General features: G+C 61.7%; 47 protein-coding genes (1 of these 47 cut by a window edge). 17 read left to right on the top strand and 30 right to left on the bottom strand.

Annotation, left to right across the window (positions count from 1 at the left end):
- From AC07E3_RS06730 to AC07E3_RS06720, 3 genes are all read right to left on the bottom strand, one after another.
- On the bottom strand, positions 1-69 hold the start of the coding sequence (locus AC07E3_RS06730) for an ABC transporter ATP-binding protein (RefSeq protein WP_478360775.1). Its footprint begins 996 nt before the window's first position; 69 of the gene's 1,065 nt are visible here — the first part of the coding sequence; the start codon lies at positions 67-69; the stop codon falls past the left edge of the window.
- The gene (locus tag AC07E3_RS06725) at positions 66-2,297 is read right to left on the bottom strand and encodes an ABC transporter permease (RefSeq protein ID WP_478360920.1); all 2,232 of its coding nucleotides are present in this window, start codon (positions 2,295-2,297) and stop codon (positions 66-68) included. Before AC07E3_RS06725 ends, AC07E3_RS06730 begins: the two co-directional genes overlap by 4 nt.
- Before the next feature lie 72 nt (positions 2,298-2,369).
- Positions 2,370-3,398: an ABC transporter substrate-binding protein gene (locus tag AC07E3_RS06720; protein ID WP_336067337.1), complete on the bottom strand. Its 1,029-nt coding sequence runs from the start codon at positions 3,396-3,398 to the stop codon at positions 2,370-2,372.
- 204 nt (positions 3,399-3,602) lie between these two features.
- Here AC07E3_RS06720 and AC07E3_RS06715 point away from each other — a divergent pair, with 204 nt between their 5' ends.
- Positions 3,603-4,616, top strand: a complete 1,014-nt coding sequence (locus tag AC07E3_RS06715) for a LacI family DNA-binding transcriptional regulator (protein ID WP_478360773.1) — start codon at positions 3,603-3,605, stop codon at positions 4,614-4,616.
- 9 nt (positions 4,617-4,625) lie between these two features.
- Here the strand turns inward: AC07E3_RS06715 and AC07E3_RS06710 are convergent, their stop codons facing one another.
- The 4 genes from AC07E3_RS06710 to AC07E3_RS06695 form a co-directional block, all read right to left on the bottom strand.
- Complete coding sequence (locus AC07E3_RS06710) at positions 4,626-5,384, bottom strand: iron ABC transporter ATP-binding protein (protein WP_478360771.1); 759 nt, start codon at positions 5,382-5,384, stop codon at positions 4,626-4,628.
- Positions 5,381-6,277: an iron chelate uptake ABC transporter family permease subunit gene (locus tag AC07E3_RS06705; RefSeq protein ID WP_478360918.1), complete on the bottom strand. Its 897-nt coding sequence runs from the start codon at positions 6,275-6,277 to the stop codon at positions 5,381-5,383. Before AC07E3_RS06705 ends, AC07E3_RS06710 begins: the two co-directional genes overlap by 4 nt.
- 64 nt (positions 6,278-6,341) lie before the next feature.
- Positions 6,342-7,343 (bottom strand): ABC transporter permease, encoded by a 1,002-nt coding sequence (locus tag AC07E3_RS06700; RefSeq protein ID WP_478360769.1) that lies wholly within the window; start codon positions 7,341-7,343, stop codon positions 6,342-6,344.
- Positions 7,344-7,350: 7 nt separating this feature from the next.
- Positions 7,351-8,283 (bottom strand): siderophore ABC transporter substrate-binding protein, encoded by a 933-nt coding sequence (locus AC07E3_RS06695; RefSeq protein ID WP_478360767.1) that lies wholly within the window; start codon positions 8,281-8,283, stop codon positions 7,351-7,353.
- 177 nt (positions 8,284-8,460) lie between these two features.
- On the opposite strand from AC07E3_RS06695, the gene AC07E3_RS06690 reads away from it, so the two are divergent.
- Complete coding sequence (locus tag AC07E3_RS06690) at positions 8,461-8,742, top strand: DUF2218 domain-containing protein (protein ID WP_223004773.1); 282 nt, start codon at positions 8,461-8,463, stop codon at positions 8,740-8,742.
- Positions 8,743-8,811: 69 nt separating this feature from the next.
- Here AC07E3_RS06690 and AC07E3_RS06685 read toward each other — a convergent pair whose 3' ends face one another.
- The 9 genes from AC07E3_RS06685 to AC07E3_RS06645 all read right to left on the bottom strand — a co-directional run bounded on the left by AC07E3_RS06685 (position 8,812) and on the right by AC07E3_RS06645 (position 20,050).
- Positions 8,812-11,955 (bottom strand): efflux RND transporter permease subunit, encoded by a 3,144-nt coding sequence (locus AC07E3_RS06685; RefSeq protein ID WP_478360765.1) that lies wholly within the window; start codon positions 11,953-11,955, stop codon positions 8,812-8,814.
- 12 nt (positions 11,956-11,967) lie between these two features.
- Positions 11,968-13,059, bottom strand: coding sequence for an efflux RND transporter periplasmic adaptor subunit (locus AC07E3_RS06680; RefSeq protein ID WP_478360763.1), 1,092 nt, complete (start codon positions 13,057-13,059; stop codon positions 11,968-11,970).
- Between the two features lie 100 nt (positions 13,060-13,159).
- Positions 13,160-13,774 carry a TetR/AcrR family transcriptional regulator gene (locus AC07E3_RS06675; protein WP_065816570.1) on the bottom strand — a complete coding sequence of 205 codons (615 nt, stop codon included), beginning with the start codon at positions 13,772-13,774 and terminating at the stop codon, positions 13,160-13,162.
- An 83-nt stretch (positions 13,775-13,857) separates the two neighbouring features.
- Positions 13,858-15,456, bottom strand: a complete 1,599-nt coding sequence (locus AC07E3_RS06670) for a GMC family oxidoreductase (protein WP_478360761.1) — start codon at positions 15,454-15,456, stop codon at positions 13,858-13,860.
- Between the two features lie 5 nt (positions 15,457-15,461).
- Positions 15,462-16,445 (bottom strand): branched-chain amino acid ABC transporter permease, encoded by a 984-nt coding sequence (locus tag AC07E3_RS06665; RefSeq protein ID WP_374730055.1) that lies wholly within the window; start codon positions 16,443-16,445, stop codon positions 15,462-15,464.
- The gene (locus tag AC07E3_RS06660; protein ID WP_065816571.1) at positions 16,438-17,325 is read right to left on the bottom strand and encodes a branched-chain amino acid ABC transporter permease; all 888 of its coding nucleotides are present in this window, start codon (positions 17,323-17,325) and stop codon (positions 16,438-16,440) included. Before AC07E3_RS06660 ends, AC07E3_RS06665 begins: the two co-directional genes overlap by 8 nt.
- A 4-nt stretch (positions 17,326-17,329) precedes the next feature.
- Positions 17,330-18,049: an ABC transporter ATP-binding protein gene (locus tag AC07E3_RS06655; RefSeq protein WP_478360759.1), complete on the bottom strand. Its 720-nt coding sequence runs from the start codon at positions 18,047-18,049 to the stop codon at positions 17,330-17,332.
- The gene (locus AC07E3_RS06650) at positions 18,039-18,833 is read right to left on the bottom strand and encodes an ABC transporter ATP-binding protein (protein ID WP_478360757.1); all 795 of its coding nucleotides are present in this window, start codon (positions 18,831-18,833) and stop codon (positions 18,039-18,041) included. The genes AC07E3_RS06655 and AC07E3_RS06650 overlap by 11 nt, the downstream gene beginning before the upstream one ends.
- A gap of 11 nt (positions 18,834-18,844) precedes the next feature.
- A complete protein-coding gene (locus AC07E3_RS06645) occupies positions 18,845-20,050 on the bottom strand; it encodes an ABC transporter substrate-binding protein (RefSeq protein WP_478360755.1) in 1,206 nt (401 codons plus the stop codon).
- A 259-nt stretch (positions 20,051-20,309) separates the two neighbouring features.
- Between AC07E3_RS06645 and AC07E3_RS06640 the strand changes: the two genes are divergently transcribed.
- Positions 20,310-21,221, top strand: coding sequence for a LysR family transcriptional regulator (locus AC07E3_RS06640; protein ID WP_478360753.1), 912 nt, complete (start codon positions 20,310-20,312; stop codon positions 21,219-21,221).
- A 148-nt stretch (positions 21,222-21,369) separates the two neighbouring features.
- Positions 21,370-21,789, top strand: coding sequence for a DUF983 domain-containing protein (locus AC07E3_RS06635; RefSeq protein WP_223004767.1), 420 nt, complete (start codon positions 21,370-21,372; stop codon positions 21,787-21,789).
- Here AC07E3_RS06635 and AC07E3_RS06630 read toward each other — a convergent pair.
- From AC07E3_RS06630 to AC07E3_RS06610, 5 genes are all read right to left on the bottom strand, one after another.
- A complete protein-coding gene (locus AC07E3_RS06630) occupies positions 21,786-23,531 on the bottom strand; it encodes a M14 family metallopeptidase (protein ID WP_478360751.1) in 1,746 nt (581 codons plus the stop codon). The genes AC07E3_RS06635 and AC07E3_RS06630 overlap by 4 nt on opposite strands.
- A complete protein-coding gene (locus AC07E3_RS06625) occupies positions 23,528-24,376 on the bottom strand; it encodes an ABC transporter permease (protein ID WP_065816482.1) in 849 nt (282 codons plus the stop codon). The genes AC07E3_RS06630 and AC07E3_RS06625 overlap by 4 nt, the downstream gene beginning before the upstream one ends.
- 13 nt (positions 24,377-24,389) lie before the next feature.
- Positions 24,390-25,313: an ABC transporter permease gene (locus tag AC07E3_RS06620; protein ID WP_065816572.1), complete on the bottom strand. Its 924-nt coding sequence runs from the start codon at positions 25,311-25,313 to the stop codon at positions 24,390-24,392.
- Positions 25,314-25,405: 92 nt separating this feature from the next.
- Positions 25,406-26,935: an ABC transporter substrate-binding protein gene (locus AC07E3_RS06615; RefSeq protein WP_478360749.1), complete on the bottom strand. Its 1,530-nt coding sequence runs from the start codon at positions 26,933-26,935 to the stop codon at positions 25,406-25,408.
- Between the two features lie 40 nt (positions 26,936-26,975).
- Positions 26,976-28,814: an ABC transporter ATP-binding protein gene (locus AC07E3_RS06610; RefSeq protein WP_478360747.1), complete on the bottom strand. Its 1,839-nt coding sequence runs from the start codon at positions 28,812-28,814 to the stop codon at positions 26,976-26,978.
- A gap of 366 nt (positions 28,815-29,180) precedes the next feature.
- Here AC07E3_RS06610 and AC07E3_RS06605 point away from each other — a divergent pair, with 366 nt between their 5' ends.
- The 7 genes from AC07E3_RS06605 to AC07E3_RS06575 are packed head-to-tail and all read left to right on the top strand — an operon-like array spanning position 29,181 to position 37,198.
- Complete coding sequence (locus tag AC07E3_RS06605) at positions 29,181-30,341, top strand: transporter substrate-binding domain-containing protein (RefSeq protein ID WP_336067385.1); 1,161 nt, start codon at positions 29,181-29,183, stop codon at positions 30,339-30,341.
- Complete coding sequence (locus AC07E3_RS06600; RefSeq protein WP_478360745.1) at positions 30,338-30,955, top strand: ANTAR domain-containing response regulator; 618 nt, start codon at positions 30,338-30,340, stop codon at positions 30,953-30,955. Before AC07E3_RS06605 ends, AC07E3_RS06600 begins: the two co-directional genes overlap by 4 nt.
- Positions 30,936-31,826: an ABC transporter permease gene (locus AC07E3_RS06595; protein WP_065816487.1), complete on the top strand. Its 891-nt coding sequence runs from the start codon at positions 30,936-30,938 to the stop codon at positions 31,824-31,826. The genes AC07E3_RS06600 and AC07E3_RS06595 overlap by 20 nt, the downstream gene beginning before the upstream one ends.
- Complete coding sequence (locus AC07E3_RS06590) at positions 31,826-32,746, top strand: ABC transporter permease (RefSeq protein WP_478360743.1); 921 nt, start codon at positions 31,826-31,828, stop codon at positions 32,744-32,746. The genes AC07E3_RS06595 and AC07E3_RS06590 overlap by 1 nt, the downstream gene beginning before the upstream one ends.
- Positions 32,747-32,792: 46 nt before the next feature.
- Positions 32,793-34,421, top strand: a complete 1,629-nt coding sequence (locus tag AC07E3_RS06585) for an ABC transporter substrate-binding protein (RefSeq protein WP_478360741.1) — start codon at positions 32,793-32,795, stop codon at positions 34,419-34,421.
- Complete coding sequence (locus AC07E3_RS06580; RefSeq protein ID WP_478360739.1) at positions 34,411-35,355, top strand: acetamidase/formamidase family protein; 945 nt, start codon at positions 34,411-34,413, stop codon at positions 35,353-35,355. Before AC07E3_RS06585 ends, AC07E3_RS06580 begins: the two co-directional genes overlap by 11 nt.
- 28 nt (positions 35,356-35,383) lie before the next feature.
- Positions 35,384-37,198 carry an ABC transporter ATP-binding protein gene (locus AC07E3_RS06575; protein ID WP_478360737.1) on the top strand — a complete coding sequence of 605 codons (1,815 nt, stop codon included), beginning with the start codon at positions 35,384-35,386 and terminating at the stop codon, positions 37,196-37,198.
- A gap of 128 nt (positions 37,199-37,326) precedes the next feature.
- Here the strand turns inward: AC07E3_RS06575 and AC07E3_RS06570 are convergent, their stop codons facing one another.
- Together AC07E3_RS06570 and AC07E3_RS06565 are read right to left on the bottom strand one after the other, a co-directional pair.
- Positions 37,327-37,536, bottom strand: coding sequence for a cold-shock protein (locus AC07E3_RS06570; RefSeq protein ID WP_336067404.1), 210 nt, complete (start codon positions 37,534-37,536; stop codon positions 37,327-37,329).
- Positions 37,537-37,740: 204 nt separating this feature from the next.
- Positions 37,741-38,484, bottom strand: coding sequence for a sulfite exporter TauE/SafE family protein (locus tag AC07E3_RS06565; protein WP_336067407.1), 744 nt, complete (start codon positions 38,482-38,484; stop codon positions 37,741-37,743).
- 237 nt (positions 38,485-38,721) lie between these two features.
- On the opposite strand from AC07E3_RS06565, the gene AC07E3_RS06560 reads away from it, so the two are divergent.
- A complete protein-coding gene (locus tag AC07E3_RS06560) occupies positions 38,722-39,945 on the top strand; it encodes a GGDEF domain-containing protein (RefSeq protein ID WP_336067410.1) in 1,224 nt (407 codons plus the stop codon).
- Positions 39,946-39,961: 16 nt separating this feature from the next.
- Here AC07E3_RS06560 and AC07E3_RS06555 read toward each other — a convergent pair whose 3' ends face one another.
- Positions 39,962-40,873 carry a LysR family transcriptional regulator gene (locus AC07E3_RS06555; RefSeq protein WP_478360735.1) on the bottom strand — a complete coding sequence of 304 codons (912 nt, stop codon included), beginning with the start codon at positions 40,871-40,873 and terminating at the stop codon, positions 39,962-39,964.
- 108 nt (positions 40,874-40,981) lie between these two features.
- Here AC07E3_RS06555 and AC07E3_RS06550 point away from each other — a divergent pair, with 108 nt between their 5' ends.
- From AC07E3_RS06550 to AC07E3_RS06530, 5 genes are all read left to right on the top strand, one after another.
- Complete coding sequence (locus AC07E3_RS06550; protein ID WP_025029583.1) at positions 40,982-41,488, top strand: TRAP transporter small permease; 507 nt, start codon at positions 40,982-40,984, stop codon at positions 41,486-41,488.
- 15 nt (positions 41,489-41,503) lie between these two features.
- Positions 41,504-42,781 (top strand): TRAP transporter large permease, encoded by a 1,278-nt coding sequence (locus AC07E3_RS06545; protein WP_065816495.1) that lies wholly within the window; start codon positions 41,504-41,506, stop codon positions 42,779-42,781.
- Positions 42,782-42,811: 30 nt separating this feature from the next.
- Positions 42,812-43,642 (top strand): creatininase family protein, encoded by an 831-nt coding sequence (locus AC07E3_RS06540; protein WP_223004755.1) that lies wholly within the window; start codon positions 42,812-42,814, stop codon positions 43,640-43,642.
- Positions 43,639-44,589: a TRAP transporter substrate-binding protein gene (locus tag AC07E3_RS06535; RefSeq protein ID WP_065816497.1), complete on the top strand. Its 951-nt coding sequence runs from the start codon at positions 43,639-43,641 to the stop codon at positions 44,587-44,589. The genes AC07E3_RS06540 and AC07E3_RS06535 overlap by 4 nt, the downstream gene beginning before the upstream one ends.
- A gap of 83 nt (positions 44,590-44,672) precedes the next feature.
- Complete coding sequence (locus AC07E3_RS06530; RefSeq protein ID WP_322339784.1) at positions 44,673-45,863, top strand: M20 metallopeptidase family protein; 1,191 nt, start codon at positions 44,673-44,675, stop codon at positions 45,861-45,863.
- A 78-nt stretch (positions 45,864-45,941) separates the two neighbouring features.
- On the opposite strand, the gene AC07E3_RS06525 is transcribed toward AC07E3_RS06530, so the two are convergent.
- The 6 genes from AC07E3_RS06525 to AC07E3_RS06500 form a co-directional block, all read right to left on the bottom strand.
- On the bottom strand, positions 45,942-46,730 hold the full coding sequence (locus tag AC07E3_RS06525) for an FAD binding domain-containing protein (protein WP_478360731.1): 789 nt from the start codon (positions 46,728-46,730) through the stop codon (positions 45,942-45,944).
- A gap of 11 nt (positions 46,731-46,741) precedes the next feature.
- Positions 46,742-49,105 (bottom strand): xanthine dehydrogenase family protein molybdopterin-binding subunit, encoded by a 2,364-nt coding sequence (locus AC07E3_RS06520; RefSeq protein WP_478360729.1) that lies wholly within the window; start codon positions 49,103-49,105, stop codon positions 46,742-46,744.
- A 13-nt stretch (positions 49,106-49,118) separates the two neighbouring features.
- A complete protein-coding gene (locus AC07E3_RS06515) occupies positions 49,119-49,598 on the bottom strand; it encodes a (2Fe-2S)-binding protein (protein ID WP_007006851.1) in 480 nt (159 codons plus the stop codon).
- Positions 49,599-49,987: 389 nt separating this feature from the next.
- Positions 49,988-51,160: an ABC transporter substrate-binding protein gene (locus AC07E3_RS06510; RefSeq protein ID WP_478360726.1), complete on the bottom strand. Its 1,173-nt coding sequence runs from the start codon at positions 51,158-51,160 to the stop codon at positions 49,988-49,990.
- A 21-nt stretch (positions 51,161-51,181) separates the two neighbouring features.
- On the bottom strand, positions 51,182-51,538 hold the full coding sequence (locus tag AC07E3_RS06505; protein ID WP_478360724.1) for a hypothetical protein: 357 nt from the start codon (positions 51,536-51,538) through the stop codon (positions 51,182-51,184).
- A 219-nt stretch (positions 51,539-51,757) separates the two neighbouring features.
- Entirely contained in the window at positions 51,758-57,664 is a 5,907-nt protein-coding gene (locus tag AC07E3_RS06500) for a beta strand repeat-containing protein (RefSeq protein WP_478360722.1), read from the bottom strand.
- Positions 57,665-57,671 lie beyond the last annotated feature (7 nt).

Raw genomic sequence — 57,671 nt, 5'->3', positions numbered from 1 at the left:
TGCGGTGAAAGATCCGAAATCCTTGCGCACATTGCGAAAACGGACGGAACCGCGTTGCGAATTGCTCATGCCTTTGCCTCCAGACTGGAATGGGCGCGTTTTTTCGCGGCCGGGCGACTGACTGCGTTTTCCCGTCTCAGCCGGCGCTCGCCGACAAGAAGCTGGAACCCGCCTATCACGGTGATCATGACAAGGATGAGAACCGAGGAGTAAGCGATGGCGATGCCGTATTCGCCGTTCTCCACCAGCCCCACGATATAGGCCGTTGCCATGTTGTATTTGGCGCTCACCAGGAAGATGACGGCGCTGATCGAGGTGATGGCGCGCACGAAGGAATAAACCAGTGCCGCCATGATCGCAGGGCGCAGAAGCGGCAGGATCACCCGTCGGATCGTGCGCGGGCTCCCTGCCCCCAGCGTGATCGACGCCTCGTCCAGGCTCTTGTCGAGCTGGCTCATCGCCGCCACGCCGCCGCGCACGCCAACCGGCATGTTGCGGAACACGAAGCAGGCAATCAGGATCAGCGCCGTACCTGTCATTTCGATGGGCGGCAGGTTGAAGGCCATGATGTAACTGATGCCGATCACCGTTCCGGGGATGGCGAAGCTCATCATCAGCGCGAACTCGAAGGCGTTCCGGCCAAAGAAATTCTGCCGGACGATGAGATAGGCCGTCAGCAGCCCCACCGCCGCCGTCAGCGGCGCTGCGATCAGCGCGATTTCCATCGTGGTCCAGAAACTGTCCCACGCAACGCCGGTCCATGCCAGCGCCCCTTCGCGCCATTCGACCGAGAAGCCGCGTGCATAGTGCTCCAGCGTCAGCGTGTGATCGAGGCCCCAGGTGGTGACGAACCCGCCAAAGATGATCATGCCATAGACCGCCAGCGTGAAGATGATCCACGGCACCACGATTGCATAAAGCAGGGCGACGAGTGGACCGGGCAAGGCGGCGTGTTTGCCTGAATCTCCCTTGCCCGTCACCGTTGCGAAATTGCGGCCGGCGAGCCACACACGCTGAAGCAGGAAGGCGGAAAGCGTAAACGTCAGAAGAACGATCGCCAGCACCGCCGCGCGCGACGGATCTGTCTGCGCGCCGACCACGGCGAAGAATATCTCGGTCGAGAGAACCCCATGGCTTCCGCCCAGCACCAGCGGATTGCCGAAATCCGCCATGCTCTCGATGAAGCCGATCAGGAAGGCGTTGGCGAGCCCCGGTGCCATCAGCGGCAGCGAGACCTTGCGGAAGGTGCGCCAGCGCCCCGCCCGCAATGTCTGCGAGGCCTCTTCCATGGATGGGCTCACGCCTTCCACCACACCGATGAGAACGAGGAAGGAAATGGGCGTGAAGGAAAGCACCTGCGCGATCCAGATGCCGGTCAGGCCGTAAAGCCAGCGGCCGAGCTCTATCCCCGTCAGCGCCTCGATCCACCCGGTCACGAGCCCCGAGCGGCCGAGCATCATGGTCAGCGCAAGACCGATGACGAAGGGCGGCGTGATGATGGGCAGAATGGTGAGAAGCCTGAGGCCCTTCTTTGCCGGAAAGCCCGTTCGGGTTGCCACCAGCGCGAAGGCGAGACCAAGCAGCGTCGAGGCGCTTGCCGTCATCACGGCCAGAAACAGCGTGCGCCAGGCCACGCCGCACCGCGCCCCGCCAATCACGCAGTCCAGGCTCCAGATGGCCGGGTCCTGAATGTTGCGAATAAAGCCGTCCGGATTGAAGGAGCCGTCGAAATCCTGAAAGGAGCCGGCGAACATCGAAATGATCGGATAGAAGACGAAAACGCCCACGAGCGCGATCAGAAGGATGATGGAGCCGACCGTGAAGGCGTCGCCCTTCATGGCTCCGCGTTCGGCCAGCCCGTAGGCGATGAGGGCCAGAAAGCCCAGCGAGAGAATGACCGCGCCCGCGCCAAAGGCCGGCTGGCCTGGCTCCAACGGACCGAACAGTGCATCGCCGATGCCCCAGGCCCACCCCCAGAAAGTGATGGCAAGCCCCTGCAGGACCATGAAGCCGACCCCGATTGCGCCGATGAGCGCGAGCCGCCCTCCACGCGCATTTCCGGCGGGCATGATAAACCGTGTGGCAATCGCTGCCGCGAACAGGGCGAATGCGATCAAGAGCCAGAAGCGACCAAGAAAGAGCTGCAGAAATCCGGGATAGAGATCCGGTTCGCCTGCCATCTCCCCCACCCATTCAAGGGCGAAGAACCCACCTTCAACCCTGTACCAGGGCAGAAGGCAAATTGCGGCAAGGCCGAGCCCGAACGTTATGTCGAGCCGACGGTTTTCGCGCGTCATCATGTGTAGTCCTGTGCGTGAGAAGCGCCTCGGGTTCCACCCCAATGGAACCCGAGGCTCCGGAACGCGAGATCAGTTGGCGATGGCGCCAATCTCACGATCCCAGCGCTCAAGCAGCGCCTTTCGCTTTTCCGAGCTGCCATAGGTGGTGAAGTCGTAGTCGATCAGCTTCACCTCATCGAGGCTCGGAGCTTCCTCAGGAACCTCAGCCGAGGCATTTGACGGAATCTGGAACGATTTCGCTTCCTTCAGGAGCGATTGCACATCCGGCTTCAGCACCCAGTCATACCAGGTCTTGGCTTCTTCGATGTTGCGGGCGCGCTCGACAATCGACATGGAGCCGATCTCGTAGCCCGTGCCCTCACAGGGCGCGACGACCCCCACCGGGAAACCTTCGACCGCCTGCGAAACCGCATCATGCATGAAGACGATGCCGATCCCGGTTTCACCGCGCGCCGCAGCCTTCACCGGCGCGGAACCCGACTTGGTGTATTGCGAGACGTTGTCGTTCATCTTCTTGAGGAATTCGAACGCCTCGTCTTCGCCCATGAGCTGCACAAGCGTCGCCAGCGCCGTGTAGGCTGTGCCCGACGAGTTCGGGTTCGCCACCTGGATTTCGCCTTTCAGCGCCGGGTTCAGCAGATCCGCCCAGCATTTCGGCGGCTCGATGCCCTTTCCGGCCAACACCTCCTTGTTGTAGCCCCAGCCAAGCGCGCCGGAGTAAACACCAACGGTCTTGTAGTCGGCACTTTCGGCCTGCTTGACCGCCCAGGGCAGAAGCTCATCCAGCATCGGCGACTTGTACGACATGGTCAGCCCGTCGGCTGCTGCCTGAAGATGCGGATCGCCGGTGCCACCCCACCAGATATCCGTCTTCGGATTGCGCGCTTCCGCGCGAACCTTTGCATAGGCTTCGCCGGACGACAGCCGCACCATGGAAACGTCGATGTCGTGCTGGGCTTCGAACGTTTCGACGAGCAGTTCGCAGATCACCACATCTGCCGAGCAGATAAGGTTCAGTTCAGCCGCATTCGCCACGGCCTGCGACGCAAGAGCCGAACCGGCAGCAAGCGCAGCCGTGGCCAGATAGTTTTTCCTCATTAAAGCCTCCCTTGGTGCGTATCGATCTTTTTTTGCACACGTGTGCAATGTTCATCCGGCTTTGCCCTGCTGTCAACGTGTTTCGTCATAAAAATTTCACCTGAAATTATATTTTGAAACGAATGTTCTATTTTCCTTCCGTGGAGCCGGGTTATAATCCACTCCTTCAAAGCCCGCATTCAGGGCCCGCATTCAGGAGCGAAAGTGCCGGGACGCAAGAACTCTGTCAGCGCAAAGGATGTGGCCGCACGCGCCGGTGTTTCGCGGGCGGCGGTCTCCCGCACGTTCACCCCCGGGGCGAGCGTTTCGAAAGAAACCCGCAGCAAGGTTCTCGAAGCCGCGGAAGCACTTGGGTATCAGGTCAACCACCTGGCCCGTGGCCTCATCAGCCGGAAGACGGGCATCGTCGCGCTGATCGGGGCTGACCTGGCCACTCCCTATCGTTCCGAGCTGATCCGCGTTCTGACCGAACGGCTACAGGCCTCCGGGCGCGTGGCAATCCTTATCAACACCGACCGTTCCGACTCGACAGTCGATGTGGCGCTGCAACAGGCGATCCGTTACCGGGCCGAGGCTGCCGTGGTGCTTTCGGGCATGCCGGACAGGTCGATCAGCGAACTCTGTCATCGGAACGGGTTACGGCTCGTTCTTATCAATCGGGACGATGCACACTCGGGCTCGGTGCAGATCCGCCTCAATGATGCGGAAGCGGCGCGGGTGGCGCTGGCTTCGTTCCTGCGTGCAGGATGTCGCCGCCTGGCGCTTGCCTCGTCACAGGCCGGCACGCCAAGTCTTCTCGATCGGGAGAACGGTTTTCTTGCCGAGGCCGAAAAGCGCGGCCTCCCCGTGCTGTGCGAGCGGCTTGGCCCGACCAGCTATGAAAGCGGTCTCGCTCTCGGGGAGCGGCTTCTGATGCGGGCGGAGAGGCCCGACGCGGTGTTCTGCACCACCGACCTCCTCGCATGCGGGGTCATGGATGCCGCCCGACACCGTTTTTCTCTCTCGATCCCGAACGATCTCTCGGTCATCGGGTTCGACGACATTGAGCAGGCGAGTTGGGATGCTTATGCGCTAACGACCTTCCGGCAGCCGGTTGAAGAGATTGGCGCTGCCGCAGTCGACTGGCTTTCCGATGGCGACGCGGCCGATGGACCCCGCATCATTCACCTCACGGCGCCCATGTCCTGGCGGAAATCGGTGCGCGGCAATGGAAAATAGCGGCTGTTCTTAGAGATAGTGCAGGCCCAGCCTGTGCCCTTCCACTTCCCGCACCTGCACCGCCGTATCGTAGATGTCCTGCAACACCGCTTCCTGCATCAGGTCACCCGCCCCGCCCTGCAGCATCACGCGTCCATCACGCATCGCCACCACGTGGTCAGCATAGATGGAGGCGAAGTTGATGTCGTGGATCACCACGGTAATCGATCGGCCAAGGTCGTCGGCGGTGCGCCGAAGGAGCTTCATCATCGCCGCTGCATGTTTCATGTCGAGGCTGTTGAGCGGTTCGTCGAGCAGCACATATTTCGTGCCCTGCGCCAGCACCATGGCGACAAAGGCGCGCTGGCGCTGACCGCCCGATAATTCGTCCAGAAAGCGGTTCCGCAGATCGTCCAGCCCGAGATAGGAGATCGCCTCGTTGATGTGCCGCTCGTCCTCGACGGTCGGGCGACCGCCCGAGTGCGGAAACCGGCCGAAGGCGACCAGTTCACTCACCGTCAGCCGCATGCCGACCTGGTTGTTCTGCTTCAGGATCGCCAGCCGCTTTGCAAGCACCGCACCCGGCGTCTCCTGTACGTCGAACCCGTCGACCAGCACCCGGCCCGATGTTGGCGGGATCAGCCGCGCCACCATCGACAGAAGCGTCGACTTGCCCGCACCGTTCGGGCCCACGATCGCGGTTATGCCGCTCTCCGGCAGGGCGAGACTGACGTCGTCGACAACCGTTGCGTCATCATAGCGCTTGGTGAGATTCTGGATTTCGATCATCGTTTCAGATTCCGGTAAAGCAGCAGCATGAAGGCCAGGCCGCCGGTAAATTCAATGATCACACTGAGCGCAGTGTCGAAGCCGAACACGCGCTCCATTATTGTCTGCCCACCCACCAGCGCTATGACCGCGACCAGCGTTGCGGCCGGCAGCGTGTATTTATGCCGGTCCGTGCCCACCGCCTGATAGGCAAGACTGGCCACCAGCAGGCCGAAGAACGTGACGGGACCGACGAGAGCGGTCGATACGGAAACCAGAACCGCGATCACGGCAAAAAGCATCATGACCACACGACGATAGTCGATGCCGAGATTGATCGCGGAATCGCGTCCCAGCATCAGAACATCCAGCTTTGCCAGCAGACGACGGCTCACCCAGGCCGTAACCAGCACAATCACCGTCGAGACCGCCAGCAACTGCCGGTCGATCGCATTGAAACTGGCAAACAGCATGTCCTGCAGGGCGATGAACTCATTGGGATCGAGAATGCGCTGCATCATGTGCGAGAGACTGCGGAAGAAGACGCCGAACACCAGCCCCGCAAGCACCACAAGATGCAGGCTGCGCTGGCGACTGAGAAACAGCCAGTGGAAGAGCGCCATCGACATGGCCACCATGAGCACCGCCTCCAGCACGAAGCGCAGACGGATATCGACATTCGCCAGGTCCCGCGTGCCGAGAAAGAAGACCAGCGCGGTCTGGAGCGCCACATAGAGGGAATCGAACCCCATCACCGCAGGGGTCAGAATCCTGTTCTGTGTGACGGTCTGGAACAGCACGGTCGCGGTCGCCACCGCATAGGCGACCAGAACGAGACCAAGCAGCTTTCCACCACGAAAGGGCAGCACGAAATCCCAGTTGCCTCTCGCGCCCACGGTCATGAAGGCCGCCATCGCCACGATTGCGCCAAGGGCGAGAACGGCCAGCGCCAGGCGCGGTCTTTGCCATGAAGCCTGCTTAGCCAAAGCGCGCCCGCCGCCGAAGGAGGAGATAGAGGAAGATGCCGGAACCGAAGACACCCGCCACCGTGCCGACCGGAATCTCATAGGGGAAACGCAACACCCGTCCGACAATATCGCAGGCGAGCAGAAAACCCGCACCCGAAAGCGCCACCCACGGGAGGGCGCGCCGCAGATTGTCGCCCACGGTCAGGCTGACGACATTGGCAACAATAAGCCCCAGAAAGGGCACCGTGCCAGCCGTCACCACCGCCGAAGCCGAGACCATGGACACGATAACCAGACCGAAGGCGAGAATGCGCCCGTAGTTCAGGCCGAGATTGCGGGTGAAACTCTGACCGAGCCCGGCCACGGTGAAGCGATCCGCCGCCAGATAGGACAGCACAGCCAGACCGCCTGCAACCCACAACAACTCGTAGCGTCCCCTCAGAACACCGGAAAAGTCACCGTTGATCCATGTGGCGAGCGACTGAAGCAGATCATAGCGATAAGCGAAGAAGGTTGTTACCGCGTTGATCACGCCCCCGAACATCAGCCCGAGGAGCGGCACAATCAGGCTGGAGCCGGCTGGAATTTTCGAGACAAGACGGAGGAATATGAAGGTCGCTGCCAGAGCGAAACCCGAGGCGACAACCATCTTGTAGAAAATGGGCAGGCCCGGCGCGAGCAGCGCCACCACCAGCAGGCCAAGGCTTGCCGCCTCCACCATGCCGGTGGTCGTCGGCTCCACGAAGCGATTGCGGAACAGCATCTGCATGATGAGTGCAGCAACCGCCATGGACATGCCCGAGAGCACCAGTGCGAGCGTGCGGGGTATGCGGCTGACAAGGAGAAGCTGAATGGCCTGCGCGCTGCCATCGCCGCTTATGAGATCGCGCAGCGGCATGTCGGCCACGCCTATGAGAAGGCTGATGACGGCCAGAACAGCAACGCACCCGGCCGCCAGCACCAGGCCGGCGACAGGGCGAAAACGGACGGACATGCTGGCGGCGGCTTGCATGGCCCTGTCAGTCGACCGCGTTCATTGCCTTGGTGATCGCATCGACTTCCGCCTGGAGGGCAGTCATGCCGCCACCGACCAGATACCAGCGGACCGCGTCGGCATAGTAGATATTGCCTTCCCTGGCGGCCGTGGTGGCGGCGACGAGTTCGTTGTCGAGAGTCTGTCTGGCCGACTGGCCATCGCTGCCAACAGCCGAATCGCGGTCGACGACAAAGAGCCAGTCCGGGTTGGTCTTGAGGATGAACTCGAAGGAAACGGCCTCGCCGTGAGTGGCCGCCTCGACATCCTCGACGGCAGGCAGCACGCCAAGATCGTCATGCAGCCAGCCGAACCGCGAGCCGGGGCCGTAGGCCGACACCTTGCCGCCATTTGTCAGAATGATGAGGCCCTTGCCGGCATCCTTTGCGCTCTCGCGCAGCGCGGCAACGGATTTGTCGAGTTTTTCGATCAGTGCATCCGCAGCGTCTTCTTTGTCGAAGATCACACCAAGCTTGCGCGCATTCTCTTCAGCGCCCTGCAAAAAATTGTCGGGATCAATGGTCAGGTCGATGGTTGGCGCGATCTTCGAGAGCGCCTCATACTGCGCTGCGGATCGAGCCGCCACAATGATGAGGTCAGGCCCTGCCGCATTCACGGCCTCGAAATCGGGCTCGAAAAGCGAACCGATCTTCGCGTAGTCGCCCCCCTCATATCTCGAGAGATAGGCCGGGATCAAAGCACTTGGAACGCCCGCAACCTCGACACCCAGCGCATCAAGGGTGTCCAGTGTGGCAAGATCGAATGTCAGCACCTTCTTTGGCGTGTCCGGCAAAACGGTTTCGCCCTGTGCATGTTTGACGGTGATCTCCCCGGCATTGGCATAACCCGGCAGGAACGCCGCAAGCGCGATGGCAGAAGCCAGGAAACGCCCGGCGAGTGAGTTGAATTTCGAGATCATCGACATGCTCCAAATGTCTGGGAGGATGAAAGGAGAAGCCTGCCGACCCATGATCCGGCCAGCCGACAACGCCCTTGTCAGCATGTCGGTTAGCAAATATGATTGTGTTATTCAACTTATCTGTATGGACAATCTGCCACACAGTTTCAGCATTGTTTTTTCTCGGAGACATTTCTCATGCTGCAATCCAAAGCCGTCGTGATCACGGAGCACGCTTCGAAATATCTGCAGCAGCTTTGCAAGCATTTCGCCCACAAGGTCAGCGTCGATTACGACGCCGCGCAGGGCAAGGTGGATTTCCCGTTCGGTGACTGCATCATGCGTGCGGATGAAGCAGCGCTTACCATCGAGTGCAGCGCCAAAACGGACGAGGAGCTTGCCCGTGCTCAACATGTGATCGACGATCACCTCACACGTTTCGCCTGGCGCGAAAAGCCGGAGATTGCCTGGCAGGCGTGAGCGACAATCCGAATTTGACAGAAAACAGAAAGGCGGCGGAACGCGAGCATTGAATTCCGCCGCCCCTCCTTACTCGGCCGCCTGTGGCAGCGCGAGTTGTTCATTGTCCTGGACTGCAATCCCGGCATCGCCCCCCTGCTCCGCGCCCGGCCTCCGGACGCGGTAGAAGGCGGCGTAAAGCGCCGGCACGAACAGGATCGTCAGCACCGTCGCGGCGGTCAAACCGCCCATGATGGCAAAGGCCATCGGCCCCCAGAACACATTGCTCGAGAGCGGCACCATGGCGAGGATGGCGGCAAGCGCCGTCAGAACCACGGGCCGTGTGCGGCGCACCGTCGCCTCGATGATCGCGGTCCATTCAGGCATCCCGTCTTCCTGATCGGCCTTGATCTGATCGACCAGGATCACCGTGTTGCGCATGATCATCCCGGCAAGCGCGATCAGCCCGAGCAGAGCCACGAAGCCGAAGGGCTGGTTGAAGATCAACAGCCCGAACGCCGCGCCGATGAGACCGAGCGGGGCGGTGGCAAAGACCAGGGCGAGCCGCGAGAAACTCTGGAGCTGGATCATCAGGATGGTGAGCATGGCCAGCACCATGATCGGGAACACATCGAACAGGGCAGCGTTCGCCTTGGCGCTTTCCTCGATGGCGCCACCCATTTCGATGCGGTAGCCCACCGGCAGGTTCTCCATCAGCGGCTGAAGGGTCGGCCATATCTGTGAGGAAACATCCGGCGGCTGCACGCCTGCAGGCACATCGGCGCGCACCGTGATCAGCATGTCGCGGTTCTGCCGCCACAGGATCGGTTCTTCATGCCCATAGACCACCCTGGCCACCTGCGACAGCGGCACCGGCGCTCCGCCGCGCGTGGCAATCGTCAGGTCGCCCAGATGCTCGATGTCGAGCCTTTCGCTCTCCACCGCGCGCGCCACCACATCCACCTGTTCGATGCCATCGCGGACCGAGGTCACCGTCAGGCCTGAAAGCAGGGTCTGCAGCGTGCGGCCGATATCCTGCGGTGTCAGGCCGAGGGCCCGTGCACGGTCCTGATCGACCTCAAGCCGGATGGACTTCGCCTGTTCGTTCCAGTCCAGATTGGGATCGAGCGCGTTGGGGTTCTGCGCCATCACATCGCGCACCTCATAGGCGATGCGACGCACCTCCAGCGGGTCCGGGCCAATGACACGGAACTGAACGGGGAAGCCCACGGGCGGGCCGAACACCAGTTCCGTGACGCGCACCCGCGCTTCGGGCAGACCGCCATCGGCGATGTAGGTCTGCAGCCGCTCCTTGACCCGGTCGCGGGCTGCCGCGTCCTCGGTGTACATCACGATGATCGCGTAGTTCGGCTTCGGCAGCTCCGGGTTGGAAGCGAGGAACCAGCGTGGGGCACCGGCGCCCGTGTAGGTGGAGTAGGTCAGCACCTCTTCGTCAGCCGCAACCACCTCTTCCATCGCACGGGCAGACGCTTCGGTGGCCTTGATCGGCGCGCCTTCCGGCAGGCGGATTTCCACCATCAGTTCGGGGCGGGGCGAGGTCGGGAAGAACTGCTGCTGGACAAATCCGAAAGACCAGATCGAGATGGCGAAGAGCCCGATCACCGCAGCGATGACCACCCAGCGCCATGACACGCACCAGTCGACGATCCGGCGCAGCGCGTTGTAGAGGCGCGTGTCGTAGATATCGTGATGATCGCCACCCTCTGCCACGGCAGCGCCGTGCTTGTGAAAATCGGGCAGGAGCTTGACGCCGATATAGGGCGTGAAGATCACCGCCACGAACCACGACGCCACCAGCGCAATGCCGACCACCCAGAAAATGCCGCCGGCATATTCGCCCGCTGTCGACTGCGCAAAGCCGACCGGCAGGAAGCCCGCCGCCGTCACCAGTGTTCCCGTGAGCATGGGAAAGGCCGTGGAGGTCCAGGCGAAGGTCGCCGCTTTCAGCCGGTCATAGCCCTGCTCCATCTTCACCACCATCATTTCGACGGCGATGATCGCATCGTCCACCATAAGACCAAGCGCGATGATGAGCGCGCCGAGCGTGATGCGTTCCAGGCTCATGCCCAGAATGTCGAGCACGATCATCACGATGGCCAGCACCAGCGGCACCGCCAGCGCCACCACGATACCCGTGCGCCAGCCAAGCGACAGGAAGCTCACCGCCAGCACGACGGCCAGCGCTTCCAGAAACACCTTGATGAACTCGCCGACGGAGTCCTGCACGACTTCCGGCTGGTTGGCGATCATGTCGAGTTCCAGACCGACCGGAAGATCGGCCTTGATCCCGTCCATTGCCTGATCGAGATTTTCGCCCAGGGTGAGAATGTTCGCGCCTTCGGCCATGACCACGCCAATGGCGAGCGCCTGCTGTCCCTCATGGCGTGCGGTGAAGGTCGGCGGGTCTTCATAGCCGCGACGGACATCGGCGATATCGCCAAGACGGAACACGGTGCCGTTTACGGCAACAGGCACAGAAGCCACGGCTTCCACGCCCTTCAGCGCTCCTTCCACGCGCAGGAACACCCGGTCGGACGCCGTCTCGATCTCGCCCGAAGGTGTCACAGCATTCTGTGCCGCGATGGAATTGAAGATCACCTGCGGGTCGATGCCCAGAGTGGCAAGCTTGGAATGGGAAAACTCGACAAAGATGCGCTCGTCCTGAGCGCCGTAAAAGCGGACCTTCTCCACATCCGGCACGCGCAGAAGCCGCTGGCGAATGTCTTCCGCCGCGTCCTTCAGATCGCGCATCGTCGCGCCATCGCCGGTCAGCATGTAGAGCGCGCTGTCCACATCGCCGAACTCGTCATTGAAGAAAGGGCCGATCACGCCCTGCGGGAGGCTCGCGCGAATGTCGCCGACACGCTTGCGGATCTGATACCAGATGTCGGCCACCTCGCCCGGCGGTGTCGTGTCCTCAAGCTGCACCTGCATGAAGGTGGAGCCCGGTTTGGAATAGGTGCGCACCTTGTCGAAATAGGGCACTTCCTGCAGCGTCTTCTCGATCGGGTCGGCGACCTGTCGCTGCACCTCCTCGGCCGTGGCGCCCGGCCAGATGGCATTCACCACCATCACCTTGATCGTAAAGCTCGGATCCTCCGCACGACCGAGTCGCGCATAGGAATAGGCTCCGCCCAGCGAGAGAACGATGATCAGGAACAGGACGAGCGTCTGGTGAGTGACGGCCCACTGCGAAAGGTTGAAACGCTGCATGTTGGCCTCCGGTCAGTCAGCGCTGGCAGACTGGATTTCGGCGAGCCGGACGCGTTCACCATCCTGCAGTTTCTGGACACCGAGCGTGACGATCCTGTCGCCATCCTCAAGGCCCTCCGCAATAATCGCATTGCGCGACTGATAGGCCTCGACGACGACCGGCCGGCGTTTGAGTTCGTTCGAGGGGGGATCGACTACGAACACGACCGGGCCCCGGCCATCGTCGAGAACCGCCGTCATCGGTATGCGCGCGACCGGTGACGGATCTCCTTTGGTGAGCGAAACGGTGGCGGTCATGCCGAGCCGGACATTCGCATCCGCCTGCGGCACGGAGAAGCGCACCGGATAGGTCCTGCTCGTGCCGTTGGCCTCCGGCGCGATCTCGCGCACCTTCGCGGCGTAAAGGCCGTCGCCGGCCCACAGCGAGACCTCCGCAGTGGAGCCCTCCAGGTCGGTGAGACGGCTTTCGGGGATCGAAACCTCGACCTCCTTTTCATCCAGCCGCGCCACGCTCACCACCATCTGACCGGGCGAGACGACCTGGCCCGCCTCCACACCCACGGCACTCACCACGCCGTCGGCGGATGCCGTGAGTTCGGCATAGCCCATCTGGTTTTCGGCAAGGGCGACCGCGCGCTCGGCCTGCTCGAAGCGCGAGCGCGTTTCGTCAACCGCCAGCGCCTGTACATCGAGCGCTGCCTGGGTCACGTGCCCGCGCTTGAACAGCGTGCGCGCCCGCTCGAGATCGGTCTCGGCCTTGGCGAGGCTTGCCCGCGCTGCCGTAAGTGCTGCCCGCTGCTGCTCAAGCTGCAGGTTGAGATCGACCGGGTCGAGCCGCGCCAGAACCTCTCCGGCCTTGACCGCGTCCCCCACATCCACACGGCGTTCAGCCACCTTGCCACCGACGCGAAACGCCTCGGCGACTTCCGTGCGCGGCACGATGGTGCCCGTATAAGTGCGTGTCTCCGCAAGCGGGGAAAGCCGCACCGTCGCCACCCGCACGACGGGATCGGGACGCTCGGCCACCTCCTCTTCCTGGCAGGCGGCCAGTGAAAGCGCCATCGCGCCCAGAAGAACAATCCGTTTCGGTGTCGTCAGCGGCATGAGCCCCTACCTTATAAACGTTGTTAACTGATGATTCTCAATATTTATCACTATTTGAGCGCGCGCATTCCAATGCCGCCACAGCTTTGGGCGCATCAGCCTATGCCCGCTTGCCCAGTGCTTTCAGGATAAAGCGCAACTGCTCGCGCAGACCCTGCTCGGTGTCCTCGCCGTGCTGTATGCAATGTTCGATCAACAGGGGGTGGAAAAACGGCACAAACGCCGTTTTGACGCAGCGCGCCGCCTCTGCCGGATCGTCGACATCGAAATCGCCCGCCTCGACACCCTCGCGGATGATGCCTTCCATGATCGTCGTCATGCGCTCGATATGCGCCTTGATGATCGACCAGTTTTCCTGCATCGCAACCGCAACCATCTCGTGGGTGCGCTTTTCCTTGATCAGCGTCGCCTTGTTGTGCTCGTGGATCGACGTCAGAAGCCGCGACAGCTTCTCCGGCGCCGGCGCGTTGGTCCGCGCGATGGAAAAGGCGATCGCCGCCACTTCCTCGACGATCCGCCCGCAGATGCACTCGTTGATCGCCCCTTTTGAAGGGAAGAATCGGTAGACATTGGCCGGACTCATACCCACTTCCGCGGCAATATCGGCAACGGAAGTCTTCTGATAGCCAATGCTGCGGAAGAAATTCTCGGCCACCTCCAGAATGCGGCTGCGGGTTTCCTCCGGATCGGTGCGGGTGCGCGTAATCTGTTTCATCATCCTATTCCTGATGATTTTCAATAATCGTCAGAATTCAGGAAGTCAACAGCTATTCGCCCCGCAAGGCCATGGCGTCCGGCCTATCGCGCATCCTCGAGGATCATCGACGCCGCCTTTTCCGCGATCATCAGCGTCGGCGAGTTGGTGTTGCCGGAAACGATGGTGGGCATTACCGACGCATCGGCGATGCGCAGGCCATCGAGCCCACGCATTCTAAGCCGCGGATCGACAACCGCTCCCTCATCCGTCCCCATCCGGCATGTGCCGACGGGGTGGAAGATCGTCGTGCCGATCTGGCCAGCTGCCTCAACCAGTTCTTCCTCGCTCTGGTAATCCGGTCCCGGCTTGAACTCTTCGGGCCTGTAGCGCTGCAGGGCCGGCTGGGCGACGATGCGGCGCGTGAGCCGGATTGCGTCGGCGGCCACCTGCCTGTCACCCTCGGTGGAGAGATAGTTGGGCCGAATGGCCGGCTGTTTCCGGAAATCCTTCGAGGTCAGATGCACCGAACCCCGGCTCTCGGGCCTGAGATTACACACGCTTGCCGTGAAGGCCGGGAAGGGATGAACCGGATCGCCGAACCTGTCGAGCGAGAGCGGCTGCACGTGATATTGCAGATTGGCCGTTTCGCGCGTTTCATCAGAGCGTGTGAAAAGGCCAAGCTGGCTCGGCGCCATGGACATGGGCCCCGACCGTTTCAGAAGATATTCCAGCGCAATCGCTGCCTTGCCGGTCAGCCGGCTCGCCTGCTCGTTCAGCGTGCGGATGCCAGACACTTTGTAGGCGCAGCGCAGCTGCAGGTGGTCCTGCAGGTTTTCGCCCACCGAATTCTGCTCGAAGACCACGGGAATGCCGGCTGCCTGCAAAACATCCCCGCGCCCGATGCCCGACAGTTCGAGAATGTGCGGCGAGCCGACTGCGCCCGCCGACAGAACGACCTCGGCCCGGCAATGCGCCTCGCGCGCCACCCCGTTCTGCTCGTAGGCGACGCCCGTGACACGCCCCTCCTGGACCAACAGACGGCGCACATGCGCGCCTGTCTCAACCCGCAGGTTCTGCCGGTGCCGCACAGGCTTCAGGAAGGCTTTGGAAGCGTTCCAGCGTATGCCGCTGCGCTGGTTCACCCGGAAATAGGACGAGCCCTCATTGTCACCCCGGTTGAAATCGTCGACCTTCGGGATGCCGAGCGATTCGGCCGCATCCTGAAACGCATCCAGAATGTCCCAGCGCACGCGCGCCTCTTCCACGCGCCACTCGCCGCCGGCGCCATGCATGTCGTCGGCGCCCCGGTAGTAGTCTTCGGGCTTCTTGAAGAAGGGCAGCACATCGTCCCAGGCCCAGCCCGTGCAGCCCATCTGCCGCCAGCGATCATAATCGCGCGCCTGCCCGCGCATGTAGATCATGCCATTGATGGAGGAGCAGCCGCCCAGCACCTTGCCGCGCGGATAGGCGAGCGAGCGCCCGCCCAGCCCAGCCTCGCTTTCGGTGGTAAAGCACCAGTCGGTGCGCGGGTTGGAGATGCAGTAGAGATAGCCGACCGGGATATGCACCCAGGCGTAATTGTCCTTACCGCCCGCCTCCAGAAGCAGCACCGAGACCTTCGGATCGGCGGACAGGCGGTTGGCCAGAAGGCATCCCGCCGTCCCCGCGCCGACGACGATATAATCGAACTTGTCCGTCATGGCGGTCAGCGCACGTCGCCCTCCCCGCGCGAAAACCGCGCGAGGATTTCGCCCACAATACCGCGACGGAACAGAAGCACGCAGATCATGAAGATCGCGCCGGTGATCACCGTCACCGGAAACTCCGACGTGGCAAGATAGTTCTGCAGTGTGACGACCAGCCCGGCGCCGACAATCGGGCCGAGCATCGTGCCGATCCCGCCAAGCAGTGTCATGAGGATCACCTCGCCCGACATCTGCCAGGTCACATCCGTCAGCGTTGCGAACTGGAACACCAGGGCCTTCATCGCGCCGGCAAGCCCCGCTAGCGTGGCCGACATCACAAAGGCGGCAAGCTTGTAGCGCGCAACGCTGTAGCCGAGCGAGATTGCGCGATTCTCGTTCTCGCGGATCGATTTCAGGATCATGCCGAAAGGCGAATGCACGATGCGCCAGACGGCAAAGACGCCGATCAGGAAGCCGCCCAGCACGAAGAAATACATGTTGAGCGGCACGCTCAAATCGATGAACCCGAAGAGATGCCCGCGCGGCACGCCCTGAATGCCGTCCTCGCCCTTGGTGAAAGGGGCCTGAACGCAGAAGAAATAGAACATCTGCGCCAGCGCCAGCGTGATCATGGCGAAATAGATTCCCTGCCGCCGGATGGCGAAAAAGCCGATGATCAGCCCCAGCACCGCCGCGCCAAACACGCCGAGAAGCACGCCGAATTCCGGCGTCCAGCCCCACTCCTTCACCGCATGAGCGGTGAAATAGGCCGCACCGCCAAAGAAGGCCGCATGACCGAAGGAAAGCAGGCCCGTATAACCGAGCAGCAGGTTGAACGCCGCCGCAAAGAGCGCGAAGCACAGCATCTTCATCAGGAAGACGGGATAGAGGAAGAACGGTGCGGCGATCAGCGCTGCAATCCCCAGCCCCACGAGAAGCCATTCGGTGCGGGCACGGGTCTGCCGGTCGATGCCGGTACTGGTCAGTTCAGCCATGTCACGCATCCTTCCCGAACAGTCCGGCCGGTCGCACCAGAAGCACGATCGCCATGATCACGAAGATCACGATGTTGGACGCTTCGGGATAAAACACCTTGGTGAGCCCTTCGGCGAGACCGAGCATATAGCCGGTGACGATGGCGCCGAGGATCGAGCCCATGCCGCCCACCACCACCACGGCGAACACCACGATGATGAGGTTTGAGCCCATGAGCGGGCTCACCTGATAGACCGGTGCGGCCATGATGCCGGCAAGACCGGCAAGTGCCGAGCCAATGCCATAGGTCAGCGTCAGAAGCAGCGGAACGTTGACGCCGAAGGCCTGCACAAGGGTCGGGTTTTCCGTCGCCGCGCGCAGATAGGCGCCAAGCTTGGTCTTTTCGATCAGAAGCCATGTGCCGATGCAGATGATGAGTGAGGCAACCACCACCCAGCCGCGATAGTTCGGCAGGAACATGAAGCCAAGATTGGTGCCGCCGGAAAGCTGCGGCGGCGGCATATAGGATTGCCCCGATACACCATAGAAATAGCGGAACGCGCCTTCCAGAACGAGGGCCAGCCCGAAGGTGAAGAGCAGGCCGTAGAGCGGGTCCACATTGTAAAGCCGGGACAGCGCGACCTTCTCGATCGCCATGCCGCTCAGCCCCACCAGCAAAGGCACCAGGATAAGCGCCGGCCAATAGCCAATGCCCAGATGCGCCAGAAGCAGATAGCCGATGAATGCACCCAGCATGTACTGCGCGCCATGGGCGAAATTGATCACCCGCAAAAGGCCGAAGATGATGGCGAGCCCGAGGCTCAGCATCGCGTAGAACGAGCCATTGATGAGGCCGACCAGCAATTGGCCGAGAAAGGCCTGGATCGGGATTCCGAAGATCATGGTCATGTCATCAAACTCCAATCACCTCGTGCAACTCCTCCATGCGCTGATCCAGCTCGGATGCCGGGAAGCTCGCCGTTATCTGGCCGTGTTCCATCAGGTAGAAACGGTCGGCAACGCGGCTGGCAAACCGGAAATTCTGCTCAACCAGCAGGATCGTCATGCCGCGCGCCTTGAGCGTTGCCAGCACCTCGCCGATGCGCTCCACGATCACCGGTGCGAGGCCTTCGGTCGGTTCATCGAGCAGAAGCAGCTTCACGCCGGTGCGCAGCATGCGGGCGATTGCAAGCATCTGCTGTTCGCCGCCGGAGAGCTTTGTGCCCTGGCTGTTGCGTCGCTCTTTCAGATTTGGGAACAGCTCGAAAATCTCTTCGATGCTCATGCCCCCGTCAGAGACAACAGGCGGCAGAAGCAGGTTTTCGTCCACCGAAAGCGTGGCAAAGATGCCGCGCTCCTCAGGCACGAAGCCGAGCCCCGCATGCGCCGTGCGGTGCAGCGGCGTGTTCATCAAATCCTGACCGGCAAAGTCGATCACGCCCTTGCGCTTGCGGATGATGCCCATGATCGCGCGCAGCGTCGTCGTCTTGCCGACACCGTTGCGGCCAAGCAGCGTGACCGTTTCGCCCTCCGCCACATCGAGGTTCACACCGTGCAGTGCGTGGCTCTCGCCATACCAGGCATGCAGATCGCGGACGGAAAGAAGCGGCTTTTTGCCGTGCTCATGCGTCATGGGCCGTCCCCATATAGGCCACCTTCACCTGTTCGTCCTGGCTCACGGTGGCGTAATCGCCGGCGGCAATGATCTCGCCACGCTGGAGAACCGTGATCCAGTCGCAGAGATCGGCGACGACCTTGAGATTGTGCTCGACCATGAGGACGGCACGGTCCTTCGCCACATCGCGGATTATGTCGGCAACCGTCTCCACATCTTCATGGCCCATGCCCGCCATGGGCTCGTCGAGCAGAAGAACCTTGGGATCGAGCGCCAGCGTGGTGGCAATCTCCAACACGCGCTTGCGGCCATAGGAGAGATCGCCGGCCATCCTGTGGCGTTCGTTCTGAAGCCCGACCGTCTCCAACAATTGTTCCGCGCGCGGGGTCAGGAGGTCGAGGCTGCCGAGCGAGCGCCAGAACTGATAGCCGAGCCCGCCCGGACGCTGCAGCGCGACGCGCACATTGTCGAGCACGCTCAGATGCGGAAAGATCGCCGAGATCTGGAACGACCTCACCAGCCCCAGCCGCGCCACCCTGGCGGGCGGGGTGCTGGTGATGTCGCGCCCCATGAACTCGATGCGCCCGGCACTGGGCGCCAGAAACTTGGTCAGAAGATTGAAAACGGTTGTCTTGCCGGCCCCGTTCGGGCCGATCAGCGCGTGAATCTTCGCATGATGCACGTCGAGATCAACATTCTTGACGGCAACGAACCCGGCAAAATCGCGCCGCAGACCGCGGGCGGAAAGCACCACCCGCGGCTCTGCATCACTGGCGGCGCCGGAAACCGGCGCTTCTATCATGGCAGCCTCCGTCACTGGCTGACCAGGGAGCAGCCGCTTTCAGACGGTTTGATATAGGCTTCCTCACCCGGAATGGTGGCAAGGACATTGTAATAGTCCCACGGTTCCTTGCTGTCGGCGGGCTTCTTCACTTCCATCAGATACATGTCGTTGAGCAGACGCCCATTGGGGCCCACAGTCGCGTCGCGGGCGAAGAGGTCGTTGACCTTCATCTCATGCAGCTTTGCAGCGACCGCTTCCGTCTCGTCCGTACCGGCTTCCTTGATGGCTTTGAGGTACTGCATCACGGCAGAATAGGTACCAGCCTGGATCATGTTGGGCATACGCTCGGTGCGTTCGTAGTAACGGCGGGCGAACTCGCGCGATTCATCGTCGCGATCCCAGTAGAAACCTTCCGTCAGCGTCAGCCCCTGCGCGGCTTCAAGGCCAAGACCATGAACCTCGGCCAGCGTAAACAGAAGCGCTGCCAGGCGCTGCCCGCCAGCCACGATGCCGAATTCGGCGGCCTGCTTGATCGCGTTTGCCGTATCGAGACCGGCATTCGCCAGACCGATCACCTTGGCGCCCGAGGCCTGAGCCTGAAGCAGGAAGGAAGAGAAGTCGGTGGTGGCGAGCGGATGGCGTACGGCACCCAAAATCTCACCGCCCTTGGACTTGGCAAAGTTGCCGGTCTGCTCTTCCAGAGAATAGCCGAACGCATAGTCTGCGGTCAGGAAGAACCAGGTGTCGCCGCCCTGCTCCACCAGCGCGCCGCCGGTGCCGACCGCGAGAGCATGCGTGTCATAGGCCCAGTGGAAACCGTAGGGCGAGCACTGTGCGCCGGTCAGTTCCGTGGTCGCCGCGCCGGTGACCATGTTGATCTTCTTCTTCTCTTTCGAGATGCCCTGCACGGCCAGAGCCACCGACGAAGTCGTCAGCTCCATGATCGCATCTACCTGTTCGGTATCATACCACTGGCGGGCGATATTGGCGGCAATGTCAGGCTTGTTCTGGTGGTCGGCGGTGATGACCTCGACGGGCTTGTCGAGAACCGTGCCGCCAAAATCCTCGACCGCCATCAGCGCGGCCTCATAGGACCATTTTCCGCCAAAGTCGGCGTAGACACCCGACTGGTCGTTCAGGATGCCGATCTTCACCTTTTCATCGGAAACCTGGGCCATGGCCGGAATGGCGGTGGCCGTCATCAGGGCCATGGATGCAAGCGCAAGTAACTTCATAATCGATCTCTCCTCCCAAAACGGTGATCCGCAAGCCGGTGCTGCGCGCCCGGCGGCGGTTATCCTGAACCGCAGGGCGTGCTCGTGCTCCTCCGCACATCTCCCTGCAGGAAATCGGCATGGCAATTATGGGGGCTGGAGCCGGTGCGAACCGGGCCTCCCTTCCCTCATGCACGACCATGCCTATAGTCATAGCATTGACCTTTCCGTACACAACTCATTATTTTTGCACAAATACGGTGCAAAAACGTACAGAGCGATGCGACCATTTTCCTGGGACGACCTGCAATACTTCCTCGCCGTCGCGCGAACGGGGCAGCTTTCGGCAGCGGCGCGCAAGCTGAGAACCAATCACGCCACGGTTTCGCGCCGCATCGACAGGCTTGAGCAGGCGCTGGGAACACGGCTCTTCGAGCGCAACCCGCGCGGCTATCTTCTGACGGCGGCGGGCGAAAAGATGGTGGAGCGGGCCGAAGTGATCGAGCGCGAAGCCGCTCACGTGCAGAGCGAACTCGCAGGTGACGCCACCTCGGTCAGCGGCGTTGTGCGTATCAGCACGCTGGAAGGGTTCGGCAATTTCTTCCTGGCCGACCGCCTGCCCGATCTCGCCAGTTCCCTGCCTAGCCTGTCTATCGAGCTTCTCATCATCCAGCAGATCGTCTCACTGTCACGCCGCGAGGCGGATATGTCGGTGACCCTGTCCACCAACCGGGCGGGCTCACATCACTATGAAAAGATCACCATGTACCGGCTGTTTCTTTATGGAACCCGCGAGTATCTGGAAAAACACCCTCCGGTGCGCCGCAAATCCGATTTGGCGTCCCATCGCATCATCGGCTACATCGAAGACATGATCTTTACGCCGGGCCTCGATTACCATCGGGAGATCCTGCCGGGTGCCCGCGCATTTTACCAGAGCTCCAGCATTCATGCGCAGCTCGCCGCCACGCGCAAGGGTCTGGGGCTGTGTGTGATGCCGAACTTCATGGCACGCCACTACCCCGATCTTGTTCCGGTCATACCAAAAGAGATTCATCTCGAACGCTACTACTGGTGCATCGCCCATCAGGACGTCGCGCACACACCGCGCATTCGGATGCTGACGGACTTCATCAAGACCGAAGCGGAGGCCGCGAAGGACGATTTTCACGGGCAAAATCTTTTGACGTAAAAACACGTCGTTTTCCGGAAAACGAAAGCGTTTTACCTCAAATTCCGGAATTTCCGGGACTTTTCGGCAATTTTGTCGCAAGCTGAATTGTCACATGGCCACGCAGTCTTCTTTCGATGAGACTGCACCCTGAAATGGAGAGGCCGCGATGAAGAACGCCCAGTATACACCCACCGACAACCCGATGCTGACGGGGACCCTTGGCCGCTGCCCGCAATGCCAGCAGGGTCACATCTTCAAGGGCTATCTCCAGCTCGCGGAAAGCTGCGAGGTCTGCGGGCTCGACTACTCCTTCGCCGATCCGGCCGACGGTCCAGCCTTCTTCGCCATGACCATAGCCGCCGTTCCCGCGCTCGCCTTCGGGGTGTGGTTCCAGATGGCATTCGAACTGCCGCTTTGGGTCCACGTTTTCACGACCGTGCCATTGACGATCCTGAGCTGCATGGCGCTTTTGCGCCCGCTCAAGGGCTGGCTCGTCTGCTCGCAATATTTCCACAAGGCCGAGGAAGGCTCCATCGACCACGCCTGGCACAGCGAGGCGGCGGCCAAGAAGGCCGATCAGGCCTAAACCATCAGGCTCTCCGCCATCATTTCCTGAAGCGCCTCATAGGCGGCAAGCACCGTCCGGGTCTGCGCTTCATGGGCGAGCCGAAACGCATCACCATAGACCGTCTCGTCCGGATATTCGGTGATGAGCGTCATCGGCGCGTCGTGGCGGTCGACCTCCGTGATGGTGATCGGGAAGCCGTTCAACACCTCGAACTGAAGTGCACCAGCGTGGATCTCGTAGAGCCGCATCTGCGCTTCATTGAAAGCGACGAGGCCCGGAACCTTTGCAAGTTCAGCCGTCACCTTTTCGATGAGGAGACGCGTGCGCTCGGCCCAGCCGGGCTTGTGACGGGCGACCAGAAAAAAGCCCTTCGGCACCGTCCACATCTCGAACCCGCGTGGAATGTAGCCCGTCAGCGGACGGGTCCATTCATGCGAGGGGTAGCCGTGCAGATTGACGTGGAGCACGGCCTTCGTGCGTGAATAGGCTTCGCGGCGAATGGCTTTTTCATAGAAGGGTTCGGCTTCCCGATATTCCAGATCGTCGCCAAGCGCGGTGTAGCGGGCCGCGTGGTGCATGTGGTGCGGCTGGCTCTGGCATAGCGCATAATGAAGCGCGTAGCCGTCCGGGTTTTCCAGCGGGGAAACCGTGAAATGCGCGCCTTCACGCCCGGCCAGCAGCGAAGCACCGCGCAACGCGCCTGCGACACCGGAAATCTCGTTGGGATGCTGTCCGCCGCTCAGCATGATCGGATGATCGGTTCCGCGCACATAGCGCGCCGGAACCGGGCGGCCGGAACGCGAAACCACCTCGAATGCCTCACCGCCGATCTTTTCAAGCGTCTCGGCGACCATCGAGACGGAGAATGGCCCCGTGGCTTCGTGCAGCGGCTGCGCCGGCCAATGGGCGGGTTCGGTGGTAAGCGGCCGGGTTTCAACCCTGACGGTGAGCGGCCCCTCGCCTGCCGCGATCACCGGAATGATCTGACCGGGCTGGAGCCCGCGCGAACCGAGCGGACGGCCGGACTTCTTCTGGAAAAGTTCAAGCAGCGAGAAATAGAAATCCTCGTGCAGCGCCTCATGCAGGCTGATCGCTTCCTCGCCAACCGGGAGCCGTGTGTCTGCGCCAGGCATGGACACAGCAATATGCAGCGCGTCGAAAAAGGGTTCGCTGTCTCCCCATGGGTGCGCATCAATGGCCTGAACCGTTTCGTGAAACAGGCGCTCGAAATCGGTTGCGAGCGCTTCGTCAACAACGCGGCCATCCGGGTGACGCACGCGCAGCCAGCCGCAGGGCGAAAGAAGCTTTTCGCCGATATGATCGTCGGCAAGCCGGTTGGGCGCGAAGACCGCATGGCGTGAAACGGCGCCGTCCGCCGCCGTGATCTCGACACCATATTCGAGCGGGCCATCGACCGGAGCGGGGGTGAAGCTGATCTCGGCTGCGCCCACCATCCCTGCCAGAGGATAGGCTTCCAGAAGGAAACGCTGCTCGGGCGCAGCAGCGCTCACCGGATAAGTGATGGCGATGCGCGGCGCGGCGGGCGCGTCTTCCAGAAAGAAATGAACCAGCGGCTTGTAGGCGCTGTGCAGCCGCGCCTTAATGCCCGCTGCCGCAAAGCGCTTTTCGGCACCGCGGCGCGCCGCCTCATCCTCGAAAAGCCACGCCTCCAGCTCGCCACCGCGCCATGCCTCAATGGCGTATTCGGCAACCAGACGGTCGAGCGTGCGGTCAAAGGTCTTTTCGAAGATCGCGGTCATGTTTCTGTGCGTCCCGTTGGATCGAGAAGATCGCGCAGCCAGTCGCCAAGCAGGTTCAGGCCGAGCACGGTGAAGAGGATTGCGAGGCCCGGAAAGACGCTGACCCACCAGGCGTTCTGCAGATAGGTGCGGCCATCGGCCAGCATGCCCCCCCAGCTCGGGATGGTCGGATCGACACCGAGGCCAAGGAAGGTTAGCGAGCTTTCCAGAAGAATGTTGGTGGCGACGTTGAGCGTCATCAGAACGATGACGGGCCCGGCGAGATTCGGCAGAAGGTGCTGAAACAGGATCTTGAAATCCGGCACGCCGATGGCCTTGGCCGCATGGATGAACTCACGGTCGTTGAGCGACAGGACGGAGCCGCGCACAAGGCGGGCATACTGAACCCATTGCGACACGATGAGCAGGATGATCGTGTTGGTGATGCCGCCGCCCACAATGGCGATGAAGGTGATGGCAAGCAGGATGAAGGGAAGCGCCAGCTGCACGTCGGCAAAGCGCATGACGAGCATGTCCCAGAAGCCGCGATAATAGCCCGAGATCAACCCCATCACGACACCGACCACCACAGCGCCGGCAACGGAGGTGAAGCCGACCAGAAGCGAGATCTTGCCGCCAGTTATCACGCGCGCCAGCACATCGCGGCCCAGCGGGTCGGTGCCCAGAATGTGCGCCCAGTCGGTGAACGGTTTTGTGAGACGTGCCGTCAGGTTGATCTGCTCACCGCCATCGGGAAAGAGCAGCGGTGAAAGCAGGACCAGAAGCGTCATCGTTCCGGCAAGAAGAATGCCCAGAATGAACTCGATGTTCTTGAAGTGACGCAAACGCGAAACAGCCTGTGCCATGATTGCGTCCTTTCTATCGGTTGCGGATGCGCGGATCGACCAGCCCATAGGCGATGTCGACCAAAAGGTTGACGCCGATGATGAGCAGCGAGAGCACGGTGATGACTGCCTGCAGGACCGGATAGTCGCGGCCCGCCACCGCATCGAAGGCGAGCGTGCCGAGGCCCGGCCAGTTGAACACGCGCTCAATGACGACAATGCCGCCCAGAAGGCCGCCAAACTGGAGGCCGAAATAGGTGATCAGCGGAATGGCGCAGTTTCTGAGCGCATGCTTGTAGAGCACCTTGCTCTCGCTCAGGCCTTTTGCACGGGCGACCTGGATATACTGTGAACGCAGCGTCTCAAGCATGGCCGTACGCACGAGCCGCACATTCGTGGCGGTGAGAATGACACCCATGGTGACTGCCGGCATGATGAAGCTGGCAAACCCGCTCATGCCCGACGGCGGCAGCCATTGCAGCATGATCGAGAACACCAGAACGAGCATGATGGCGAGCCAGAAATTCGGGAAGGAAAGCCCGACCAGAGACAGGATGCGGATCACCTGATCTGCGGTCTTGCCCTTGTTGACCGCCGCGTGGATGCCAAGCGGAATGGAAATCGCGATGGACACCAGCATGGAGGAGAAGGCCAGTGCCAGCGTGGCCGGCAAAGCCTTGGAAATGAGCAGGGATACCGAGGTGCCTCCGAGGAAGCTGCGGCCGAAATCGCCGACAAAAAGCCCTTTGATGAAATCCCAATACTGGGCGATGAACGGCTCGTTGAGGCCGAGCGCCTGACGGATATTCGCCAGATCCTCTTCCGTGACGCTGCCCGCACCCTGAGAAAGCATGAGCGCCGGATCACCGGTCAACCGGATGGCGAACGACACCGTGAGGGTGACGACGAAAACGACGAACACCGCCTGCAGGATGCGTTTGAGAAGAAAACTGGCCACCAGAGCCTCCGGGTTAGGTTCTGCGCGCTCGCGCAAAGTTCACGGGCTCGGGGGCGGCGCGAGCCGCCCCCGACATCTATGTCCTGGGAGGACTATTCGACTTCAACCTCGTTGAGGCGCATGCGGCTGTCCGGCGGCGCGATGAAGTTTTTCACCCGCTTGTTGACGCCATAGAGCGCATTGAGGTTGTAGAGCGGCATTTCGAGAGCGCGGTCGGCTGCGTAAGCTGCGATTTCCTGCAGCACCTTCTCACGCGCGTCGACGTCGATCATCGGGCGCTGCGATTCCAGAAGCGCATCGAGCTCCTTGTCGCTGTCATACGGGTTCCAGCGCTCGCCCGTGTGGTACATCAGGTAAGCGGTGTTGTCGTAGTCGAGCGTCCAGCCGCCCCAGCTCTGCTGGAACATTTCGCCGGTCTTGCCCTGCGGGATGATGTCGTTGAGCAGAACGTTGGTCTCGTACGGCTTGATGGTGGCGTTGAGGCCGACCATCTGCAGGTAGCTGGCAACCGCCTGGGTGACTTCACCGAAGGTGGCGTCATTGCCGCGAATGTCGATCTGGACCGGTGCGCCGGCAGCAACGCCCGCTTCCTTCAGAAGCTCCTTTGCCTTTGCCTGATCGAAGGGCAGCGGCTCCATCTCCGGGTCGTAACCGAACGACAGTTCCGACTGGAAGGATGCGATCTGCTTGGCCTGACCGCCGAGAACGGCATCAATGATGGCCTTGCGATCCACGGCCATGATCATGGCCTTGCGCACGCGCTCATCGGCGGTGATGCCGTTGCCGGTGTTGAAGCGCAGGGCATAGACCGTCGGGCTGGTGACGGAGCGGATTTCGAGTTTCTCATCCGCCTCGATGGTGGGAACCATGGAGATCGGAATGGTCGGCGGGATGACAATGTCGACACGGCCGGCCTGCAGCTCGGCGACGGCTGTGGCCGGCTCCGAGATGAAGCGGTACTCGACGGCGTCGAGCTTCGGTGCACCGCCCCAGTGATCGGCGAAGGCCTCAAGCTTCACGCCGACCTTCGGCTCGTAGGAGGTCATCTTGAACGGGCCGGTGCCAACGGGATTTGCGTTGACGAAATCTTCCTCGTTTTCGGTGACGTATTTCGGCGGCACGATCATCGCGCCATAGCCGGCGAGCTTGGTGATCAGCACCGGATCGGGCTGGGTCAGAACCAGATCCACCGTGAAATCGTCAACGATCTCGACCTTTTCGATGACGGCATAGTTGGAGCGCTGCGGGCCCTTCTTGCCTTCTTCGCCAAGCAGGCGGTCGAAGGTGAATTTCACGGCGTCGGCGTTGAAATCCTCGCCATTGTGGAACTTGACGCCTTCACGCAGCTTGAAGCGGAGACGCTTGCCCTCGTCGAGCACTTCCCACTCGGTGGCGAGGCCGGGGACGATCTTTGTATCGGGACCGCGATAGACCAGGCCATCATAGATGTTGGTGGCGACGGACGACCAGTTCACCAGAAAGGTGTCGATCGGATCCCAGCTGCCCGGATCCTGCGGGGAAGAGATGGTGAGCGTGCCTGCGGCCTGCGCCGGCATGACGCCGAACGGCAGAGCCGCCAGCACGGCGGCGAGTAATGCGCCGCGTGTATTGCCGAGTTTCATGGATAAGTCCTCCGTTTCTTTTGCGTTTGTGTTCCAGTGATCAGCCCGTGGCGCTCTGCGCGACCAGATGGTCGGGCGCGATCTCCACCAGAGGCTGAATTTCGGGCTCGTCGCCGACCCTGCGGACAGGGCTCGGGATTTCGCCTTCGAGCATGGGCCGGTCGGGCCGCTTTGTCGGGTCGGCGATGGGAACCGCCGAGAGCAGTTTCTTCGTGTAGGGATGCGTGGCGCGCTCGAACACGGCCTCGCGCGAACCCGCCTCCACGATCTGCCCCAGATAGAGCACGGCGACGCGGTGGCTGACCTTCTCGACCACGGCCATGTCGTGGCTGATAAAGAGGTAGGACAGGCCTTCGTCAGCCTGCAGCTCCATCAAGAGATTGATGATCTGCGCCTGCACCGACACGTCGAGCGCGGACAGCGCCTCATCGGCAATGATGAGCTTGGGCCGCGAGGCAAGCGCGCGGGCGATGCAGATGCGCTGACGCTGGCCGCCGGAGAATTCATGCGGGTAACGGCGCGCATGCTCGGCCTTGAGGCCGACGCGCTCGAGCAGTTCATCCACGCGCTTCTGCCTGGCGGCGGCGCCTTCGATCAGGCCATGTGTGACGATGGGCTCTGCGATGGAGAAGCCCACCGTGCGGCGCGGATCGAGCGAGGCGAACGGGTCCTGGAAGACATACTGCACCTTCTGGCGCAGGCTGTGACGCTCGGCCGATGACATGGCGGAAATCGCCTTGCCCTCAAAGAAAATCTCGCCGCCGGTTGCTTCCTGAAGCTGCTGGATGGTGCGGCCGATGGTGGACTTGCCGGAGCCGGACTCGCCGACCAGCGAAAGGGTTTCGCCCGGCCAGATGTCGAGGCTGACCTTTTCCACCGCGTGAACGCGGTGGGTGACGCCGCCGAAGAAGCCCTTCTTGATGTCGAAACGGGTTTCGAGGTTTTTGAGGCTCAGGATCGGGGACCGATCGTAGCGCGCGGTGTCCTGCAGATGCTCCTCGCCCACGAGGCGGGGCGTTTCGCCATCCATGACGGCAACCGGCAGGCGCTTGGGATATTTCTCGCCGGCCATGGAGCCGAGCGTGGGAACGGCGGACAGAAGGGTTTGCGTGTAGGCGTGCTGGGGGCTGGCAAAAACCTGCTCGACCGGGCCTTCCTCAACCTTCTTGCCGCGCCACATGACGACCACCTCGTCGGCCACCTCGGCCACCACGCCCATGTCATGCGTGATGAAGATGACGGCCATGCCGAGCTTTTCCTGCAGGTCGCGGATGATGGACAGGATCTGCGCCTGAATGGTGACATCCAGCGCGGTGGTGGGTTCGTCGGCGATGAGGAGTTTGGGCTTGCAGGCGAGCGCCATGGCGATCATGACGCGCTGGCGCATGCCGCCGGAAAGCTGGTGCGGATAGCGCGAAAGCAGCGCGCGGGCATCGGGCAGGCGCACCATTTCGAGCAAATCACCGGCCTGACGCAGCGCCTCTTTCTTCGAGACGCCTTCATGCAGCATCAGCACTTCGGTGATCTGGTCGCCGATGGTGAAGACCGGGTTGAGCGAGGTCATCGGCTCCTGGAAGATCATGGCGATGTCCTTGCCACGAACCTTGCGCATGGTTTCGACCGGCGCTTTCGCCAGATCGACCGGGCCGTTGCCGCCATCGAACAGGATCTCGCCACTGGCGATGGTGCCGTTCATGTGGTCGATCAGACGCATGATGGAGAGCGAGGTGACCGATTTTCCGGACCCGGATTCGCCCACAATGGCCAGCGTGCGACCGGGCGCCACCCTGAAGCTCAGATCGTCCACGACCCGGCTGGAGCCGAATTCGACAGCGAGTGAACGAATATCCAGTAACGTGTCCTGTCCGAGCTGCGGCATAGATACTCCCATCTGAAGGACAGGCCGAAATGTCCCATTGAACCCGGCTACGTCTGGCCCTAGTCTTTAGACCAGTCCGTTGGCAGACGCTTGATTTCCGCGCTTTCCTGAGCGCCCCTCCCGGCAAAAGAAAACATTTCCAGACATTTTGTCAATAAATTATCATTGAAGAAACACGAAATCCGCACGGCATCTGCCGGATACGGCTTTCGCCAACCACGGGTTCGCGCGGAAGCGATTGTCGCGGGGCGGCTTGACAGTTTCGTTTCGCCAGCTAGGCTTGAGGCATAATAAGATTTTGGCATCTGGGCCTCGCCGGGAATATTGTTGTTCCCGTCGGGGCCCTTTGCGTTTTGGGGAACGGGTGTGAACACTTATCCGATCGGCGTTCTGTTTTCGCGTAGCGGTGGCTACAGTCGGCCGGCCGAACAGGGCTATTTCGGCGCCCTGGCGGCGGTGGCCGACATCAATGCGGATGATGCCTATCCGTTCAGGCTCGAAGCCCATCACGCCGACCCGAAGGGCAATGCCGACCGGTATGCGGAGCTTTGCCGCGATCTCATCCGCCAGACAGGCGCGCAGCACATTGTCGGCTGCACCACCTCGTGGAGCCGCAAGGAGGTGATCCCGGTTGTCGAGAAGCTCGATGCTTTGCTGTGGTACCCTTGCGTCTATGAGGGTTTCGAGGTTTCGGAAAACCTCGTCTACATCGCCGCCTGCGCCAACCAGCAGCTCGTGCCGCTGCTCGATTATATCGTGCCGCGCTTCGGCGCGCGGGGTTTCCTGACAGGCGCGAACTATATCTGGGGGTGGGAAACCAACCGCATTGCGCGCGATGTTCTGACCCGCTCCGGCGGCAGCGTTCTGGGCGAACGCTACGTACCCATCGGCGATGATGATATCGACCATCTGATCGAGGAAATCCGGGAGAAGCGGCCTGATTTCATACTCAACAATCTGATCGGAAATTCCTCATACGCCTTTCTCGCCGCTTATCAGGCGCTCGGGAAGGAAGACCCGGCTTTCCTTCCGGACAACTGCCCGGTGGTGAGCTGCAATCTATGTGAGAATGAAACCACGAGGCTCGGCACCATCGCAGAGGGACAATACACCGTATCGAGCTATTTCCGGGCGCTGGCGAGCGAAGAGAACGACCGTTTCGCCGCCCGCATGAAAGCCGAGAACCCCACACAGGTGGCGGACGCTTTTTTCGTTCAGGCCTATGCCGCCGTGGTGATGATTGCCGATGCCATACGCCGCATCGGAAGCGATGAGGCACAGCGGGTGCTGGAAGCGGTCCGTGAGCATGAGACGACAACGCCGCTTGGTTCGTTGCGCGTCGACCCTGCGACCAATCACGTCAGCCTCCATGCCCATATCGGCCGCACACGCGCCGATGGCGATTTCGAGATCGTGCATCATTGCTCCGAAGCCATCGCGCCGGATCCGTTTCTGACGGCGACGCCGCTCGACCGGCTTTATGCGAACATGGCCGCCGACGCGCGGCAGCTGAGGGTGGTGCGATGAGCCCGGCCCTTGCCCATACGCCCAATTTCGTCGGCTGGCGGGCGCTCATCCTGCACCGGCCGCACCAGAACGTGGACGCGCTGATGGCGCAGTGCGCGCGCATCGGCATTGCCGCCGATCAGGCCTGGCCGACGCTGGAAAACAGCGACGCAATGCGCGATTTCAACGTGCTCCTGATCGATGCCGATATGGGCCATGACGAGCAGTTTCCCTGGGCGCCCGGCCTTGCTCCCATGCCGATGATCGCGCTGATCGGCTCGGAAGCGCCCGGGCGCATCGCCTGGACCATCGGACAGGGAGCGGACGCCCAGCTTCTGAAGCCCATCGGCAGCGCCGGGCTCTACAGCGCGCTTGTCGTTGCGAGCCAGGGTTTTCTACGGCGCATGGCGCAGATGGAGGAAATCGCCCTCCTGAAAGACCAGCTCGCCAAGCGCCAGGTCGTCGCCGAGGCGACCGCCATCCTCATGCTGAAGCACAATTGCGATGCCGAGGCCGCCTATAACCGTCTTCGCAAGACGGCCATGGCCGAACGGCGCTCCATCGAGAAGGCCGCCGCCGGCATCGTCGCAAGTTTCGATACACACGGAAGAACGAATGTCACAAACGGCCGCTGAGACGGAGACGCAAGTGGCGACACCGTCGGTTCTGGCGCGCCTTGTGCGCCGGCCGCTGGCGCTGACCGGGCTCATCATCATCGCGGTGGTGGTGCTGGCCGCAGTCTTTGCGCCATGGCTTGCGCCTTACAATCCCTATGAGCAGTTCTTCGAGGGGCTGACCATCGAGGGCGCACCGCTGCCGCCCAATGCGCAGTTCTGGTTCGGCACCGACCTGGTGGGACGCGACCTCTTCAGCCGTTTGATCTATGGCGCGCAGACATCGCTGATCATCGGCGTGGTGGCCAATGGTATCGCCGTGGTGATCGGCTCGGCGGTGGGCATTTCGGCCGGCTATTTCCGCGGCTGGGTCGACACGGTTCTGATGCGCTTCACCGATTTGATGATGGCCTTTCCGGCCCTCCTTCTGGCCATCGTTCTGGCGGCGATCTTCAGCCCGAGCCTGTGGATCGTGGCCATGGTGATCGCCATGGTAAACTGGGTGCAGATCGCCCGCGTTACCTATACCGAGACACGCTCCATCGCCGAACGCGATTTCGTGGTGGCCGAGCGCGCCATGGGCGCGGGCGCAGGGCGCATCCTGTTCCGCCACATCCTGCCGCATCTGCTCTCCACCATCATCGTGTGGGCGACGCTCGGCATCGCAACCACCGTGCTTCTGGAAGCGACGCTTTCCTTCCTCGGCATCGGCGTTCAGCCGCCCATTCCCTCCTGGGGCAACATCATCTTCGAGAACCAGACCTATTTCACCTCCGCGCCCTGGCTCGTCTTCATTCCTGGCGTTGCCATCCTCGCGCTGGCACTGGCTTTCAACCTGGTGGGCGATGCGCTGCGCGACATTCTCGACCCGACACAGCAGGGGCGCCACTGATGCTCGCCTATGTCGCCCGCCGCCTGATCCAGACCGCGCTGATCCTGCTTGGCATCAGCTTCGTGACCTTCGTGTTGCTCTATCTCGTTCCGGCAGACCCGGCGCGCCAGATCGCCGGCCGCAGCGCGACCGCCGCGACCGTGGAGAACATCCGCGAACAGCTTGGCCTCACCCTGCCCTTCTATGAGCAGTATCTGCGCTATCTCGGCGGTCTCCTGAATGGCGATCTCGGCCGCTCCTATCTGCAAAAGACCGAGGTTTCCGAACTGATTGCTTCCCGCCTTCCGGCGAGTCTTCTCCTGATGGTCGGCGCAATTTTCTGCGAACTCGTGCTTGGCCTCACCATGGGCGTGGTGGCGGCGCTGAAGCGCGGCTCGCGCACCGACGACACGCTGATGATCGCCTCTTTCGTGGGTGTTTCGGCCCCGCAGTTCGTGATCGGCATTCTGCTGCTCTACGTGTTTGCGGTGAAGCTCGGCTGGTTCCCCATCGGCGGCTACGGCGACTTCGCGCATCTCGTCCTGCCCTCCATCACGCTCGGTTTCCTGGGGGCCGGCTGGTATTCGCGCATGATGCGTTCGTCGCTGATCGACGTGCTCAGGCAGGATTATATCCGCACCGCGCGTGCCACCGGCATCACCCGCGCAAAGGTGCTTTTCGGCCATGCGCTTCCCAACGCCATCCTGCCCATCATCGCCATGATCGGCATCGACATCGGCCTGTTCATGTCGGGCATCGTGGTGGTGGAAAGCGTGTTCGGCTGGCCGGGCATCGGCCAGCTCGCCTGGCAGGCGATCCAGCGTGTCGACATTCCCATCATCATGGGCGTCACGCTGGTTTCAGCCTGCGCCATCGTGCTCGGCAATCTTCTTGCCGATCTGATCACCCCGCTGATCGACCCGCGCATCAAGCTGCGCTGATGCAAGACCAACAAAAAGTGCAGCACCAGAGAAAGGAACACTTGAGATGAGAAAACTGCTTCTGGCCCGCGTCGCCGCCGCTGCCCTTTCCACCTCCGCCATGCTTGCCCCTGCTCTTGCGCAGGATATCAAGCAGGGCGGCTCCATGACCGTGACCTACAAGGACGACGTCTCGACGCTCGATCCGGCCATCGGCTATGACTGGCAGAACTGGTCGATGATCAAGTCGCTGTTCGACGGCCTGATGGACTATGTGCCGGGCACGACCGAGCTGCGCCCGGAAATCGCCGAATCCTACGAGATTTCCGAGGATGGCACGGTCTTCACCTTCAAGCTGCGCGACGGCGTGAAATTCCACAATGGCCGCGATCTGACCGCTGAGGACGTGAAATACTCCATCGAGCGCACGGTGAACCCGAAAACGCAAAGCCCCGGCGCCGGTTTCTTCGGCTCCATCAAGGGCTTTGAGGAAGCCTCCAGCGGCAATGCGGACGGGCTATCGGGCATCACCGTGGTGGACGATCACACCATCAAGTTCGAGCTGTCGCGCCCCGACGCGACCTTCCTGCATGTGCTGGCGCTCAACTTCGCCCATGTGGTGCCGAAGGAAGAGGTAGAGAAACACGGTGCGGACTTCGGCAAGCATCCGGTCGGCTCCGGCGCGTTCAGGCTGGCGGAATGGACGCTTGGCCAGCGCCTCGTCTTCGAGCGCTTCGAGGACTACTGGAACCCCGGCGTGCCGAAGCTCGACCAGATTATTTTTGAAGTGGGTCAGGAGCCGGTCGTGGCGCTTCTGCGCCTGCAGAACGGCGAAGTGGACGTGCCGGGCGACGGCATTCCGCCCGCAAAATTCATCGAGGTGAAGAACGATCCCAAGTTCAAGGATCTGATCATTCAGGGCGGACAGCTTCACACCGGCTATGTGACCATGAATGTGAAAATGGAGCCCTTTGACAAGGTCGAGGTGCGCAAGGCCGTGAACATGGCCATCAACAAGGATCGCATCCTGCGCATCATCAATGGCCGCGCCGTTGCCGCCAACCAGCCTCTGCCGCCCTCCATGCCGGGCTATGCCAAGGATTATGAGGGCTATGCTTACGACCCGGAAGCGGCAAAGGCGCTTCTGGCCGAGGCCGGGCTTGCCGACGGGTTCGAGACCGAACTCTACGTGATGAACACCGACCCGCAGCCGCGTATCGCGCAGGCGATCCAGCAGGATCTGAAGGCCATCGGCATCAATGCCTCGATCAAGTCTCTGGCGCAGGCCAATGTGATTGCCGCCGGCGGCGAGGAAGATCAGGCCCCGATGATCTGGTCGGGCGGCATGGCGTGGATTGCCGACTTCCCCGACCCGTCCAACTTCTACGGTCCAATCCTCGGCTGCGACGGCGCGGTGCCGGGTGGCTGGAACTGGGCCTGGTATTGCAACGAGGATCTCGATGCCATGGCGAAGGATGCCGATGCCATGGTCGACCCGGAAAAGACCGGCGAGCGCGAGGCCATGTGGCGCGACATCTATCTGAAGGTGATGGAAGACGCCCCCTGGGCGCCGATCTTCAACGAAGAGCGCTTCACCATTCGCTCTGAACGCATCGGCGGCGACGACAAGCTGTTCGTCGATCCGGTGCACATTCCCGTCCACTATGACGAGGTTTTTGCCAAAGATGTGCAGTAACTGCGACTACACCATTCACGGGCGCCACCACCATTTTGGGTGGGATCATTCGATCCCGCCCGCAGAACGGGTGACGCCGGGCTCGACGCTGGAATTCGAGTGTCTCGATTCCGGCTCCGGTCACTTTTCGCCCGACAGCACCGTGGACGATATCGCCACGCTGGATTTCTCCAGGGTCAACCCGGTCAACGGCCCCATCTATGTGGAAGGGGCCAAGCCGGGCGATGCACTGAAGGTGGAAATCCTCTCGTTCAAACCGTCCGGCTTCGGCTGGACGGCGAACATTCCCGGCTTCGGGCTCCTGGCAGACCAGTTCAAGGACCCGGCGCTAACGCTGTGGAACTATGACGCGGCAAGCCTTGAGCCGGCGGCCTTTGGCAAGCACGGCCGTGTGCCGCTCAAACCCTTTGCCGGAACCATCGGACTGGCACCGGCGGAGCCGGGTCTGCACTCGGTGGTGCCGCCCCGGCGCATGGGCGGCAATCTCGACATTCGCGATCTGGCGGCGGGCACCACGCTCTATCTGCCGGTCGAGGTGGAGGGGGCGCTGTTCTCCATCGGCGACACCCATGCCGCACAGGGCGATGGCGAAGTGTGCGGCACGGCCATCGAGAGCCAGATGAACGTGGCGGTGAAGCTCGACGTGGTGAAGGACGCAAACCTTGCCATGCCGCGCTTCACCACGCCGGGACCGGTGACGCGGCATCTGGATGCGGAAGGCTATGAGGTGACGACCGGCATCGGCTCCGACCTCATGGAAGGGGCGCGGGCCGCCCTTTCCGGCATGATCGACCTTCTGTGCGCCACGCGCGGGCTCGCGCCTGAAGACGCCTATATGCTCTGCTCGGTGTGTGGCGACCTGCGCATCAGCGAAATCGTCGATCAGCCCAACTGGGTGGTCTCGTTCTACTTCCCGCGCGTCGTCTTTTCGTGAGCCGACGCCAATGAGCAAAGCGCGCGCCATGCAACAGAAAACAACCAGTGGCCTTCTGGAGGTGAGCGGGCTCACCGTACAGGTCGCCACACCGACGGGCGCGCGCACTGTCGTCGACGATCTGTCTTTCACGCTGGAAGGTGGAAAGACGCTCTGCATTGCAGGCGAAAGCGGTTCGGGCAAATCCATGACCGCGCTTTCGCTGATGCAGCTTCTGCCGAAGCCCATGGCGCGTGTTGCGGCGGGAACGGCGGCTCTTGAGGGACGCGATATTCTTGCCCTGCCTGAAGCCGAGATGCGGCAGGTGCGTGGCCGCCATATCGGCATGATCTTTCAGGAGCCGATGACCTCGCTCAACCCGGTGCTTTCCGTCGGAAAGCAACTGGCTGGTGCGATTTCCGCTCATGGCGGGCTTTCTGAAAAAGCGATCCGCGCCCGCGCGCTTGAACTGCTCGATCAGGTGCAGATCCCCGAGCCGGCGCGGCGGCTAAAGCAATATCCGCACGAGCTTTCCGGCGGCATGCGCCAGCGCGTGGTGATCGCCATGGCGCTGGCCCAGAGCCCGCAGATCCTGATTGCAGACGAGCCCACCACGGCGCTGGACGTGACCGTGCAGGCGCAGATACTGGCGCTGATCCGCAAATTGCAGGCTGATCTTGGCATCTCCGTCATCATGATCACGCATGATATGGGCGTGGTGGCCGAGATGGCCGATGACGTGCTCGTGATGCAGCATGGACGCATGGTGGAACACAGCTCCGCCAGTGTGATTTTCTCACAACCCCGTCACCCCTATACACGGGAACTGCTTGCCGCCGTGCCTCGGCTGGGCGAGATGACCGGCACCACGGAGCCGAAGCGCGTGGCGGCCCGCCCCGGAACAGGGCCGGAAAAGCCGCTTGTTGCCCAACCGCTGGTTTCCGTAAAGGATCTGACCGTGCGCTTCGACATCAAGGGCGGCATATTGCAACGGCCGGTGCAGCGCGTGCATGCGGTGGAGGGGATCTCCTTCGATATCATGCCGGGCGAGACGCTTTCGCTGGTGGGGGAATCGGGCTGCGGAAAGTCCACCACCGGCAAGGCGCTTTTGAACCTGATCCCGTGGCAGGGGGACATTCGCGTGGCGGGCCAGACGACGCGCGGGCTCAGGCCCCGCGCCATGCGACCGGTTTTGCGCGATGTGCAGATGATCTTTCAGGACCCCTATGCCTCGCTCGACCCGCGCATGCGGGTCGGCGACCTGGTGGCCGAGCCGCTACAAATTCACGGGCTGGCAAGCGGCAGCGCGCTGGAAGACCGGGTTGCCTATCTCTTCAAGCGAGTGGGGCTCTCGACAGATCAGATGCGGCGCTATCCGCATGAATTCTCCGGTGGCCAGCGCCAGCGCATCTGCATTGCGCGCGCGCTTTCGCTTTCGCCTAAACTGATCGTGGCGGATGAATCGGTCGCCGCACTCGATGTCTCGATCCAGGCACAGGTGCTCGATCTCCTACAGGACATCCAGAACGAGACGGGCATGTCCTATCTCTTCATCTCGCACGACATGGCCGTGGTGGAGCAGATCAGCCATCGGGTGGCGGTGATGTATATGGGGCGGTTTGTGGAGATGGGCAGCCGGGCGCAGATTTTTGAAAACCCGCAGCACGACTATACCAAAAAGCTGATGGCAGCAGTGCCGGTGGCCGACCCGTCGCGCCCGCGCCGCGCCTTTATGGAAAAGGCGGAAGACCTGCCGAGCCCCGTGCATGGGCTGGACTATGTTCCGCCGCGGGAGTCCGCGCGCGACATTGGCGGAGGGCACTGTGTATGGCTAGAAGATGATGGAAGGAACATCTCCAGCTAGATCGCCGAACCTGAAAGCTTCTGTTTCAGCAGCATCCGGCACAAAAAAGGCCGGGCGCTAACCCGACCTTCCTGATCATCTCGATGCGTCGTGCCAGTACATCCGTGGTCACGTCGCAGAGATGAAAACTATGCAGCCTGCAGATTATCTGCGGCGCTTTTGCCGGACTTGCGGTCCTGCACAACGTCGAAGCTCAGCTTCTGGCCTTCCACGATGTTCTGCATACCGGCGCGTTCGACGGCCGAGATGTGGACGAAAACGTCATTGTCGCCATTGTCAGGAGCAATGAAACCAAAACCTTTGGTTGCATTGAAAAACTTTACGGTACCAGTTGTCATACGATTTTCCTTTTCAAATCGTCATAGGGAATTGATGCTGGCAACTGCCGAGCATCATGAAGTTCGAATTTGAGGGAAGATCGTAGGGGCGCATGGCAGCGCAAAAACAAAGTTCAACAGCAATTTCGAAGCGCACTGTATAGATGCGAATTACGTCGAAAGCAAGGCTTGGTTGAATAAATAAACCGCCCTCTGCCGCAAGCCCTAAAACAACCTTGCAAGGAAGATCAGGCTCATCAGGGTTCCGACGATAATGACCACAGCGCGCACCACGGACGCTGGAAGCGCGCGGGCCAGCGGAGCCCCCGCATAACCGCCGATTGTGGCGGCCACCATCATCACCAGCGCCTGCGGCCAGGCAACGATACCCGCAATTGCAAAGGTGGCAACGGAAATGGCCGAGAGGATAAAGGACAGCCCGTTTTTCAGCCCGTTCATCGTGTTCAGATCACGCATGCCCCAGAGCGAGAACAGCGCAAGCAGGACGATGCCCAGGCCGCCATTGAAATAGCCTCCATAAATCGAAACGAGAACAGTGCTGAACCTGCCCTCGCCCGCGCCACTTCCGAAACGGCGGGCAAGACCCTGTATCCTCGTGCCGAAGGCGAAGGTGAGCGTGGCTATAGCGAGCAGAAACGGGACCACCAGCGAGAACGCCTCATTGGATGAAACAAGCAGAAGGAGCGAGCCGACCAGTCCGCCGATGGCGGTCAGGCCGGCGATGCGCAGGAGGCGGGGTCTTTCGAAGGCGGCAAGTTCGGAACGAAAGCCGAGCGCGCCACCAAGATAACCAGGGAATACGGCAACCGCACTGGTGGCATTGGCTGCGACAACCGGAACGCCGGCATAGACGAGTGCCGGGAAGGTGAGAAACGTTCCACCGCCTGCAACCGTATTGAGCGTGCCGGCAAAGAATGCCGCAACAGCCAGGATCAGATACTCTTCCATAGTCCTTCCAGTTTCGAGAACCCTGCCGGGCTCCCTTAACCCACGACGCTGTATCGGCCAATGGCCTCAAAACAGAGCCGGTTGGTGCAGCCGGCTCACACAGTTTTGATAGCCACACTGGATTGTGTCGCCGGCGGCCCTTCAACCTTTCTTATGAATCTGACATTAGGGAAGGCATGAAGGGACTTTGAGCGACACGCCCATGGCGAGACGCTTCGTAGCATGCTGGATACCCCAATGGAGAATAACCCTGTGATCAGCATGACCGGCTTGATCGGTCCGACGATCATGCTCGTCTTTGCAATCGGATTCATATGGGTGTGGTTGGTGGACAGGCGTCACGGGCATTCCGCCACTCTTGCCGGTGCCTGCGCCCTGTTCGGTCTGGGGATGCTTTCCCAGGTCCTGCAATGGCCCTCCGGTGTCGGCCCGAACGCGCTTTTCTCCGGCTTTCTCTACACGCTCGCCGTGGCGCTGGCGAGCGAGGGGATATTACGACGCGCCGGCAAACGGCTTGGCCGCGTGGCCAGCGTGCTGCTGCTGGGCGCGATCATGGCGCTGTTATGGTATTTCGCCTATATCCAGCCCAATCTTCTGGCGCGCATTTACGTGCAGAACTTCAGCTATGGCGCCATTCTCTTCATCGTCGCACTGCGCATCCTGCCAACCCGCAATGCCGGCAGGGCCGACCACATACTCTTTTGGGTGCTGCTTGCCTTCGCCCTGCAGTTCTTTCCCAGAACGCTGCTGACCGCAGGGGGCTCATTGCCCATGCTGAGCATGGCGCCCGGCGATTCGCTGTTCTGGCAGACATTGCAGCTTTCGCTCTCTGTCATGGGCGCGGCACTCGCACTGACCGTTCTTGCCACCATCCTGACGGACGTAATGGACGAGCTGCGGCACGACCGGGACCGTGACGTTCTGACGGGCGTGCTGAACCGGCGTGGCTTTGAAGAACAGGCGAACCGCCATGTGAAATCACGGCGCAGGGCACCGCTTTCTCTCATCGTCTGCGATCTGGATCACTTCAAGCAGATCAATGACACCCATGGCCACCATGTCGGTGACGCCGCCCTGAAAGCCTTCGGAGACATGCTGCAGAACTGCGCGCGCTCCAGCGATATCGTCGGGCGCATCGGCGGTGAGGAATTTGCCCTGCTCCTGCCGCACACGGACATTGAGGGCGCGCGCGACCTGGCCGAGCGTCTGCGCAGTGGCCTTTCATCAAGCACGCTTGCGATCAACCAGAAGAGTGTTCGCCTTTCGGCGAGTTTCGGCATCGTTCACAAGAACGCCGACGACGATCTTGCAACGCTTCTCAGGCGGGCCGACGACCATCTCTACCGTGCGAAGCAGGCGGGCCGCGATCGTGTACTGTCCGACCCCGTGGCGGACTCATGCCGGAGCAGCACGGAGCCCCTTCGATCCGATCCGTCCGGGAGCCCTGCATCAAGCATCTGAGGATCAGGCACGGGTTTCAGTGGCCGGTTTCGCCGACGGCGGCGAGCGTGCATTTCACGAAGTCGCGCACGAAGGGATTCATGCTGTCTTCGCGCCAGGCGACAACCAGCGAGACGGCCTTGGGCAGTTTCGGGAGCTCGCGGTAAACCACATTCTCCATCGGCGTCATGACAACCCAGGCCGGGACGATGCCGACACCGATGCCGGCTGACGCCATGGCGACGACCGTCATGGTGTGGCTGACCTCCTGCACCACTCTGGGGACGAAGCCCGCCTTGCGGCAATGCTGCAGGACAACATCCTGATAGCTCACGCCGACGATGGAGGAATAGGTGATGAAGTTTTCATCGCGCAGATCCTCGACTTCGAGGTTCTCGCGGGAGGCAAGGTGGGATTCTGCCGGAAGCACGGCGACGAAACCCTCCCGGTAAATCTCCCGATAGGCGATGCCGGAGGCCGTGCGCGGAGGACGCACGAAAGCCACGTCGACCTTGCGCTCCTTCAAAAGCGCAAGCTGTTCTTCCGTGGTGTGGATCTGCATGTCGATCAGCACCGAGGGGTTGCGTCGGTTGAACTCGCGCATGGCTTTCGACATGAAATTGTAGAGACCCACATAGACGGCGGCGATGCGCAGACGGCCGGAGGAGAGACCGCCGGCGGCCTGGGTCTCTCGAATGCCCTCCTCCAGCGACACCAGCACCTGCTGCGCCTTCTCGAAGAGAACGCGGCCGGCGGGCGTGAGTGTCACACTGCGGGTGGTGCGGTCGAACAGGCGAACGCCAAGCCGCTGTTCCAGCTGGCGAATCTGCTGGCTGAGGGGCGCCTGGGAAACACCCAGCATCTCCGCCGCCCGGCCGAAGTGCAGCTCCTGTGCGACCCGCATGAAATAGCGCAAATGACGGAATTCTATGGCGCCGAGTGACTGCATCGCTGCCTCTTATTAATATCTAAAAGAGAAAAATAGCCTTCATAAATATATTGGACAACCAATATCCGCGCATGCTTCCGTAAATGAAACCGGACCGGGAGGGTCTTCGTGAACGACCAGAAACCAATTGATCTCGCACGACCGCTGCGGATCGCCGTTGGCCTCATGCTCATCGTCGTGGTGGGTGTGACGCTGCTGCAGATTATCCTGCGTTATTTCTTCAACGCACCGCTTGTCTGGAGCGAGGAACTGGCGAAACTGCTCATCGTCTGGATCGCCTTTATCGGCGCGGCCGCCGTCTGCTGGGATGGCCGCCATCTGAACGTCGATGTCTTCTTCCTGATGCTGCCGCCCAGGGCGCGGAACCTGCTGCGCTATGTCAATGCGCTCATCTCCGTCGGCTTTCTCGCCATTCTCGGCTGGACCAGCGTGAAGCTGGTGATCCTGGAGAACATGCAGGACCTCTCTGCCCTCCCGCTGCCTGCGGGCGTCGTGCGGCTGGCGGCAACGGTGGGCGCTGTCCTGATGATCGCGGGGATCGTCGGGCGCATCGTCTATGTCCGTCCGATGCACCGCCAGACAGACCCGGCCTATGGCCATGAAGACCCCATGTGATCCGCGGACAATATAATGCTGACCATTTCGATTATCGGACTGCTTCTGGTCCTTCTGTTCATGGGGCTGCCGCTGGTCTTTGCCATCGGCGCATCGTCCATGGTGTATTTCTTCTTCGCCGACATCAATCTGGCGCTCCTGACCCAGCGCATGACGGCCTCCATCAACTCCTTTCTCATTCTGGCCATTCCGTTCTTCTTCCTGGCCGGCGAGTTGATGAATGCGTGCAAACTGACCGACCGCATCATCGCGCTGGCGAAGGCTCTGGTCGGGCACATCCACGGCGGTCTGGCGCAGGTCAACATCTTTGCCAGCCTGATCTTCTCCGGCATGTCGGGCTCGCCCACAGCCGACACGACCGCGCTCGGCTCCGTGCTCATTCCGGCCATGAAGAAAGAAGGGTATCCGGCCCCCTTCTCTGCCGCGGTGACCGTTGCCTCCTCCATGGTGGGGCCGATGATCCCGCCAAGCGTCGCGCTCGTGATCTATGGAACGCTGGCTAACGTCTCTATCGGGCGTCTGCTTCTGGCGGGCATCCTGCCGGGCTTCGTGATCATCGGCACGCAGATGCTGTTCACGTATTTTTATGCGCGCAAACGTGACTTCCCGCGCTACGAGCGGGCGACACTGCCGGAGCTGGCGACCGCCATCAAGGGCGGTGGCCCGGCCATTCTCTTCCCGGTCATCATTGTGGCGGGCATTCTGTTCGGCATCTTTTCTCCCACCGAGGCGGCGGCTGTCGCGGTGCTTTACGGCCTTCTGCTCAGCCTTTTTTACCGCAATGTGAAAGGTGCCGACATCTGGGGCGCCATTCAGAACACGGCGCTTGGAACGGCACGCATTCTATCCATCATCGCCGTTGCTTCGGCCTTCTCGTGGATCATGGTGCGTGAGCAGGTGCCGCTGGCCATCGCCGATGGCATCTCCACCATCTCGGAGAACCCGGTGATCGCGCTCTTCGTGATTGTTGCCATGCTTCTCGGCGTCGGGCTTCTCATGGTCGCGTCCTCTGCCGAGATCGTTCTGACGCCGATCCTCGTTCCGGTGATCCTGCAATTCGGCATCGACCCGGTGCATTTCGGCGTGCTGATGGTGTTCAGCCTCATCATTGGCGGCGCAACACCGCCTGTGGGTGTGCTGATGTTCATCGCACAGGACATAGCCAAGATATCGCACGGCCAGATGGTGAAGGCGATGCTGCCATTCTACATCCCGCTTTTCACGGCGGTGGTGCTGCTGGTTCTGTTCCCGCAGATCAGCCTTTTCCTTCCCAACCTCGTGTTCGGAAACTGAGCGTTCAATGACTTTGGAGTCCATGCATCAATGAGTACCGCGAAGAAGCACCTTCTGGAGGACATGACATTTCTGGAATTCCAGGAGCGGATGGGCGAAGATCCGGTGATCCTCATCCCGCTCGGCTCGCAGGAAATCCAGGGGCCGATGGTGCCGATGGGCGACTTCATGCTGACCCGTGAAATCGCCAGCCGCGTGGCGGAGAAAAGCGGGGCCATTGCGGCACCCACCATGCCCTTTGGCTATGCGGAATATTTTCGCTCGGTGCCGGGCGGCATCGCGCTTTCGGCCGATGCATTCCGTGCCACGCTGCGCGACATGCTCGACAATTTTCTCGATCATGGGCTCACGAAGCTTGTGATCGTCAACGGCCACAGCGGCAATGCCCCGTTGATCGACCAGGTCATACGCGCGGTCCGGCGCGACCATGATGTGCTGGTCCCCTGCATCAATCTGTGGCGTTCGATTCCCGATGCCCTCTGGAATGAGGTGCATGGCGAGTTCGGAAAGAAGGCGTTTGCGCATGGCGGCGACCCGATCACTTCGGTCTATCTGCACCTTTTCCCGGACCTTACCCGCATGGATGCCGTGGAGATCGATGCCCAGTTCGGAAAGATGATCGACCTGCCCACTGCCGGGCTTGCCGCGGTGCGCTTTCAGGGCACGGAGATCGGCCTGCCGGTCAATGTGGACGATCACTGCTCCAACGGGATCGCCGGCGGTGACGCCTCACGGTCTTCGGCTGACAAGGGCGCCCGTTTCGTCGATCACCTCGTGACGTTCTGCTCCGACTTTGTCGAGCACATGCGGTCCGTTTCTTCATCCACAAAAGCGAAATCAAAAGGGGAGTATGCAGCATGAAGATGAAAGCACTCGCACTCAGCGCCGTTCTTCTGGCGACAGCCAGCGCACAGGCGGACGAAATCCGCTATGCGCTCTGGGCCCAGCCGGGCGAGGCACAGTATGAAGGCGCCCAGGAGTTCAAGCGTGTGGTGGAGGAAAACTCCGATCACACGGTGACGATTTTCCCGGGCGACCAGTTGGGCACCCCGCGCGAGGTTTACGCGCAGATGGCGCTCGGCTCGACGCAGATGCTGGCAAGCGGCGACCCCGGCCTCAAGGAAATCGAATATCTCGCCCTGCCCTATCTGATGAACGGCATCGACAACTACAAGAAGGTGCTCGATACGGATTTCGGCAAGGAATGGAACGAGCGGCTCACCGCTGAGCGTCAGGTGCGGATGCTCGGTTTCATGCCACGCAGCCCGCGCCAGATCAGCGCCAATGTGGTCATCAACTCCATGGACGATCTGAGCGGCCTGAAGCTGCGCGCACCGGAACGCGACTACTATGTGGAATCGCTGCGCGCGCTGGGCGCCAACCCCACACCGATGGCCTTCGCTGAGGTTTACACCGCCTTGCAGACCGGCATTGTCGACGGGCAGGAAAACCCGATCGAGACGATCTATGCTCAGAAATTCTACGAAGTGCAGAAGGGCGTGGCGATGGTGGATTACATCAACAAGCCCGCTTATGTGGTTATCAGCGATCAGTTCTGGCAGGGACTTTCGGAGGAAGACCAGGCGCTTCTCCAGAAGGCCAACGATGCCTCGACCGCAAAGGTCAACGAGCTGATGCCGGACCAGACCAAGAAATACATCGCCGAGATGGAAGCGGCCGGCGTGACGGTCACCCATCCCGACAAGACGCCTTTCATGGAAGCCACGCAGTCCGTTCGCGACAACCTTGGCAAGGGTGTCTGGGGTGAGGACATCTACAAGCAGATCGTCGAAATCGGCAAGGAATAGCCGATCCCCTGACGACAACTGCCGGCGTGGTCCTGACAGGCTGCGCCGGCCATTTTTTACCTATCGAGGACTGCAGCCCAGCCATGAGTGAACAGCAGAATCTGCGCGCGCGCATTGAGGAAATCACCGCCGAGATCACGCCGCGCCTGATCGAAATCCGTCGGCAGCTCCACGCCAACCCGGAGCTGGGCTTCGAGGAATATGAAACATCGGCTCTGGTGATGCAGGAGCTGGCGCGGCTGGGTGTCGATCATCGCTCCGGTATTGGCAAAACCGGTGTTGCAGCCACCATCGGACAGGGCAATGGCAAGACGATCGGGATTCGCGGCGACATGGACGCGCTGCCCATCGAGGAAACCGCCTCACCCGACTACAAATCGCGCAATCCGGGCAAGATGCATGCCTGTGGGCACGACGCACACACGGCCATTGCGCTCGGCGTAAGCGAAGTGCTGGCACGCCTTTCAGACGCTCTGCCGGGCCGGGCTCTGATGGTGTTTCAGCCGGCAGAGGAAGGGCTGGGCGGCGCGCGCGCCATGCTGGAGGACGGCCTGTTCGAGTGGGTCGAACCCGACATCATGCTCGGCTATCACAACTGGCCGCTGATCGACGGCGGCACGATCGGCTATCATCCGAAGACGGCCTTCGCTTCCACAGACCCGTTCGACATCACCATCACCGGCCAGTCGGGCCATGGGGCGCACCCGCATCTTGCGGTCGATCCCATCGTTGCTGCCGGCAATCTCGTCTCCTCGCTTCAGACAATTGTTGCTCGAGAAATAGCCCCGCTGGAAGCGGCAGTGGTGACCATCGGCTCGATCAAGGGCGGATCGGCACGCAACCAGATCCCCGACAGTGTGACGCTTGAAGGCACGACCCGCAGCCAGAATCCCGCCGTGCGCGAGGCGGTGAAAGCCGCCATCGAGCGCGTCTGCGCAGGCATTGCGCTGACCCATCGGGTGACCTGCGAACCGACCTTCCTGACCGGTGTTCCGCCTGTGGTGAACGATCCCGACATCCTGCACCCCGTGCTTGAGACCGCGCGCGGCATGATCGGCGACGACAAGGTGATCGAACTGCCACAAGGGTCCATGGGCAGTGAGGATTACGCGGAGTTTTCAACCCGTGTGCCGAGCGCGCATCTGAGGATCGGCTCGCGCCTCAAGGACCGCAAGACGATGCTGCATCGCAGCGATTTCGACCTGGACGAGGCGTGTATTCCAACGGCGGTAAAGGCCATAGCGGCTGCGGCCATCGACCTGATGAAGCGCTGAACCGAGCTCAACAACCCCTGCTTCCCACGACAAAGCCCGGGCGGGTTGCGCCCGGGCTTTGCTGCTTTCGCTTTCCGCTCAGGCGAGCGCGCGTTTGGCCATCGCCCGGATTAGATTGGCGCGATAGGCAGCATCGCAATGGATGTCGGACATAAGCCCGTCAGCCGAGATTTTCACCCCGTCCACCGCAGCGGCAGACCAGTCCTTCGACAGCGCCTGTTCCAGCCCTTCATGGCGAAACACGCCATCCGATCCTGCCCCTGTGACGGCAACACGTACCGCACCGCCGCCCTTCGAGACGAAGACGCCGGTCATCGCGTAGCGCGAGGCAGGGTTGGGGAATTTTGCGTAGCCGCAGGCTTCCGGCGCATCGAAGCTGACGGCGGTGATGATCTCCCCCTCATCCAGCGCGGTGGAGAAAAGCCCGGTGAAGAAATCATCCGCGGCAATCTCGCGCCGGTTTGTGTGGATCGTGGCTGCGAGCGCCAGAAGACCCGCCGGATAGTCAGCCGCGGGATCGTTGTTGGCGATGGAGCCGCCGATGGTTCCCTGATGGCGCACAGCCGGATCGCCGATGCCGCCGGCCAGCTTGGCGATGGCCGGGCAGACCTTTGCGAGTTCGGCATTTTCGGCGACCGCCGCATGGGTGGTCATGGCACCGATGGTGACCTTGCGCCCAGAGACTTTCACGCCCACAAGATCGGCAATGCCGCGCAGGTCGATGAGGTCCGAAGGCGCCGCGAGCCGGTGCTTCATGGTGGGAAGCAGGGTCTGACCGCCGGCAAGCAACTGCCCGTCAGAGGCGGCAGAGAATTTAGCCGCCGCATCGTCGACGCTTGCGGCACGGTGATAGGTTACATCATACATAACTGGCCTCCCTATTCTGCCGCGATCTTTGCCGAAGCGGCCTGCAATGCGGCCCAGACGCGCGGCGGCGTGGCCGGCATCTGGAGATCGTTGTTGCCAATCGCATCGGTGATGGCGTTGATGACCGCCGGCGGTGTGCCGATGGCGCCTGCCTCGCCACAGCCCTTCATGCCGAGCGGGTTTGACGGGCTCTTGGTGGAATGGTGGTGAATGGCGAAGCTCGGCACATTGTCGGCGCGCGGCATGGTGTAATCCATGTAGCTGGCCGACAGGAGCTGGCCGTCGTCGTCATAGACCACGTTTTCAAGCATGGCCTGACCGACACCCTGAGCAATGCCGCCGTGCACCTGGCCCTCTACGATCATCGGGTTGATGATGGTGCCGAAATCATCGGACGCAACGAACTGGACGATCTTTGTCTCGCCCGTTTCGGGGTCCACCTCCACCTCGCAGACATAGGTGCCGGCGGGGAAGGTGAAGTTGGCGGGGTCGTAGAACGCGCCCTCCTTCAGCCCCGGCTCCATGCCGGCGGGCAGATTGTGGGCGGTGTAGGCCGCAAGGCCAACCTCGTGCCAGGCCATCGCGCGGTCGGTGCCCGCCACCTTGACCTCGCCATTCTCGATGACGAGATCGTCTTCGGAGACCTCAAGTACGTGGGCTGCGATTTTCCTGACCTTGGCCTCAACCTTGTCGAGCGCCTTGACGATGGCCGACATGCCCACCGGGCCGGAGCGCGAACCATAGGTGCCCATGCCGAACTGCACCTTGTCGGTGTCGCCATGGACGATCTGGATGTTGTCGATGGGCAGACCAAAACGCTCCGCCACCACCTGGGCGAAGGTGGTTTCGTGCCCCTGCCCGTGGCTGTGGCTGCCGGTCAGAACCTCGATTGTGCCGACGGGATTGACCCGCACCTCGGCACTCTCCCAAAGGCCGACGCCAGCGCCCAGCGAACCGACCGCCGCCGAGGGCGCGATGCCGCAGGCCTCGATATAGGAGGCGAGCCCGATGCCGCGCAGCTTTCCACGTTTGGCCGCTTCCGCGCGCCGGGCGGGGAAGCCCTTGTAATCGGCCGCCTCCAGCGCCTGATCGAGATTGCCGGCAAAGTCGCCCGCATCATAGGTCATGATGACAGGGGTCTCATGCGGGAACTGGCGGATAAAATTCGCGCGGCGCAATTCTGCCGGGTCGACACCCAGTTCGCGCGCGGCCGTTTCCATGATGCGTTCAACAAGGAAACAGGCTTCGGGACGGCCCGCGCCGCGATAGGCATCGACGGGCGCGGTGTTGGTGTAGACCGTGCGCACATTGCAGTAGATGTTGGCGATGTCGTACTGGCCCGAGAGCAGAGTCGCATAGAGATAGGTCGGCACCGCAGAGGAAAACAACGACATATAGGCGCCGAGATTGGCGATGGTGTCGACCTTCAGACCGACGATGCGGTTTTGTGCATCAAAGCCGATCTTGGCCGTGGAGACGTGATCGCGGCCATGCGCATCGGTGAGGAAAGCCTCTGACCGCGTCGACGTCCATTTGACCGAACGCCTGGTTTTCATGGAGGCCCAGAGACAGGCGATCTCTTCAGGGTAGATGTAGATCTTGGAGCCGAAGCCGCCGCCGACATCGGGGGCGATGACGCGCAGCTTGTGCTCTGGCGCAACCTGATAAAAGGCGGAGAGCACCAGTCTCGCAACGTGTGGGTTCTGGCTGGTGGTGTAGAGCGTATAGTGGTCTTCCGCCTCGTCATAGGTGGCGATTGCCGAACGCGGTTCCATCGGATTTGGCGACAGGCGGTTGTTGACGATCTTCATCTCCGTGACGTGCGCGGCACCGGCAAGTGCCTTGTCGACGGCTGCCTCTTCGCCGAGACCCCAGTCGAAGATCAGGTTGCCGGGCGCGTTGTCATGAACCTGCGGTGCACCGTCTTTCAGCGCATCGACCGCGTGTACGACGGCCGGGAGTTCTTCATAATCGACCTCCACGGCTTCTGCGGCAGCGCGTGCCTGGGTCTGCGTTTCGGCCACGACGAGGACGACCGCATCGCCCACATAGCGCACCCTGTCGGTGGCGAGTGCGGACCAGGCGCCCATGTTCATGGGATTGCCGTCCTTCGAGTTGACAGCCCAGCCGCAGATGAGATTGCCGATGCCGTCGTCGGTCAGTTGCTTGCCGTTGAGGACGGCAATCACGCCGTCCATCTTCTCCGCTTCCGCGCTGTCGATGGACTTGACCTTTGCGTGCGCGTGCGGGCTGCGCACGAATGCGGCATAGGCCTGCCGTTCGTTGCGGATATCGTCGGTGTACCGGCCCTTGCCGGTGATGAAGCGCTTGTCTTCCTTCCGGAGGACCCGGGCGCCAATGCCTTGTTCGCTCATCTCGTTTCCTCCCTCAGCTCGCAGCCATCTTCGCCGCGCCATCCTGAATGGCCCGAACGATGTTGTGATAGCCGGTGCAGCGGCAGATATTGCCTTCCAGCTCGTGGCGGATCGCCTCTTCGGTCAGCTCCTTGCCGGCCGCCCTGTAGCGGGCCACCATGTCGGTCGCCGACATGATCATGCCCGGCGTGCAGAAGCCGCATTGCAGGCCGTGGTTCTCCTTGAACGCCGCCTGCATGGGATGGAGCTCGCCATTGGCCAGCCCCTCAATCGTCGTGACTTCCGCGCCTTCGGCGGAGGCGGCGAGCATGGTGCAGCTCTTAACCGCCCGCCCGTTGACATGAACCACACAGGCCCCGCACTGGCTGGTGTCGCAGCCCACATGCGTGCCGGTGAGGCGTAGATGCTCGCGCAGGAAATCCACCAAAAGCGTATTGTCCGGCACAGAGGCGCGCGCCGCCCTGCCGTTCACCGTCATCGAGATTTCGGTCATGTATTCCTCCCTTGCCTCGGGCTCGTTGCCGCGAATGCGGAACAGCGTCCTAGGTTTCGATCTGCCCCGCTTCTTCAAATGGATCAGCGAAGCTGCAGGACAATCCGGTCGCAGGTCGGCGCGATAGCCACCGCGTCAACGCGAAAAGGCCTGATAAAGCCGGTAAGCCGGGATTGCGCGCACGCCGGGCGAAGCGCCGCGTACACGCATCAAGCGCGACGACAATGCAGACAATGAGAACAGAAACTGCCAAGCCACGCCTCCCGCGCAAGCCTGCGACCGCGCCAGACAGCCGAAAGCCTTATCCAGTTCACTCCCGGAAATCATTTAAGCGGCGTTTTTGGCGAAAGCCAAGGCCTATTCAGGTATAGGCGAAGAAGAAACCAAGATCAGAAACCTTCGGGCGCCGGATCCTGCAATTTGAAAGCATTGCCTTCCACCCGGTAGATGGAGCAATTGCGCTCGACCGCACCGGAGCCGGTGAAACGAAACGAGCCAAGAACGCCGCGAAAACCGGATCGAGCGGTCAGCGTTCCGGCCGTCAACCCGGCAGCGCCCTTTGCCCGGGCAATGCCGATGGCGAGGGCTGCCGCATCGAACCCATAGGCAGCGTCCTTCGTCATTGCCCGACCATACTTTGTCCGGAAGCTCTGGGTGATGTCCCCCACGGCGAACTGGTCGACACGGCACATGAGCACTCCCGCCACGGCCGGGCCGGGGGATATCCCGGGCGTTGAAAGAACCAGCGTGTTGCCCGGCAGTGCCCCGGTGGCCCGCAGCCCGGCCAATGTGGCGCCGGGCGCCTTCAAACCCGGCGCAAGAACGACAGCCTCGGCCGCCTGAAGCTGTGCAGCTTTGCCTGCCAGCTCATCGGTGGAGTTTGCTGCGACGGGCAGCGTTGCGAGAATGTTACCCCCCTTCGCCTTGATGCCGGCGCGCAGTCGATCGAGCGTGGCACCGTCCGCATCGGCTGCGTGTACGATCACGAGGTTCCGGCGCCCGGCCCCGATCGCGTAGGCGGCAGCTTCAATGCTGCCGTCCACTTCATCCGACAGGAAGGCGAAGACACCCGGCCTGCGCGGCACGGCATTCGAAACCAGCGCCATGACAGGCGGGTTCGCGCCACCGGACGGCAGGGCGCTCAGGAACCCGGCCTGCGAGGGGCCGATAACGATCTTCGCGCCGCGCTCGACAAGCGTATCGACCGCCTTCTTCGTGTCGGCAGCGTCGGAGCGGGCGTTGTAGATGGCGAGTGTGACCTGATCGCCGCCGAGCTGCTCGGCAGCAAGTTTCGCGCCGTCACGATAATCGCGCTCCGAGGCGCGCGCCGCGCCGGCCAGGTTTGTCACCATGCCGATTGTCACCGCGCCGGAGCCGACCGTTTCGACGCCCGCGGCGGAAGGAGAGACGCTGGCGTCTTCCACCTTCAGCGTGTCGTCCACACCCGAAGACTGGCAGGCCGCAAGGGCGAGCACGGCACACAGGGCCAGCGACCGCGCCAGCTTCACGGAAAAGCGGGACTTTCCATGACACTCAGGTCGCGTGTCGAATGCGAGGTTCATCAGGGAGCCGGATCAACGGAATCAATACATGTAGCGAACCATGCGGGCATGGAAGCACTCGCATTTGTTCAGATAGTCCTCGTCGCGGTATTCGGATTGCAGATAGCCATAAGCCTTGCCGCAGGCGACCTTGGCTTCGGATGCCCATAGGAAAGCCGGCCGGCCCGAATTGATCCATTGCGGGCTGTCGGCAACGGCCACGGCCTCATCCATCAGGCGGATGACCTCACCCGTGAGCGAAGCGTTGCTCTCAATCGAAAGGAGCCTGGCATTCTGCGCCACCGGGCAATAGCCCCCTGTGGAGAGATCGGCGGACTGCACCGGTCCGGCCAGAACGGCCCCGGCAATGACTGCAAAACCCAAAGTCAGCTTTTTCATAGGTCCCCCCTCGGCGCTCTCCGCCCATGGTGTATTCCCTGGATCGCTTCGGCGTCTCGAGGACTTGATGAAGCGATCAAACTGCCTGTTCTTCCGCTCTTATGCGGCCGCCAGGTAAATTCACCTGACTGCAAAATACGCTAGCCGGAAAATTACACGGTTCCTGCCAGCTTATCAAACCTGCGGCCGCCAACAAGCGGCCGCATCGCCCCATCCTGTTCAGACCGTGCCCGAATTGTCACTGCCGTCATCCTCGTAGAGGATCTTGATGGTGGAAGGTGTCTGCGGCACGTCGAACGTGGCGACCGTCACCCAGTCTTCAGATCCGGCGGTTCCGTCGGCATCCACCTGCAACTGCGTGGAGTTCCCGGGGTTGAGCCTGACATAATCGGCGACATTGTCCCCGGGACCAATTGAGACAAGCTCTGTCAGGTCCACGACATCTTCCGATCCAAAACCGATGATCGCGTCCGGATCGAGCCCGGCAAGCGCCGACTGATCGAGCACCACCGTGTCCTCGGCATTGTCGGTGTCGGTCAGATCGTAGGTGTTCTGCCCCTCACCGCCGATAAGCAGGTCCGCACCTTCGCCGCCGATGAGGAGATCGTCGCCGTCGCCGCCATCCAGAAGATCGGCTGCATCACCGCCTACGAGAGAGTCATTGCCGCCCATGCCAAGCAGCGTCGAACCGCTGTCATTGCCGACAAGAACCTCGTCGGCGTCCGTGCCGGTGATGGTGCTGCCTGCAACACCAACGACACTGACATGGGCAGCGTCGGTGAAGCCACTGCCGTCGGAAACCGAGTAATCGAACCCGCCGCTGGCGAAGGACGGCGCCGGCGAGTACTCGACCTTGACATTGTCGAAGTAGACATCGGCGTATTCGCCGCTCTCCGTCTTCTGCGTCAACAGACCGCCGAGCGCCAGGGTGTGATCGCCCGCAGACAGATCAATCGTGGTGGTGAAGGTTTTCCAGCCGGTTACGGCGTTGCCACCGCCATTGCCAGAACTACCGAGAAGTTCATCAACGATACCGCCCGCTCCGAATGCTTCGCCATCCATGCCGGCGAGAATGCGGACATCTTCGCCCACATCCGTTCCGGAAGTCAGCATTGCGTAGTAATCGAACGTAATTGTCACGGTCGCTGCCGATGCAAGGCTGAAGGTCCGGGTAAACGCACCATTCACATTATAACGGTCGGTACTGCCGCCATCGCCAAGCTCGATCTTCAAAGCACCACCGCTGGCCGGTCCGGACGTGGAGCGGAAACCATCAGCTTCCGAACCCGTGCCAGGATAATAGGCGTCACGGTAGACGAATGAGCCTACACCACTGCTGAAGTCCTCGTCCACGAACTCAACCGGCGTGCCGGACGGCGTGAAGGTGACATCGCCGGCCAGACTCACACCGCCATTCTGCGGATTGCTAGCCCCGTCGACACTGAGCGGGCTCGTCGGAGCCGGAGCCGGGTCATTGTGCAGCAGGGCTGCCGTCGGGATATCGATTGCCGAGTAATCTGTGATGTTTGTCAGCACCACGTCATCCGTTGCGCCCGGAGGCGGCAGAATGTCAATCGTCAACGATGCGCCATTGGTGTCCCCGTCGTTGTCGACCAGAACATAGTCGAAGTTCTCGGTTCCGGGCGTGGTGCCGCCATCGGCCTGATAGTTCCACGCGCCGGTCGCGAAGTTGAATGTAAGTTCACCGCCGAGCGCACCGTCCACAACAAGGCTTGCTCCACTGATGACGGGCTGGCCGCCATCGTTGAATATCTTGTCGGGACCATCCTCATAAGTGTAGGTGACCCCGTCAACCGTGATGGACAGAATACGGCCCCCATCCGCACCAAGGATGTCGTCGTCGCCACCACCGGCGGCATTGTCATCGCCGAGCAGAACATTACCGGAGACATCCACCTGATTGGTGAGATCGAGCAAGGCGGTGACCAGCTCGTCGAAGTTCGAAACCGACACGACCACGTTGCTGCCATCGGCCTCATCGACATCCTGCAGCTGTTCGACATCGATGTTGTTGCCGATGCCGACCGTCTGCACGGTCACGTCGTTGTTCTGGACGAAGTTGTTCCAGGCAGTCTGCGTGCTGCCGTAGAGGGAGTGGCCGCCAGCCCCGATCTGTTCGTTCGGATTGCCATCACTCAGGAAGAAGACCTGATTGTTGTGATCCGAAAGAGGTGTGTAGGCATCCATGGTTTCTTCGATGGCCGCCGTGAAGTCGGTGCCGCCATTGTAGGGGCGAGAACCGCCTTCTGTCGGGTTCCAGGCATCGATCTGCGCCGCGAAAGACGCATAGTCGGTGAATGGCCCCGCGGCACTGGCGCTTGATGAGAAGGCAATCAGCTCGATCTGCACATTGCCCGAGGTTCCATCGAAGAAGGACTGGCCGGCTGCCTTCACTGCGTCGAGCATTGCATCCAGTTCGCTATTGTCCACACTGCCGCTGAAATCGAGAACGAAGGCGATGTTGAAATTCTCTGTTCCAAGCGTCAGGCTTGCGTTGTCCGCAATGGCCTCGGGTGCATCGTCGAGCACGTCGACCTTCAGCGTATCTACGGACGAATAATCGCCGTCATTGTCCCTGGCGCGAACATTGAAGCGCTCAGCCACGCCTTCGGGCGTGCCCTTGCCAGGGTGCACATTGTGATCGAGCGAGTTCTGGTTCAACTGATACGAGCTTGAATAATTACCGCTGCCATCAGCCGTGACCGTCAGCACGCCGAACTTGCCTTGCACTGTGCCGCCGCCTGTGACGTCGACCCAGTTGCCATCGGCATCGCTGACCTCGAGAGCATCGAGCGTATCGCCGGATGCCAGCGCAACGCTTAGCGTGCCCGCATCCATCGTATTTGCCGTGCCTTCTTCCGACCCACCTGCAAGACCGGCTTCATTGACCTCGGCGCTGAACGCATTGACGGCCGGGCCGGGATCCGGCTGAAGCGTCACGTCGATTTCTGCTGGCGCGGTGTCGCCATCGCCGTCAACAATCTCTATCGGCAGGGTGAAATCCACCGGATCTGTGCTGACCACTGAAGTGCCGAAACCGGTCAGAGCGAAGTCGTCGCCCGAGATGTAGAGCAGTTCGAGACTGTTGTAGCCATCGGCAGTGAAACTTGTGATGGTTACCTGCTTGTCGAGTATGCCCGTGACATGGGCCACCCGGGCGCCCCCCACCAAAACGAAATCGACAGTGTAGCTGCGATCTGGCAAACCGCCCGGGCTGCCGACGCTTACCGTGGTCGGATAGGTTGCAAGAGGATCGTATGAAACGACCTGGTTTTCACCGTCATAGGCGATCACGATAGTGGTAATGCTGTCGCGAATCCCGTCTCCGACCACCGTGTTCCCATCAGGGTCGTCGAACGCGCTCAGCCGGATGGTGGTGTTCGTCGAACCATCCCCAAAGCTCACCGCGGCACCGTTCACCGTATAGTGACCGTCGAAGAGGTGATCCCGCTGGGCGGGGTTCCCCTGATAATTCGCTGGCGTACCTGCCGGGTTGCCGGTCAGGTCGTGAACAAAGTCCAGTCGAATCCCCTCCCCGGTGCCTATATTCTGGCCACTGCCACCGCCACCAACGCCAGCCGATATGGCATTGCCATTGATCGATTTGCCACTGGCGCCGATCGGTGTCAGCAACAGGTCGCGGGAATTGTCGTCGACAGGCGAACCGCCCGGTGCGTTTCCATCCTGACCATTGGGCACGAATCCCGCCCATGGATCGTTCCCGCCCACGAAATCGTAGATTCCCGGATCGAAGTCGACCTGCGTGAACGCGTCGACGGTTCCATCCATATCGACCGAGTAGGTGCCGTTTGCCGGGTCAAGCGTGACCGTGAAAACGGTGGTTCCGCCGGCGCCGCCGATCTTGCCGGTCAGAACCGTCCCGTCTCCCGAGAGATGGTAGGTGATGGGCTGCCCCCCTGAGGTCAAGCCACTGTCCTGCCCCTCGGTGACCGTGAACCGCACCGTGCCAGCACCATCGGCCCCGTAATTGTCGATGACCGACCCGTCCAAATCCAGGTCGAAGACCTGTGGTGTCCCGGCCGAGTTGCTCAGAACCGCATCTTCGGGGACGATAACCGTCGGCCCATCGTCATCGAACCGGATCGAAAGCGCACTGGCGCTTGTCGCCGTGGCCGTGTCGCCATCGGCATCCGTCACCGTCTGGACAACGGAAATGGCTGCTGCACCACCGAGGAAGAGCGCATCGTCGTGCGCAGCACCCGGGCCGCCATCGACAGTGTGTTCGAGCGTCTCGTGCTGCGTCACCGTGACCGCGCCCGTCGAGCCATTGATGGAGATCGTGAAGGCGAGCGTGCCACCGGCCCCGCCGGCGCGACCTTCGTAGACGGTGTCGGAGACCTTCACGAGCCTGATCTCGTTCGCCGCACCCGACTGGCCTGTCAGCCAAAGGCCGGTCAGCGCATTGTCGGTCGCGGAGAGCGAATAGGCCACGGAGCCGGCGCCATCTGCCCCGAAATCCGGAGTGGCGAACAGGCTCTGGATGACACCCGCCTGAATCTGACCGGGGTTGATCCCGTCCGTGCCAGAGCCGCTGCCATCGGATTCATCGAGCACAACCGATGCTGTCTCGCCAGCTGCAGCCTCGGCCTTCGGCACATCGTCGATGATGTCGATGGAGATCGTCCCGGTCGTGGTGTTGCCGAATGCATCAGTGGCAACATAGGTGAAGCTTTCTGCTCCGCTGATGGTCTGAACCCCGTCGTCAGCGGTCGCGTTCAGATAGTTCGAACTCAGCGTGTAGGTATAGGTGCCGTCGCTGTTGACCTGGATCGAACCATAGGTGCCTGCCGTCACCGCATTGCCGCCGGTCTGCAGGGCGTAGGTGTAAGGCCCGGTGCCACCGGTCGCCGAGGCCGTGCCGCCTGAGGTCTCGTCCGTGGAGCCCGGCAGCGAGCCCGTCACCGTTCCCGGGACAAGATCGTCACCGTCCTTGTTGAGATCCAGCGCCGCTTCATTCACCGTGACCGTGTAGTCGGGCGTCGCCAGACCACTGTCGTTGACATTGATCGTCAGCGTCGTTGTCGACGGATCGCCGTCGGCATCGGTGATCGTGTAAGTGAAGACGTCCTGAACGGTACCGCTCGCAACAGCGCCCGGCGTGGACTGGTAGCTGTAGGAGCCGTCGGAGGAGATCGTAAGCGTGCCGTACTGGCCGTTGATCACGGTGTTGGTGCCCACATTCGTTGCGCTGCCGCCCGCCGTGGTGGCCACGATGGACGTTACCGTCGCGCCGTCCGCACCCTGAATGTCGGCGACACCATCCGTCGCATTCGCGTCCGAACCGCCCGAGCCTGTCAGGACATTGCCGTCCGCGATGCCGCCTTCGATGGTGCTGTCCGTGTCGGCCATGGCCTCGGGGACGTCATCGACGATCTTCACCGACAGGACATCATTGGCGCTCTGGCCGTCCTGATCGGTCAGCACAACCGCAAAATCCTCGAACAGGTCGTTCTCGCCTGCGCCCGCGCCATGCGTCTCGTTGTCGACAAGCGTGTAGCTGTAGCTCACAACGCCCGTGCCAGCGTCATAGCCCGTCACATTGAGCGTGTTGCCGAGGCCGGTTGTCACCGAACCCGCCGTGAACACGCCATTGGTGATGAAGCTCTGGCCGCCGATCGTCAGCGACGCGATCCCATCGGGCGAGCTGATCGTGAACGTGCCCGACTGCGTGGTGCTCTCGCTGCCATCCGAACCGGCCGGCTTGCCGCCGCCGCGGCCCGCCGCAAGATCGTCCTCGTCAACCACCACATCGCCACCATCCGCCTTCGGCGTAAGGTTGCTGATCTCGGGCGGCGCATTGCCGATGTCGATCGTCAGCGTCGTGTGCGCGAGGTCGCCGTCGCCATCCTTCAGCGTGTAGGTGAACACATCCGACACGCCGCCGGCCGTGCCGGCATCGCGGGTGTAGCTGTAGGAGCCGTCCGCGTTCAGCGTCAGCTTGCCATAGGTGCCCTGGATCACCGCGCCGACCGTGGCCACATTGTCCAGATCCGCACCCGTGTTGCCGACGGCAACGCCGACGACAGAGGCATCGTCCGCACCGACCGTGTCGGCCCCGCCATCGCCCTCAGCATCCGTGATCACATTGCCC

The organism is Nitratireductor lacus (genome assembly GCF_056431025.1).
The sequence above is the reverse complement of the archived record's forward strand: the minus strand, read 5'-3'. Positions and strand labels throughout refer to the sequence as shown.

Excerpts from the sequence above, each read along its gene's own strand:
- AC07E3_RS06590 (WP_478360743.1), top strand. The coding sequence starts at position 31,826 with ATGCTCGCCTATGTCGCCCGCCGCCTGATCCAGACCGCGCTGATCCTG.
- AC07E3_RS06560 (WP_336067410.1), top strand. The coding sequence starts at position 38,722 with ATGGAGAATAACCCTGTGATCAGCATGACCGGCTTGATCGGTCCGACG.
- AC07E3_RS06505 (WP_478360724.1), bottom strand. The coding sequence starts at position 51,538 with ATGAAAAAGCTGACTTTGGGTTTTGCAGTCATTGCCGGGGCCGTTCTG.
- AC07E3_RS06530 (WP_322339784.1), top strand. The coding sequence starts at position 44,673 with ATGAGTGAACAGCAGAATCTGCGCGCGCGCATTGAGGAAATCACCGCC.
- AC07E3_RS06640 (WP_478360753.1), top strand. The coding sequence starts at position 20,310 with ATGCGACCATTTTCCTGGGACGACCTGCAATACTTCCTCGCCGTCGCG.
- AC07E3_RS06645 (WP_478360755.1), bottom strand. The coding sequence starts at position 20,050 with ATGAAGTTACTTGCGCTTGCATCCATGGCCCTGATGACGGCCACCGCC.
- AC07E3_RS06705 (WP_478360918.1), bottom strand. The coding sequence starts at position 6,277 with ATGGCGGCCTTCATGACCGTGGGCGCGAGAGGCAACTGGGATTTCGTG.
- AC07E3_RS06535 (WP_065816497.1), top strand. The coding sequence starts at position 43,639 with ATGAAGATGAAAGCACTCGCACTCAGCGCCGTTCTTCTGGCGACAGCC.
- AC07E3_RS06510 (WP_478360726.1), bottom strand. The coding sequence starts at position 51,160 with ATGAACCTCGCATTCGACACGCGACCTGAGTGTCATGGAAAGTCCCGC.
- AC07E3_RS06615 (WP_478360749.1), bottom strand. The coding sequence starts at position 26,935 with ATGAAACTCGGCAATACACGCGGCGCATTACTCGCCGCCGTGCTGGCG.
- AC07E3_RS06525 (WP_478360731.1), bottom strand. The coding sequence starts at position 46,730 with ATGTATGATGTAACCTATCACCGTGCCGCAAGCGTCGACGATGCGGCG.
- AC07E3_RS06675 (WP_065816570.1), bottom strand. The coding sequence starts at position 13,774 with ATGAAACAGATTACGCGCACCCGCACCGATCCGGAGGAAACCCGCAGC.
- AC07E3_RS06690 (WP_223004773.1), top strand. The coding sequence starts at position 8,461 with ATGCTGCAATCCAAAGCCGTCGTGATCACGGAGCACGCTTCGAAATAT.
- AC07E3_RS06695 (WP_478360767.1), bottom strand. The coding sequence starts at position 8,283 with ATGATCTCGAAATTCAACTCACTCGCCGGGCGTTTCCTGGCTTCTGCC.
- AC07E3_RS06710 (WP_478360771.1), bottom strand. The coding sequence starts at position 5,384 with ATGATCGAAATCCAGAATCTCACCAAGCGCTATGATGACGCAACGGTT.
- AC07E3_RS06660 (WP_065816571.1), bottom strand. The coding sequence starts at position 17,325 with ATGACCATGATCTTCGGAATCCCGATCCAGGCCTTTCTCGGCCAATTG.
- AC07E3_RS06670 (WP_478360761.1), bottom strand. The coding sequence starts at position 15,456 with ATGACGGACAAGTTCGATTATATCGTCGTCGGCGCGGGGACGGCGGGA.
- AC07E3_RS06540 (WP_223004755.1), top strand. The coding sequence starts at position 42,812 with ATGAGTACCGCGAAGAAGCACCTTCTGGAGGACATGACATTTCTGGAA.
- AC07E3_RS06575 (WP_478360737.1), top strand. The coding sequence starts at position 35,384 with ATGCAACAGAAAACAACCAGTGGCCTTCTGGAGGTGAGCGGGCTCACC.
- AC07E3_RS06580 (WP_478360739.1), top strand. The coding sequence starts at position 34,411 with ATGTGCAGTAACTGCGACTACACCATTCACGGGCGCCACCACCATTTT.
- AC07E3_RS06635 (WP_223004767.1), top strand. The coding sequence starts at position 21,370 with ATGAAGAACGCCCAGTATACACCCACCGACAACCCGATGCTGACGGGG.
- AC07E3_RS06600 (WP_478360745.1), top strand. The coding sequence starts at position 30,338 with ATGAGCCCGGCCCTTGCCCATACGCCCAATTTCGTCGGCTGGCGGGCG.
- AC07E3_RS06565 (WP_336067407.1), bottom strand. The coding sequence starts at position 38,484 with ATGGAAGAGTATCTGATCCTGGCTGTTGCGGCATTCTTTGCCGGCACG.
- AC07E3_RS06570 (WP_336067404.1), bottom strand. The coding sequence starts at position 37,536 with ATGACAACTGGTACCGTAAAGTTTTTCAATGCAACCAAAGGTTTTGGT.
- AC07E3_RS06650 (WP_478360757.1), bottom strand. The coding sequence starts at position 18,833 with ATGATAGAAGCGCCGGTTTCCGGCGCCGCCAGTGATGCAGAGCCGCGG.
- AC07E3_RS06545 (WP_065816495.1), top strand. The coding sequence starts at position 41,504 with ATGCTGACCATTTCGATTATCGGACTGCTTCTGGTCCTTCTGTTCATG.
- AC07E3_RS06520 (WP_478360729.1), bottom strand. The coding sequence starts at position 49,105 with ATGAGCGAACAAGGCATTGGCGCCCGGGTCCTCCGGAAGGAAGACAAG.
- AC07E3_RS06665 (WP_374730055.1), bottom strand. The coding sequence starts at position 16,445 with ATGCGTGACATGGCTGAACTGACCAGTACCGGCATCGACCGGCAGACC.
- AC07E3_RS06595 (WP_065816487.1), top strand. The coding sequence starts at position 30,936 with ATGTCACAAACGGCCGCTGAGACGGAGACGCAAGTGGCGACACCGTCG.
- AC07E3_RS06700 (WP_478360769.1), bottom strand. The coding sequence starts at position 7,343 with ATGCAAGCCGCCGCCAGCATGTCCGTCCGTTTTCGCCCTGTCGCCGGC.
- AC07E3_RS06680 (WP_478360763.1), bottom strand. The coding sequence starts at position 13,059 with ATGCCGCTGACGACACCGAAACGGATTGTTCTTCTGGGCGCGATGGCG.
- AC07E3_RS06725 (WP_478360920.1), bottom strand. The coding sequence starts at position 2,297 with ATGACGCGCGAAAACCGTCGGCTCGACATAACGTTCGGGCTCGGCCTT.
- AC07E3_RS06585 (WP_478360741.1), top strand. The coding sequence starts at position 32,793 with ATGAGAAAACTGCTTCTGGCCCGCGTCGCCGCCGCTGCCCTTTCCACC.
- AC07E3_RS06630 (WP_478360751.1), bottom strand. The coding sequence starts at position 23,531 with ATGACCGCGATCTTCGAAAAGACCTTTGACCGCACGCTCGACCGTCTG.
- AC07E3_RS06685 (WP_478360765.1), bottom strand. The coding sequence starts at position 11,955 with ATGCAGCGTTTCAACCTTTCGCAGTGGGCCGTCACTCACCAGACGCTC.
- AC07E3_RS06555 (WP_478360735.1), bottom strand. The coding sequence starts at position 40,873 with ATGCAGTCACTCGGCGCCATAGAATTCCGTCATTTGCGCTATTTCATG.
- AC07E3_RS06610 (WP_478360747.1), bottom strand. The coding sequence starts at position 28,814 with ATGCCGCAGCTCGGACAGGACACGTTACTGGATATTCGTTCACTCGCT.
- AC07E3_RS06720 (WP_336067337.1), bottom strand. The coding sequence starts at position 3,398 with ATGAGGAAAAACTATCTGGCCACGGCTGCGCTTGCTGCCGGTTCGGCT.
- AC07E3_RS06625 (WP_065816482.1), bottom strand. The coding sequence starts at position 24,376 with ATGGCACAGGCTGTTTCGCGTTTGCGTCACTTCAAGAACATCGAGTTC.
- AC07E3_RS06655 (WP_478360759.1), bottom strand. The coding sequence starts at position 18,049 with ATGACGCATGAGCACGGCAAAAAGCCGCTTCTTTCCGTCCGCGATCTG.
- AC07E3_RS06515 (WP_007006851.1), bottom strand. The coding sequence starts at position 49,598 with ATGACCGAAATCTCGATGACGGTGAACGGCAGGGCGGCGCGCGCCTCT.